The organism is Pseudomonas kielensis (assembly GCF_030505375.1).
In the GTDB taxonomy this organism is placed as follows: Bacteria; Pseudomonadota; Gammaproteobacteria; order Pseudomonadales; family Pseudomonadaceae; genus Aquipseudomonas; species Aquipseudomonas kielensis.
This window is the reverse complement of sequence record NZ_CP130043.1, coordinates 1472293-1529963: the sequence shown is the minus strand read 5'-3', so window position 1 is coordinate 1529963 and position 57671 is coordinate 1472293. Positions and strand designations below refer to the sequence as shown.

General features: G+C 62.3%; 43 protein-coding genes (2 of these 43 only partly in view). 17 read left to right on the top strand and 26 right to left on the bottom strand.

Going from position 1 to position 57671, the window contains the following annotated elements; translation table 11 throughout:
• Both urtB and urtA read right to left on the bottom strand, forming a co-directional pair.
• On the bottom strand, positions 1–1252 hold the 5' portion of the coding sequence (gene urtB / locus Q1W70_RS07315) for an urea ABC transporter permease subunit UrtB (RefSeq protein WP_166589887.1). The gene continues 251 nt to the left of window position 1, outside the view; the window shows 1252 of its 1503 coding nt (coding positions 1–1252); it begins with the start codon at positions 1250–1252; the stop codon falls past the left edge of the window.
• A 105-nt stretch (positions 1253–1357) separates the two neighbouring features.
• Positions 1358–2623, bottom strand: coding sequence for an urea ABC transporter substrate-binding protein (gene urtA, locus Q1W70_RS07310; protein ID WP_302098722.1), 1266 nt, complete (start codon positions 2621–2623; stop codon positions 1358–1360).
• Between the two features lie 273 nt (positions 2624–2896).
• On the opposite strand from urtA, the gene Q1W70_RS07305 reads away from it, so the two are divergent.
• Positions 2897–3163, top strand: coding sequence for a hypothetical protein (locus tag Q1W70_RS07305; protein WP_302098721.1), 267 nt, complete (start codon positions 2897–2899; stop codon positions 3161–3163).
• Between the two features lies 1 nt (position 3164).
• Positions 3165–6269: a hypothetical protein gene (locus Q1W70_RS07300; protein WP_302098720.1), complete on the top strand. Its 3105-nt coding sequence runs from the start codon at positions 3165–3167 to the stop codon at positions 6267–6269.
• Positions 6270–6342: 73 nt separating this feature from the next.
• On the opposite strand, the gene Q1W70_RS07295 is transcribed toward Q1W70_RS07300, so the two are convergent.
• The 10 genes from Q1W70_RS07295 to cbiE all read right to left on the bottom strand — a co-directional run bounded on the left by Q1W70_RS07295 (position 6343) and on the right by cbiE (position 15606).
• A complete protein-coding gene (locus Q1W70_RS07295) occupies positions 6343–6765 on the bottom strand; it encodes a hypothetical protein (RefSeq protein ID WP_166589890.1) in 423 nt (140 codons plus the stop codon).
• Between the two features lie 218 nt (positions 6766–6983).
• Entirely contained in the window at positions 6984–8366 is a 1383-nt protein-coding gene (locus tag Q1W70_RS07290; RefSeq protein ID WP_182343302.1) for a PepSY-associated TM helix domain-containing protein, read from the bottom strand.
• A 115-nt stretch (positions 8367–8481) separates the two neighbouring features.
• Entirely contained in the window at positions 8482–10620 is a 2139-nt protein-coding gene (locus Q1W70_RS07285) for a TonB-dependent copper receptor (RefSeq protein WP_302098719.1), read from the bottom strand.
• A gap of 90 nt (positions 10621–10710) precedes the next feature.
• The gene (locus Q1W70_RS07280) at positions 10711–11136 is read right to left on the bottom strand and encodes a DUF2946 domain-containing protein (protein WP_302098718.1); all 426 of its coding nucleotides are present in this window, start codon (positions 11134–11136) and stop codon (positions 10711–10713) included.
• 72 nt (positions 11137–11208) lie between these two features.
• The gene (locus Q1W70_RS07275; protein WP_166589913.1) at positions 11209–11688 is read right to left on the bottom strand and encodes a copper chaperone PCu(A)C; all 480 of its coding nucleotides are present in this window, start codon (positions 11686–11688) and stop codon (positions 11209–11211) included.
• A gap of 61 nt (positions 11689–11749) precedes the next feature.
• Complete coding sequence (locus Q1W70_RS07270; RefSeq protein ID WP_166589893.1) at positions 11750–12151, bottom strand: DUF2946 domain-containing protein; 402 nt, start codon at positions 12149–12151, stop codon at positions 11750–11752.
• 96 nt (positions 12152–12247) lie between these two features.
• Positions 12248–12490 carry an addiction module antidote protein gene (locus Q1W70_RS07265; protein WP_371927828.1) on the bottom strand — a complete coding sequence of 81 codons (243 nt, stop codon included), beginning with the start codon at positions 12488–12490 and terminating at the stop codon, positions 12248–12250.
• A gap of 89 nt (positions 12491–12579) precedes the next feature.
• Positions 12580–13308: a cobalt-precorrin-6A reductase gene (locus Q1W70_RS07255; RefSeq protein WP_182343304.1), complete on the bottom strand. Its 729-nt coding sequence runs from the start codon at positions 13306–13308 to the stop codon at positions 12580–12582.
• The gene (locus Q1W70_RS07250; protein WP_166589895.1) at positions 13305–14402 is read right to left on the bottom strand and encodes a cobalt-precorrin-5B (C(1))-methyltransferase; all 1098 of its coding nucleotides are present in this window, start codon (positions 14400–14402) and stop codon (positions 13305–13307) included. Before Q1W70_RS07250 ends, Q1W70_RS07255 begins: the two co-directional genes overlap by 4 nt.
• The gene (gene cbiE, locus Q1W70_RS07245; protein WP_182343306.1) at positions 14395–15606 is read right to left on the bottom strand and encodes a precorrin-6y C5,15-methyltransferase (decarboxylating) subunit CbiE; all 1212 of its coding nucleotides are present in this window, start codon (positions 15604–15606) and stop codon (positions 14395–14397) included. The genes Q1W70_RS07250 and cbiE overlap by 8 nt, the downstream gene beginning before the upstream one ends.
• 133 nt (positions 15607–15739) lie before the next feature.
• Here cbiE and cobG point away from each other — a divergent pair, with 133 nt between their 5' ends.
• The 5 genes from cobG to Q1W70_RS07220 all read left to right on the top strand — a co-directional run bounded on the left by cobG (position 15740) and on the right by Q1W70_RS07220 (position 27392).
• Entirely contained in the window at positions 15740–17047 is a 1308-nt protein-coding gene (gene cobG, locus Q1W70_RS07240; RefSeq protein ID WP_302098717.1) for a precorrin-3B synthase, read from the top strand.
• The gene (locus Q1W70_RS07235; protein WP_166589898.1) at positions 17040–17666 is read left to right on the top strand and encodes a precorrin-8X methylmutase; all 627 of its coding nucleotides are present in this window, start codon (positions 17040–17042) and stop codon (positions 17664–17666) included. Before cobG ends, Q1W70_RS07235 begins: the two co-directional genes overlap by 8 nt.
• Complete coding sequence (locus Q1W70_RS07230; RefSeq protein WP_185817866.1) at positions 17666–18397, top strand: precorrin-2 C(20)-methyltransferase; 732 nt, start codon at positions 17666–17668, stop codon at positions 18395–18397. Before Q1W70_RS07235 ends, Q1W70_RS07230 begins: the two co-directional genes overlap by 1 nt.
• Complete coding sequence (gene cobJ, locus Q1W70_RS07225) at positions 18397–20085, top strand: precorrin-3B C(17)-methyltransferase (protein ID WP_182343308.1); 1689 nt, start codon at positions 18397–18399, stop codon at positions 20083–20085. Before Q1W70_RS07230 ends, cobJ begins: the two co-directional genes overlap by 1 nt.
• Before the next feature lie 296 nt (positions 20086–20381).
• Positions 20382–27392: a TcdA/TcdB pore-forming domain-containing protein gene (locus Q1W70_RS07220; protein WP_302098716.1), complete on the top strand. Its 7011-nt coding sequence runs from the start codon at positions 20382–20384 to the stop codon at positions 27390–27392.
• Positions 27393–27454: 62 nt separating this feature from the next.
• Here Q1W70_RS07220 and Q1W70_RS07215 read toward each other — a convergent pair whose 3' ends face one another.
• Positions 27455–28051, bottom strand: a complete 597-nt coding sequence (locus tag Q1W70_RS07215) for a MarC family protein (protein ID WP_166589901.1) — start codon at positions 28049–28051, stop codon at positions 27455–27457.
• A gap of 250 nt (positions 28052–28301) precedes the next feature.
• Here Q1W70_RS07215 and Q1W70_RS07210 point away from each other — a divergent pair, with 250 nt between their 5' ends.
• The 3 genes from Q1W70_RS07210 to Q1W70_RS07200 all read left to right on the top strand — a co-directional run bounded on the left by Q1W70_RS07210 (position 28302) and on the right by Q1W70_RS07200 (position 30473).
• Positions 28302–29087, top strand: coding sequence for a hypothetical protein (locus tag Q1W70_RS07210; RefSeq protein ID WP_302098715.1), 786 nt, complete (start codon positions 28302–28304; stop codon positions 29085–29087).
• Between the two features lie 61 nt (positions 29088–29148).
• Positions 29149–29844, top strand: a complete 696-nt coding sequence (locus Q1W70_RS07205; RefSeq protein ID WP_166589903.1) for a hypothetical protein — start codon at positions 29149–29151, stop codon at positions 29842–29844.
• Positions 29841–30473, top strand: a complete 633-nt coding sequence (locus tag Q1W70_RS07200; protein ID WP_182343316.1) for a hypothetical protein — start codon at positions 29841–29843, stop codon at positions 30471–30473. Before Q1W70_RS07205 ends, Q1W70_RS07200 begins: the two co-directional genes overlap by 4 nt.
• Before the next feature lie 22 nt (positions 30474–30495).
• Here Q1W70_RS07200 and Q1W70_RS07195 read toward each other — a convergent pair whose 3' ends face one another.
• The 12 genes from Q1W70_RS07195 to Q1W70_RS07140 all read right to left on the bottom strand — a co-directional run bounded on the left by Q1W70_RS07195 (position 30496) and on the right by Q1W70_RS07140 (position 46567).
• The gene (locus tag Q1W70_RS07195) at positions 30496–33270 is read right to left on the bottom strand and encodes a hybrid sensor histidine kinase/response regulator (RefSeq protein ID WP_185817818.1); all 2775 of its coding nucleotides are present in this window, start codon (positions 33268–33270) and stop codon (positions 30496–30498) included.
• A 102-nt stretch (positions 33271–33372) separates the two neighbouring features.
• Positions 33373–34665 carry a phosphoribosylamine--glycine ligase gene (purD, locus tag Q1W70_RS07190; RefSeq protein WP_166589906.1) on the bottom strand — a complete coding sequence of 431 codons (1293 nt, stop codon included), beginning with the start codon at positions 34663–34665 and terminating at the stop codon, positions 33373–33375.
• Positions 34666–34759: 94 nt separating this feature from the next.
• Positions 34760–36367 carry a bifunctional phosphoribosylaminoimidazolecarboxamide formyltransferase/IMP cyclohydrolase gene (purH, locus tag Q1W70_RS07185; protein WP_166589907.1) on the bottom strand — a complete coding sequence of 536 codons (1608 nt, stop codon included), beginning with the start codon at positions 36365–36367 and terminating at the stop codon, positions 34760–34762.
• Between the two features lie 82 nt (positions 36368–36449).
• The gene (gene fis, locus Q1W70_RS07180; RefSeq protein WP_003186237.1) at positions 36450–36770 is read right to left on the bottom strand and encodes a DNA-binding transcriptional regulator Fis; all 321 of its coding nucleotides are present in this window, start codon (positions 36768–36770) and stop codon (positions 36450–36452) included.
• On the bottom strand, positions 36767–37777 hold the full coding sequence (dusB, locus tag Q1W70_RS07175; RefSeq protein ID WP_166589908.1) for a tRNA dihydrouridine synthase DusB: 1011 nt from the start codon (positions 37775–37777) through the stop codon (positions 36767–36769). The genes fis and dusB overlap by 4 nt, the downstream gene beginning before the upstream one ends.
• A 186-nt stretch (positions 37778–37963) precedes the next feature.
• Entirely contained in the window at positions 37964–39223 is a 1260-nt protein-coding gene (locus tag Q1W70_RS07170; RefSeq protein WP_302098714.1) for a DUF3426 domain-containing protein, read from the bottom strand.
• Between the two features lie 30 nt (positions 39224–39253).
• A complete protein-coding gene (gene prmA, locus Q1W70_RS07165) occupies positions 39254–40132 on the bottom strand; it encodes a 50S ribosomal protein L11 methyltransferase (RefSeq protein WP_182343326.1) in 879 nt (292 codons plus the stop codon).
• Between the two features lie 204 nt (positions 40133–40336).
• Entirely contained in the window at positions 40337–41695 is a 1359-nt protein-coding gene (accC, locus tag Q1W70_RS07160) for an acetyl-CoA carboxylase biotin carboxylase subunit (protein WP_166590949.1), read from the bottom strand.
• A 17-nt stretch (positions 41696–41712) separates the two neighbouring features.
• Positions 41713–42174, bottom strand: coding sequence for an acetyl-CoA carboxylase biotin carboxyl carrier protein (gene accB, locus Q1W70_RS07155; protein ID WP_166590948.1), 462 nt, complete (start codon positions 42172–42174; stop codon positions 41713–41715).
• A 48-nt stretch (positions 42175–42222) separates the two neighbouring features.
• The gene (gene aroQ / locus Q1W70_RS07150; RefSeq protein WP_159993541.1) at positions 42223–42675 is read right to left on the bottom strand and encodes a type II 3-dehydroquinate dehydratase; all 453 of its coding nucleotides are present in this window, start codon (positions 42673–42675) and stop codon (positions 42223–42225) included.
• Positions 42676–42882: 207 nt separating this feature from the next.
• Positions 42883–43485: a methyl-accepting chemotaxis protein gene (locus Q1W70_RS27250; RefSeq protein ID WP_371927860.1), complete on the bottom strand. Its 603-nt coding sequence runs from the start codon at positions 43483–43485 to the stop codon at positions 42883–42885.
• A gap of 1411 nt (positions 43486–44896) precedes the next feature.
• Positions 44897–46567 (bottom strand): response regulator, encoded by a 1671-nt coding sequence (locus tag Q1W70_RS07140; protein ID WP_166590946.1) that lies wholly within the window; start codon positions 46565–46567, stop codon positions 44897–44899.
• A 285-nt stretch (positions 46568–46852) separates the two neighbouring features.
• On the opposite strand from Q1W70_RS07140, the gene Q1W70_RS07135 reads away from it, so the two are divergent.
• From Q1W70_RS07135 to Q1W70_RS07110, 6 genes are all read left to right on the top strand, one after another.
• Positions 46853–47920 (top strand): DUF2333 family protein, encoded by a 1068-nt coding sequence (locus Q1W70_RS07135; protein WP_166590945.1) that lies wholly within the window; start codon positions 46853–46855, stop codon positions 47918–47920.
• 3 nt (positions 47921–47923) lie between these two features.
• Positions 47924–48481, top strand: coding sequence for an NUDIX hydrolase (locus Q1W70_RS07130; RefSeq protein ID WP_166590944.1), 558 nt, complete (start codon positions 47924–47926; stop codon positions 48479–48481).
• A 329-nt stretch (positions 48482–48810) separates the two neighbouring features.
• Positions 48811–49182 carry a translation initiation factor Sui1 gene (locus Q1W70_RS07125; RefSeq protein ID WP_095170180.1) on the top strand — a complete coding sequence of 124 codons (372 nt, stop codon included), beginning with the start codon at positions 48811–48813 and terminating at the stop codon, positions 49180–49182.
• A gap of 222 nt (positions 49183–49404) precedes the next feature.
• The gene (gene speA, locus Q1W70_RS07120) at positions 49405–51318 is read left to right on the top strand and encodes an arginine decarboxylase (protein WP_095170181.1); all 1914 of its coding nucleotides are present in this window, start codon (positions 49405–49407) and stop codon (positions 51316–51318) included.
• Between the two features lie 233 nt (positions 51319–51551).
• Positions 51552–53114 (top strand): type VI secretion system Vgr family protein, encoded by a 1563-nt coding sequence (locus Q1W70_RS07115; protein WP_302098713.1) that lies wholly within the window; start codon positions 51552–51554, stop codon positions 53112–53114.
• On the top strand, positions 53111–53896 hold the full coding sequence (locus tag Q1W70_RS07110) for a DUF4123 domain-containing protein (RefSeq protein ID WP_166590941.1): 786 nt from the start codon (positions 53111–53113) through the stop codon (positions 53894–53896). Before Q1W70_RS07115 ends, Q1W70_RS07110 begins: the two co-directional genes overlap by 4 nt.
• Before the next feature lie 27 nt (positions 53897–53923).
• On the opposite strand, the gene Q1W70_RS07105 is transcribed toward Q1W70_RS07110, so the two are convergent.
• Positions 53924–55273 carry an MATE family efflux transporter gene (locus tag Q1W70_RS07105; RefSeq protein ID WP_166590940.1) on the bottom strand — a complete coding sequence of 450 codons (1350 nt, stop codon included), beginning with the start codon at positions 55271–55273 and terminating at the stop codon, positions 53924–53926.
• A gap of 178 nt (positions 55274–55451) precedes the next feature.
• On the opposite strand from Q1W70_RS07105, the gene Q1W70_RS07100 reads away from it, so the two are divergent.
• Positions 55452–57671, top strand: the 5' end (the start) of a protein-coding gene (locus Q1W70_RS07100) for an alpha-2-macroglobulin family protein (protein ID WP_302098712.1). It continues 2682 nt past the right edge of the window; 2220 of the gene's 4902 nt are visible here — the first part of the coding sequence; its start codon is at positions 55452–55454; its stop codon lies off the right edge, out of view.

Here is a 57671-nt window from a genome sequence, read left to right as displayed (position 1 = left end):
GGCTCAGCGCCACGCCGCCGAGCCCGGCGATCCCGGAGCCGAGGCCGAAGGCGAGCATGTCCACTCGCCCGGTGGGCACGCCACAGCAAGCGGCCATGTTGCGATTCTGGGTGACGGCGCGCACGTTCAGGCCCAGGCGGGTCTTGTTCAGCAGCAGCCAGGTGAGCACCACCACAAACAGGGCAAAGGCGATGATCACGATACGGTTGTACGGCAGCACCAGGTTGGGCAGGACCTGGATCCCGCCCGAGAGCCAGGCCGGGTTGGCGACCTCGACGTTCTGCGCGCCGAACAGCAGGCGCACCAGTTGGATCAGCATCAGGCTGATGCCCCAGGTGGCGAGCAGGGTTTCCAGCGGGCGCCCGTAGAGGTGGCGGATCACCGTGCGTTCCAGCGCCATGCCGATACCGGCGGTGACGAAAAACGCCACCGGCAAGGCCAGGAGTGGATAGAACTCGATGGCGTTGGGGGCAAAGCGCTGGAGCAGCATTTGCACCATGTAGGTGGAGTAGGCGCCGAGCATCAGCATTTCGCCGTGGGCCATGTTGATCACCCCCAGCAGGCCGAAGGTGATGGCCAGCCCCAGGGCCGCCAGCAGCAGGATCGAACCCAGGGACATGCCGCTGAATGCCTGGCCGAGCAACTCGCCCACCAGCAGTTTGCGTTTGACCTGACCGAGGCTGGTCTGCGCTGCGGTGAGCACCGCGGCGTCGGCTTCGACCCCAGGTTCGAGCAGGTTTTCCAGGCGAGTGCGGGCCAGTGGGTCGCCGGTTTCGCCGAGCAGGCGCACCGCAGCCAGGCGCACGGCAGGGTCGCTGTCCACCAGTTGCAGGTTGGCCAGGGCCAGGCTCAGGGCCGCGTGAACCTGCTCATCCGTTTCGCCCGCCAGTTGCTGGTCGAGGAATTTCAGTTGCGCCGGCTTGGCGCTTTTCTGCAGTTGTTGCGCCGCACCGAGCCGCACCCGGGGATCGGCGGCGAGCAGTTGCTGGCTGGCCACGGCGGTGTCGATCAGACCCCGCAGGCGATTGTTCAGGCGCAGGGTCTTGGCTTGGCCGTCGACGGTCACTACGCCTTGCTGCAAGGCATTGATCAATTCGACGCGCGCCGGATCGGGCTGCGCGGCCCAGGCTTCGAGCAGCCTGGCTTGCTGCGCCGGATTGGCGGCGACGAAGTCTTCGCTGTCGCCGGCCTGGCTGGCCAGTGGCAGCAGGAGCGCGATGAGGAGGATTAAGCGGTGAAGGCCAGTGGGCATGATGTATCGCCTTGCGCAGACCAAGGTGGGAGAGCGCCGGGCGGCTCTCTCCCACAGGAATTTGTGTCCCGCCGAACCGGTGTGTTCGGCGGGGCATTCAGTGCCTCAGTTGCTCTTGACCGCGTAATCCGGCTTCTTGTCGTTGCCGGCAATGAACGGGCTCCAGGGCTCGGCGCGGATCGGCCCTTCGGTCTGCCAGACCACGTTGAACTGACCGTCGGCCTGGATCTCGCCGATCATCACCGGCTTGTGCAGGTGGTGGTTGGTCTTGTCCATGGTCAGGGTGTAGCCCGACGGTGCGGCGAAGGTCTGGCCGGCCAGGGCTTCGCGGACCTTGTCGACGTCGGTGGACTTGGCTTTCTCGGCAGCTTGCGCCCACATGTGGATGCCGACGTAGGTGGCTTCCATCGGGTCGTTGGTCACCGCCTTGTCGGCGCCCGGCAGGTTGTGTTTCTTGGCGTAGGCCTTCCAGTCCGCGACGAACTTCTGGTTCACCGGGTTATCCACCGACTCGAAGTAGTTCCACGCCGCGAGGTTGCCCACCAGTGGCTTGGTGTCGATGCCGCGCAGTTCTTCCTCGCCCACCGAGAACGCGACGACGGGCACGTCGGTGGCCTTCAGGCCCTGGTTGGCCAGTTCCTTGTAGAACGGCACGTTGGAGTCGCCGTTGACGGTGGAGATGACGGCGGTCTTGCCGCCGGCCGAGAACTTCTTGATGTTGGCGACGATGGTCTGGTAATCGCTGTGGCCGAACGGTGTGTAGACCTCTTCGATCTCCTTGTCGGCCACGCCTTTGGCGTGCAGGAACGAGCGCAGGATCTTGTTGGTGGTGCGCGGGTAGACGTAGTCGGTGCCCAGCAGGAAGTAGCGTTTGGCGCTGCCACCTTCTTCGCTCATCAGGTATTCCACGGCGGGGATCGCCTGTTGGTTCGGCGCGGCACCGGTGTAGAACACGTTCGGCGACATCTCTTCGCCTTCGTATTGCACCGGATAGAACAGCAGGCCATTGAGCTCTTCGAACACGGGCAATACCGATTTACGCGACACCGAGGTCCAGCAACCGAACACCACGGCGACCTTATCCTGGGTCAGCAATTGCCGGCCTTTTTCGGCGAACAGCGGCCAGTTCGACGCCGGGTCGACCACCACCGGCTCCAGCAGCTTGCCATTGACGCCGCCCTTGGCGTTGATTTCGTCGATGGTCATCAACGCCATGTCTTTGAGCGAGGTTTCAGAGATCGCCATGGTCCCGGACAGGGAATGCAGGATGCCAACCTTGATGGTCTCGGCGGCCTGGACCGTCCAGGTCATGCCCATCGCGGCAATGCTGGCTGAAAGAGTGAAAGCCTTGATCAAGCTGCGACGCTTCATTGTGCGATCTCCATGAACGTTTTTGGTTGGCATTGGTGGAAGGCTGAAGAGTCTTTAGCAAGGGCTGTGCCTAAGCACGAAAGCCCGGGGTTTGATGCGGCCGCCGAGGCGGATTCATCCGCGAGCGCACCAGGGGTGGGCGTGCAACGGGGTGTGGGGCATGCCGATGCGCTGTCGTGGTGCCTGTGCTCCCTATGTATGTACCGCACAGGCACGGGGACGCTGGATAACCTGATGGCTCATTACAGGCCATCAACAGGTTGGAGTTTTTTCATGGATGAGAGAGATAAGCCGAGCGCTGCCGTTGTGCGCATGAGCCGTGAGTTTTTGTCGGCGGATGACGCGGCGCGGCATGCTCATGAACAGGTCGGCAAGCGGCGTGACCGCGAGTTTGTTGCAGTGATCTTCCAGCGCAGCAACCAGCGGTTCGTCGTGACTGAACCGGTCGACGCCGGCACCGATGCGCTCGAAGCGCCCCCCCTGTTCCCGGCAGACGCCCAAGGCCGGGCAATCTACCCGGTGAACCACCAGTCTCCATAGCGTGTTTTACTCACACCGGGCGCTCTCGACGCTGGATGTCGATCGGGTGCAGCGCTTGGGGTGGACGCGCACAGACGCCAGCGTCAGCTTGCAGATGTTCAAGGTTCACGAGTTGTTCCATGTGGTCGCGCAAGGCGTTCCGGCCTATCTGTCAGGCAGCGACGACAGTCTGTTGTGGTTCGAGTCCGATTCCCGCGGCTGGCAGCAGTTGCTGATGCGCTTGGGCACCGTGAGTCACCCGGGACCACTGGCGCTGGGGCTTGCCGATGGCAGCATCGCGCCTGTCGAGTTTGTACGGGCAGTGGCGAGCGCAGGAAAGTTGCAGACCCTGGTCGACAATGGGCTTTGGGGGTACCGGGGCCAAGTGACCAAGGACTGGACACCCCACCCGGAACAGGGCGCAAGGCCGGTGCCGAAACAGGTGGCCTTCGGCGCGGTTTTTTCGTCGGCGGACGAAGCGGCGCAGGATCGCTTCTCACGAGGGGCTGGGCAGCATGATACGGAGCGGACCTGGTTCGGTTTCATCCTCAAGCAACAAGGCAAGCACGAGTACATTGCGTCGGAATTGGTTGCGGTCGAGGGGGTTCGCGACAAACTGTTTTCTCGTCGGAGCCTGTTCCCCAGTGCCGGGCCGGGTGAAGGCATCGACTATGTGTATCCGGAGTCATTCCGGCGCCATTCCTATTTCTATTCGCGCCAGCGGGTGATGCAGACACAGCGGCCTGCTCGCCTCTGGTTGGCCCAGCACTTTATTGTGCCCAGAGACCTGTATGTGGTGGTGTACGACTCCAAGAAGCCGCCGGTCGTCGAAGGGCCTGAGTCGATTCCCACGTACATCGCGACGCAGGACGGCGCATTGTTGAAGTATGTCGCGCGCAAGAGTACCAAGTTGTTCGATAACGGCACCCCGGAGATGGGGCTGGATGCTGTCCAATCCAACTTGACCAATGGAAAACTGACCCAGACCGGCTTTGTCAGGGTCGTGGCGAACAGTGGTGAATTGACGGTCCTGCACACTTCTCTGTGCTGGGATAGAAAAGGCGTGGTCAACCCACAATGGACGCCTGCCCAGAACATCGAGCGTCGCCTTTTAGGGCCGGTTTTTCCGACCCAGGATGATGCGGCGCTCTATGCTCGCGCGCAGCTCCCTCCCACCACTGACAGCATCTACGGCGGGTTGATCCTGAAGCGCTCCGATGGTTTGTTCGTTGCGACCGAGCCTGTGATCACGCCCGAAGAAGACTTCGATGTGAAATGGATCTTCCCGGATGAAAGTGTGGGCGCGGGGCTGTTTCCCGCAGGATGCACCCTCGTGGGCCGTTATCGCTCGCGCCATGCCCGGGAGGTTCCGGTGCTCTTGTCTGGGTCGCAAAAGCAGCTGTATCTCAACATGTTGTCCGTGAAATCGGTCCTGACCGCATTCGGGCGGGAGACGCGGATGATGGACGAATACCTGTTCGGGCCCGACGGCTCGGTGATTCGTTACCGCAACGGGACATGGAATAGAGTGCGAGCCGATCTTGCCAATGCCTTGAGCGACTTCGGCAGCCTGCCCCATGACCTGGACGCAGCCTGGATAAAAAAACGTATCCACGAGGGAGACCTGAAACCGTCGGTGTGGGTGGATTCGCTGGCTAAAAACGGCTTTCTGTATGTGGTGGCGGGTAGCGCTGTTTGGGGGGCGCCGCGTTTAGTGACCGAGTTCAGCCTGGAGCGCCCAATGAGTCTCGGCACGGCGCTCGGTCTGCCGCGCAGTGAGCCGAGCTACAGCCCCGTATTTGCTGACAGTGTTGCCGCGGCGCGTCATGCCCATGAGCTGGCTGCAGATCGTGCGGCGCTGAGTTTCGGTTACATTCTGCGCGATCGCAGGCACAACCGATTCATTGCCACTGTGCCGATCCCGATCCCGGGTTCGACACTGACGTATGACCAGGTTTTCCCCGATGGACAGTTGCCCCAGGGCTACGTCGTCGACAGCCTGTACCTGCGCGCCGCGCAAGCGCCGGATGTGCTGCCGGATGAGGACTATCGGCACTTTTTTTCGCCGATGGACGTGCACCGGGCACTTTTGCAGACGCAAACGACGCAGGGCCGGTTACCGCTCTACTTATCGTGCAGTGACGGAGCGCTGTTGCGCTTTGAGGGGGATTACTACGACCCGATCGAGCCACCGGACGAGGCTGCTCAGTTGGCACTCAAGCATCAGCCGTTCGCGACCCTGGCACAGGCGAGCGCCGATTGGCGCGACGTACTGGACGGCACCTTCAATCTGGCGGCTTACATTGGAAACATGAGGAAGGCCGGGCGCCTGCAAGTCATGGTGCCAAGTGCTTACTGGGGGATCGGGTTCCTGTCGCGGGATTGGCAGCCGTATAAAGCCGGCATGAGCGAGCAGGATCTGTGGTCGTGGATGCCGAAATTGGCAATGGGGCCGATATTCCAGCATCCCGACGATGCGGCTCGCTACATCCAGCGCCGGGCGGGAAGCGCCTATGAACAGGTCACCACTTACGAGAGCGCGATATTGCGTCAAAAGGACACGCATTGCTTCTGTGCACTGGAGCCGCTGGCGCGCCGCGACGACTCCAACCAGGCGCTTGATCGTATTTTCCAGACCTCAGGCGACCCCGTCACGACCCAGAAGAACAAGGCGCCGATCTTTCCTGCGGACTATGAGTTGATTGCCAGCCACCAACTGTATCTGTCGGGAACCAGCACGCTGGCGGTCGATGCTGACCAGGTCTATGCCAACTTTGCCTCGCCTTGGCTGGTGTATCTGCACACTCACAGCCTGAAGAGCAAAGGCTTCCCGATCAGTTCGTACTACTACTCAACGCCCCATGGTGCCTTGATCAAGTATGTGCCGCAGTACACCCAGGCAGAGCAAGCCTTGCTGCGGACCAAACAAGCCGAGCGTGTGGGCGGTCAGTGGATCACCCGACTGTCTACCGCGGATTTCATCTCGCAACTGGCCGACATCGGTGAGCTGCGGGTGCTGACAGCCGCCCACTACTGGAATCAGACTGGACGCCTGGGCCATAACTGGAAGACTGATCGGCAACAGGTTCCGCTGGCGCCCGTCAGTTTTCACCGTGACGAGCTGTAGCGTGCGGGTATCCGCGCACGATCAAAGGCATGAGTGGCAACGCCCTTGATCGTGACGCGAGTGCCGGTAAGGGCTATTGGCGGGTGCAGGTTTCCATGCCGTGGCCACCGCCTTCATACTCCGGGCCGTAATAGTATTTGGTAAAAGAGACCTTGCCGTCGGCACTGGTTCCAACTTGTGCAATGCCCACGCCGTAGTCTTTCAGGGCGGGGTCCGTGTGTGCGAAGTAGATGGCCAGTGATGTTTCCTGGGCGGCGGCGAAACCGTTATAGAGGGAGTTGTCGGTCAGGGTCAGGGTAAAACTATAGGCGCCGTACGGGCCGGTACTTTGTTCAGGGTTGAGCTTCATGTCGACGGTGCCTTTGAACTCCCCTATATGACTGTCCATGCCAGTGCATTGGTAATGCCCTGAATAGTCGGTGCCGGTGAACGGCGGCGGGGCTGCCAGTGCCGGCAGTGAAACGAAGGCGAGGGAGGCTAGAATTTTCTTTATCAAGTTGACCTCTTTCAATTCTTTATAGGAATTGTGCGGATTGAAAAGTAGGAAGTTGCCGCAACTAATACTGTTCAGTGAGTCGGTGCTTAAGTTGCGGCAGCAGGAGTATGGCGAGGATCAGGGAGTGGCTAAAAAACTAACCCAAGACAAGACTTTTCAAACTGTTCAACGGTATTTCAAGCACCCTTGAAATACCGTTGCTCCGTCCCTCGGGGTGTTCAGGAAGAAGGGGAGGTCGATGCCGTGTGCCGGCTTACGCGCGCGAGCAGGAACCGGTCCAGCAGCCACACCACCACCAGTGAAGCGCCCACCAACGGGAACAACACGGCCAGCGCCAACATGATCAGTACCCCGGTTTTCCAGGTTGGCAGGTCATGACGCAACGGCGGTACCCCGACCTTGCCCTGGGGCCGGCGCTTCCACCAGATCACCACGCCGCTGACGGCACTGAGCAGGATCATCAGGCAGATCAGGAGCACGATGATCTGGTTCAGCACACCAAACATCTTGCCTTCGTGCAGCATCACGCCCACCTCCGTGGCGCGGGCGACGTTGCCATAGTGTTCCCAACGCACATCGGCCAGGACCTTGCCGCTGTACTGATCGACGTGCAGGGTGGCGTCGTTGCGCGGGTCATCGGCGAACACGGCAATGGTGAACACACCGCTGGCGCTGGTTGGCAGGGTGATGCTGTAGCCCGGCTCGACCTGGCCTCGCTCGGCAATGTCCTGCACCGACTGCAGGCTGATGCCCGGCGCGGCCGGTGCGTGGCTGGCGCCATTGTGGGCCATGTGTTCGGCGTGGTCGCCGGACATTGGCATCGGCGTATTTTCCATGGCCCAGGGCACGGTCTGGCGCGCGGCGGTATTGAGGCTGCGCGCTTGCTCATCGGAAGTTGGGACGTTGTTCCACATGGCGGCCGGGAACTGGTTCCAGACCTGGGCGTAGGACTTGCCCCAGAAACCGGTCCAGGTCATACCGCTGAGCAACATGACCAGCAGCAACGCCGCGCCCCAGAAACCGGTGACGGCGTGCAGGTCGCGCCACAGCAACCGGCCGCGACTGTTCAGGCGTGGCCAGAGGATGCCTGCACCGCCCTTGCCACGTGGCCACCAGAGGTAGACACCGGACACCACCAGCACGATGCCCCAGCCAGCCGCCATCTCGATCAGGCGATCGCCGAGGGTGCCGATCATCAGTTCGCCGTGAATCGCCCGGGCGATGGCTTGCAGGTTGTACGTGGCATCCTGCTCGCCGAGGATGTCGCCGTGGTACGGATCGACAAACACGTTGAGTTCGCTGCCCTGGTTCTTCAGCACAAATTGCGCGCTGCGCTCGGCATTGATCGGCGGCAGGTACTGGGTGACCTGGCCCTGTGGATAAGCCGTTTGCACCCTGCGCAGCAGGTCGTCGGCACTGAGGCTGTGATGACCGGCCGGAACGTTCAGCAGGTTGCCGTACATCAGGGGATCGAGTTGTGGCTTGAACAGGTAGAGGGTGCCGGTCAGCGCCAGCATCACCATGAAAGGGGCAACGAACAGCCCGGCATAAAAATGCCAGCGCCAGGCCAGGTTGTAGAAGGACACTTTGGGTTGGCTCATCAATAGCACTCCGCTCGGCGATGAATCTTTTATAGGTGTTGTGTGGTTGCTGGTTCTGTAGCAGCTGCCGCAGGCTGCGACCGCTGCTACAGGCTTGGCGTCCTTGCGAGGCGTTTTAGAAGCTCATGTCCACCTTGGTCCAGAACGTGCGACCCGGTTCGTTGATTGCTTGTGGATCACTGGCCGGGTAGCCGAACCCGGCGTTGCCGGCCAGGTTCAAGTGTTCGGCGTAGTCTTTGCCGAACAGGTTGTCGATGCCGCTGCTGACCTTCCAGTGCTGGTCGATGCGGTAGGCGCCATTGAGGGAGAACACCGCAAAGCCCGGGCTCTTGTCGTAGTCCTTGCCCACCACGTTGCCTTTGTTCTGGTCGATGCGGTTTTGCGCCGCGACCACGCGCCACAAGGCACCGGCACTCCAATTGTCTTCGCTGTAGGTCAGGCCGAAGCGCGCATCCAGCGGTGGCATCTGCGGCAGGGCGGTGTCGTGGGTGGTGTCTTTGCCCCAGGCGTAGGCCAGGGTGGCGTCGGCTTTCCAGTGGGCGGTCAGGTTGTAGGCTGCGCCCAGTTCACCGCCCATGATGCGTGCGTTGATGTTCTCGGCCCGCGAGCTGGTGCCCATGGGCGTGGGGGTGTAGTCGAACAGGATGTAGTCGTGCACGGTGCCGATGTAGGCCGAGGCCCAGGCTTCGAGGTCCTGGGTCTTGTATTGCAGGCCGACGTCGAGCTGGGTGGTCTTCTCCGGCTGGATCGAGTCGAAGGCGTTGAGCGACCCCACGGGACCGGACTTGGGCGAAAACAGCTCCCAGTAATCCGGGAAGCGTTCGGCGTGGCCGAGACCTGCGTAGAGGGTGGTCGGGCTGTCCGCCAGGTCGTGCTCGTAGCGCACTAAACCGCTGGGCAAGGTGTCGGCGCGGGTGTCGTCGGCCGTCGGGTTGGGCTTGCTCATCATCCCGGAACCGATGCTCTGGCGAAAATCCTTGGCCGAGGCGCGGTCCAGGCGGGCGCCGGTGATCAGGCGATTACGGTCGGCGGCGTACCAGGTCAGCTCACCGAACAGGCCGTAGTTGTGGAAGTCAGCATCCTTGTTGCGTGGCACGTCCTTGTAGGTGTCGATGCCCATGGCGCTGCGCTGGCGGTGTTCGTTGGTCTGCGCATCGACACCGCTGACCAGTTGCAGGTCGGCCCAGCGCCAGGTCGCCTTGACCCGCGCACCGAGGGTCCGGCGGTCGACGTTGGAGGCCATGGGGCCGGCCATCATCCCGGTGCCGGAGGGCGTGCGCAGGGTGTAGTTGTCCATCACGTGGTCGGCGTAGTTGTAGTAGACCTGGGCCTCGAGTTTTTCCAGCACCTCGCTGAGGTCCGATTGCACGAAACGCAGGCCCAGGCTTTCGCGCTTGAACTGCGAGCCGTCCATGCCGCGTCCGGCATAACGCGCTTCACCGTCGCCCTTGCCGGCAGTCAACTCCAGCAAGGTGTCGGTGTTTGGGGTCCAGCCGACGGCGACGTCGCCGTTCCACTTGTCGTAGCGCGACGGCACGGTGTCATTGTTGCCGTCCTTGTAGTCATCGGAGTGGGCCGTATTGCCGATCACCCGCACGTAGCCCTGCGGGCCACCTGCTGCGGCATCCACCACTTTGTCGAAGCGGCCGTTGGAGCCGCCCAGCACGCTGGCGTTGACCCGGCTACCGAGTTCGCCGAAGTTTTCCGGCTCGCGATCGAAGAGGATCGTGCCAGCCGAGGCGCCAGGGCCCCACAGCACGGTTTGCGGGCCCTTGATCACCGTGAGCGTGTCGTAGGTTTCCGGGGAAATGTACGAGGTGGGTGCATCCATGCGGCCAGGGCAGGCGCCCAGCAGCATGCTGCCGTTGGTGAGGATGTTCAGCCGCGAACCGAACATGCCGCGCAGCACCGGGTCGCCGTTGGTGCCGCCGTTGCGCACCAGGGCGAAGCCGGGAATGGTCTTCAAGTAGTCGCCACCGTCACTGGCCGGCACCGGTTGGCGCGGGTCCTTGGGGTTGGTGACGATGGTCAGGGGCGAGCTGGGGGCAATGCCGGTGATCACGGTGGGGCTCAGCTCTTCGGCGTGCTGGCTGTGGTCGGTGGCCGTCTCAGCGGCGCCGGCCAATGGCGCGAGCAGGGCGCCGCACAGCAGTGCGGTGGCTTGCTTGAGGCGAACGCGCAGGGCGTTCGGGGCGTTCGGGGCGAAAGTTGCCTGGGCATCGCTCAGGCGTGGGGCAGCAGAAAACCTGGACATAACGGTTCCATCAATCAGTCGTAAACACACGGCCAGCAGCCTGTGGCTGTCGTGTTCAACAGTTGGCCGTGTCGGTGGGGATGTGGGTGTTTACGCGTTGATGGGTGGGGCGCGGGTGCGGGCGCCGGGGAAGACGGTCAGTCGGGCATGGCCCAGGCGAGGCAGGGGGCTGATGAAACCTTGTGCCAGCGGTGGGTTGAAGATCGCCAGTGCCTGGCTGCCTGGCAGTGCCGGGCAATTGAAGAGCAGGCTGCAGTAGCTGCACTTTTCCCAGATGGCATGGTGATCGGCCTGGGGTGCGCAGTGTTCGGCAGGCGCTTGCGCCTCATGCCCGGCATGGGCACCGGGCGCCATGTCCATGCTCATGTCCATCGACATGCTCATGGACATGCTCATGGACATGCTCATGGACATCGGGGCGCGCTGACCCATCGGCATCGACTGAGAAATCAGTGGACCGATAAAGATCATCAACATGGCAAACAGGCTGACCCAGCTGCCACGCGCGACCGTCAAGGGGGTCTGGCGTGGAGCTGTGCGCCTGCGGCCAAGTGAGCGCTGCGCGTTCACGGGCGGTGCTGCTGCCGGTTATTGGGCGTGCTGGTGCGTGTCGGTGCCGGCGGGCGGTTGTTTCTGCACCGCGACGTCCACGGTGAGGTTACCGGCCTTCTCGAAATGCAGGGTCAGCGGGAAACGCTTGCCGTCGCTCAGCAGGCTGCGGTCCTTCAGTTCCATGAGCATCACGTGGTAGGCCATCGGCGCGAACGTGACGGTGCCCCCGGCGGGGATCTCGACGCTGGGCACCTGCTGCATTTTCATCAGGTCTTTTTGCATCACGTGTTCGTGCAGCTCGGCTTTGCCCGAGATAGGCGAATCCACGCTGAGCAGGCGGTCAGCGGTTTTGCCATTGTTGTGAATGACAAAGTAGGCCGCCACGGTCGGGGCATTGGGCGGCAGCTCTTGGGACCAGGGGTGGGCGATGTCCAGCTCACCGGCCTTGTATTCATGGGCATTGGCAAAGCAGGCAGGCAACAGCAAAGCGGCGAGCAGCAACGTGTGCTTCACCAGGGATGGTTTTGACATGGTAATTCTCCGGAATGATTAAAACGCAGGTTAGTTGCGAATCGAATCAGACCAGGGGCGAGGCTCGGGGGTTGAGGCTGGGCCATTGCTGGCGCGGTGTCGGCGAGTCGAGGGTGGGCGCCGGCAAGCTGCGATTGGCTTCGAACCGGGCGAAGTACAGCTGCGGTGCATGTCCCGGCAATGCCACCAGGGGCGCTGAGCCCGAGCAGCACCAGCAGTGCTGCATGTTGGAGTGTTGCTCGCCAGGGGGGGCTTTCTGTTCAAGGTTGCCCAGGGAGATGGCGACCATGCGGGTGCCACTGGAGGAGCAGAAACTGCCCCACATCAACTGCTCGGCCGGGGACTGGCTGGACGCTTGGGCCATGGCACCGGACATTGGCATGGCGAGCATGTTGAACAGCACTGCGAAGCAGGCGATCCAGGCAATTGCTAGCCGTTGTCGGGACATGGTCAGATCCGGTGATGTGGGAGATCAGGCGGCGTATTTAGCCTGATCGGGGTGGATAAGTAAAAAGCTGCCCTGCGGTGTGGTGTCGCAGTGTACTCAGGCGGCTGTCGCGTGAAGCTTGAGGCCCAAGGCCTTCATCACCTTCATGATAGTCGCGAATTCCGGATTGCCAGTGCTGCCGAGTGCGTTGTACAGGCTTTCACGGCCCAGCCCGGTGTCGCGGGCGATCTGTGTCATGCCTGTGGCGCGCGTAATGTCATTGAGCGCACAACGGATCAACACACGGTCCCCTCCCACCCGCAACAGGTAAACCACGTGGTGTTTGCGGGTGAAGTACATTCGATAGCCAGGCCCGTAGTGGACACGCATTTCATCAACAGCCTCACCCACAGGTTCACAATCCAGCAGGCGAGCCTTGCCGGTTCTGGTCAGGAACCGTCTGACAATGACAGTGCCTTCAACACCTGGGCCACGCTGGCAAACTCCCGATCCACCGCCGGCAACACCGGGCGCTTGAGAATCAGCACGGGCACCCCGCGCTCGCGGGCCACTTCGAGCTTGGGTTCGGTGGCGCTGCTGCCGCTGTTTTTGCTGATCAGCACGTCGATCTGTCGACGTTCGAACAGCGCGCGTTCGTCTTCGAGGTGGAACGGGCCGCGGGCCCCGAGCACTTCGCAGCGTGGGTTGCCGGGATAAACCTCCAGCGCGCGCAAGGTCCAGAACTGTCCGGCGGGGATTTCGTCCAGGTGCTGCAACGGCTCGCGGCCCAGGGTGAACAGCGGGCGCTGGAATGGCTTGAGGGCTGTGCTGAGTTCGGCCCAGTCGCTGACTTCGCGCCAGTCATCGCCGGCTTGCGCCTGCCACGCGGGACGGCGCAGCGCCCAGCACGGGATAGCGCTGAGTCGCGCGGCGGTGACGGCGTTCTGGCTGATTTGTGCGGCGTAGGGGTGGGTGGCGTCGAGCAGCAGGTCGATGCCTTGATCCTCGATGAAACGGGCCAGGCCCTCGGCGCCACCATAGCCACCGACGCGCACCTGGCACGTCAGGTCGCTGGGTACCCGGCCGACCCCGGCCAGGCTGTAGAGGTGTTGCGGGCCCAGGGTGCGGGCGATCGCCAGGGCTTCGGTGATACCGCCGAGCAACAGTATCCGCTTCATGGCAATACTCCTGCGTGACCGACAATGCCGCCCTGGCGGTCGATGGCAAACACTTCGACCTGGACCTGGGCCGGTACCACGCTGCGGGCGAAGGCCAGGGCGTGCTGACACACCGCATCACCCAGGGCAATGCCGGCGGCACTGGCCATCGCCAGGGCCTGTTGACTGGTGTTGGCCTGGCGAATCTCTTGCTGCAGTGCGGCGTCGGCGCCCACTGCGGCGGCCCATTCGGCCAATTGCTCAAGGTCGATGCTCGAGTGTCGGCTGTGCAGGTCCATGTGGCCGGCGGCGAGCTTGCTGATCTTGCCGAAGCCACCGCACAGGCTGAGTTTATCCACAGGCACTTTGCGCAGGTGCTTGAGCACCGCCCCGACAAAATCGCCCATTTCGATCAGGGCGATTTCCGGCAGGTTGTAGACCCGGCGCATGGTGTCTTCACTGGCGTTGCCGGTGCAGGCGGCGATGTGCAGGTAACCGTTGGTCTTGGCGACGTCGATGCCTTGGTGGATCGAGGCGATGTAGGCCGCGCAGGAAAACGGCCGGACGATGCCGCTGGTGCCGAGAATCGACAGGCCACCAAGAATGCCCAGGCGCGGGTTCATGGTTTTCAGCGCCAGGGCTTCACCGTCCTGGACGTTGACCGTCACCGCAAACCCGCCGGCATACCCGAGCTCCAGGGCCAGGGCGCTGAGGTGGTCGCTGATCATCTTGCGCGGCACCGGATTGATCGCCGGCTCGCCGACGCCCAGCACCAGGCCTGGGCGTGTCACGGTGCCGACGCCGAGCCCGGCGCTGAAGCGAATGCCGGGCTCGGCGGTCAGGCGCACCTGGCTGTAGAGCAGGGCGCCGTGGGTCACGTCCGGGTCGTCGCCGGCATCCTTGATCGTGCCGGCCTCGGCGCCGTCGGCCAGCAGCCGGCAGAACTCCAGGCGCATCTGCACCTGCTTGCCCTTGGGCAGGACGATCTGCACCGCATCACTGCTGCCGCCGCCCAGCAGCAGGCGCGCCGCCGCGAGGCTGGTGGCGGTGGCGCAGCTGCCGGTGGTCAGGCCGCTGCGCAGGGGGGCGGGTTGTTCGGCGGTTTCGTCACGCATCGAGGGGTTTGACCAGATCCAGCAAGGTAATCGGCAGCGCCTGGCGCCAGGTGTCGAACTCGCCCAATGGCTGGGCCTGGGCGATGTGCAGCCGGGTCAGTTCGCCGCCGTGCCGTTCACGCCAGGCCATCAGGGTCATTTCGCTTTGCAGGGTGACCGCGTTGGCGACCAGGCGGCCGCCGGGCTTGAGTTGCGCCCAGCAGGTGTCGAGTACGCCGGCACGGGTCACGCCGCCGCCGATGAAAATCGCATCCGGGCGCTCGAGTCCGGCCAGCGCTTGGGGGGCGCTGCCGCGAATCAATTGCAGGCCGGGTACGCCGAGGGTGTCGCGGTTGCGCTCGATCAGTAATTGGCGGCCTGAATCCGCCTCGATGGCCAGGGCGCGGCAACTGGGGTGGGCGCGCATCCATTCGATACCGATCGAGCCGCAACCCGCGCCGACATCCCACAGCAGCTCGCCGGGTATCGGTGCCAGGTGGGCCAGGGTGACGGCCCGCACGTCGCGCTTGGTCAACTGGCCGTCGTGGGCGAAGGCCGAGTCCGGCAGGCCGGCCAGGCGCGACAGGCGCGGGGTGCTCGGTTCGGCGATGCACTCGATGGCCAGGACATTGAGGTCGGCGACCTCAGGATCGTGCCACTCGCTGGCAAGGCCGTCGACCCGCCGCTCCTGCTCGCCGCCCAGGTGTTCCAGTACGCTGATCCGGCTCGGGCCGAAACCGCGCTCACGCAGCAGTGCGGCCAGTGCGGCCGGACTGTGGCGGTCGTTGCTCAGCACCAACAGGCGCACTCCGCTGAACAAGTGGCTGTTGAGCGCGGCCAGTGGCCGGGCCACCAGCGACAGGCAGACCACCTCCTGCAGTGGCCAGCCGAGGCGGGCGGCTGCCAGGGAGCAGGACGACGGCGCAGGCAGGATCAGCATCTCCTCACTGGGTACCTGGCGCGCCAGGCTGGCGCCGACGCCATAGAACATCGGGTCCCCACTGGCCAGCACACAGACCGGTGCGCCGCGTTGCGCCAGCAGCGGCTCCAGGGAGAACGGGCTGGGCCACAGTTGGCGCTCGCCACGGATGCACACCGGCAGCAGATCGAGCTGGCGCTGGCCGCCGATAATCCGTGTGGCCCCCAGCAATGCACGCCGGGCCTGCTTGCCCAGTCCCTTGAAGCCGTCTTCTCCGATGCCTACGACTGTCAGCCAGGGGGCCATCTATATTCCTCAAACATGAAGGTTCCGACGGGCAGGCTTTTCATGCCGTCGGACAAAGCAGGCATAATACCGCGCCTTCGCCCGCGAAGTGCTTCTACCTCTTGAGTCGGTCGCCCCCTTGAACGAACGTCCGTTGCATCCTGCCTTACGCCCCTCGGCCTGTCCGGGGTTGCTGCGTATCGTCCAGGCGCTGGATGGCGGGATCTGCCGGATCAAGCTGAGCGGCGGCTCGATCAGCGCCGCCCAGGCCCTGGCGGTGGCCGCCGCTGCCGAGGAATTTGCCGGTGGGGTGATCGAGGCCACCAACCGCGCCAATCTGCAGATTCGCGGAATTACCGGCGAGCACTCGCGGCTGATTGAGCGCCTGCTGGCGGCCGGGCTCGGTCCGCGCTCGGCGGCGGGCGACGATGTGCGCAACCTGATGCTCAGTCCGGCGGCCGGCATCGACCGCGCCATGGTGCTGGACACCCGTGCGCTGGCGGCACAGATTCTCGCCACCCTGGAAAGCAACCCGAGCCTGCATGACCTGTCCGCCAAGTTCGCTGTGCAACTGGATGGTGGGGAGGCGCTGGCCATGCTGGAGCATCCCCATGACCTGTGGTTGAGTGCGTTCGAGCGGGATGGCCAGACCTGGTTGGCCTTTGGCCTGGCCGGTTGTCCGACCGACACCGCCGCCGGTGCGGTGCGGCTCGACGACGGCCACGCTCTGGTGGTGGCGGTGCTGGAGCTGTTTCTCGAACTGGCGCGGCCAGAGCAGACCCGCATGCGCCACGTGCTGGCCGAACGTTCCCTGGACTCGCTGCTGGAGCGGCTGGGTGAGCGACTGTCGCTGCGGCGACTGGATTCCTGGCAGCGTCCCCCGGCACAGGCGGGGCAGCACCTGGGAACGTATCCACAGCGTCAGTCGGGCCTGGTCCATGTGGGGGCCGTCCCGCCGTTGGGACGGCTGACCTGCGCAATGCTCCAGGGCGCGGCGCTCCTGTGTCAGCAATACGGTGATGCCAGCCTGCGCCTGACACCCTGGCAGAGCCTGTTGTTGCCCAACATCCGCGAGCAGGACGCGCCCGCGCTCAGCCAACAGTTGCAAGCGTTGGGGTTTTTGTTGAGCGCCGATCAGGCCCTGGCCCATGTGCTGGCCTGCACCGGTTCGCCCGGGTGTGCCAAGGGCCTGGCCGACACCAAGCGCGACGGCCAGCGCCTGGCCGCGCTGCGCCCATCAGCCAGCGCGCCGCTGCAGGTGCACTTATCCGGCTGCCCGCGTTCCTGCGCCGCCGCCCATACGGCGCCCGTGACCTTGCTGGCGGTCAGCCCCGGTCACTACGACCTCTATTTTCGCGATGCGGGGCAGGCCGGTTTCGGCGCCCTGCAAGCACGTAACCTCACTATTGAAGCGGCGGGCGCACTGCTTGATGCCCGCCCACGGAGCCCCCTTGATGCTTGATTACATCCGCGACGGTCAGGAGATCTATCGCAACTCCTTCGCGATCATTCGCGCCGAGGCGAACCTGGACCGTATCCCGGCCGATCTGGAAAAACTCGCGGTGCGGGTGATTCACGCCTGCGGCATGGTCGAGGCCATCGATGGCCTGCAGTTCTCCGCCGGGGCGGGCAAGGCCGGGCGTGATGCGCTGGCGGCCGGTGCGCCGATTCTGTGTGACGCGCGCATGGTCTCCGAGGGCGTGACCCGTGCCCGCTTGCCCGCCAACAATGAAGTGATCTGCACCCTGCGCGACGATAGCGTCGCCGAGTTGGCGCGCGAACTGGGCAACACCCGTTCCGCCGCCGCGCTGGAGTTGTGGCGTCCGCACCTGGAAGGCAGCGTGGTGGTGATCGGCAACGCCCCGACCGCGTTGTTCTACCTGCTGGAAATGCTCGACGCCGGCGCACCCAAGCCGGCGCTGATTCTCGGCTTCCCGGTGGGGTTTGTCGGTGCCGCCGAATCCAAGGCCATGCTCGCGGCGGACAGCCGTGGCGTGCCGTTCGTGATCATGCAAGGCCGGCTGGGCGGTAGCGCCATGGCCGCCGCAGCGGTCAATGCCCTCGCCACGGAGATTGAATGATGCAGCAACCTGGACGCTTGATCGGCCTGGGCGTGGGCCCCGGTGACCCGGAACTGATTACCGTCAAGGCCCTGCGCCTGCTGCGTGAGTCGCCCGTGGTGGCGTACTTCGTGGCCAAGGGCAAGAAAGGCAATGCCTTCGGCATCATCGAGGCCCACCTGCAAGAGGCGCAGAACCTGCTGCCGCTGGTGTACCCGGTGACTACCGAAGTGTTGCCGGCGCCGCTGTCCTACGAAGAAATCATCAGTGATTTCTACGACGGTGCTGCCCAGGCCGTGGCCGCGCACCTGGAGGCCGGCCGCGACGTGGCGGTGATCTGCGAAGGCGACCCGTTCTTCTACGGTTCCTACATGTACCTGCACGACCGTCTGGCCACACGTTATGAAGCCGAAGTGGTACCGGGTGTCTGCTCGATGCTCGGTGGTGCTTCGGTGCTCGGCGCGCCGCTGGTGTATCGCAACCAGAGCCTGTCGGTGCTGTCTGGCGTGCTGCCCCACGAAGACCTCAAGCGCCGCCTGGGCGATGCCGACGCGGCGGTGATCATGAAGCTGGGGCGTAACTTCCCGAAAGTGCGGCAAGTGCTGGAGGAACTGGGGCTGGCCGAGCGCGCGCTGTATGTCGAGCGGGCGACCATGGCCAATCAGAAGATTGTGCCGCTGGATGAGGTCGAACCGATGTCTTCACCGTACTTCTCGCTGATTATCGTCCCAGGTGTCAGGTGGCAAGGCTGATGACCCATTCCACGCCAGCCATTGTCATTCTCGGCCAGGGTAGCCTGGCCACTGCCCGTCGCCTGCAGCAGGTGTATCCCGCTGCCTTGATCCACGGCCTCGGCGGCCGGGTCGAGGGCGCAGACCGGGTGTATCAGGAGTTCGGTGCGACCCTGCGTGAACTCTATCAACAGGACACGCCGATCATTGCCCTGTGTGCGGCCGGTATCGTGATCCGCACCCTGGCACCGCTGCTGCTGGAGAAAGGTGCCGAGCCGCCGGTGCTGGCGGTGGCTGAAGACGGCAGCGCGGTGGTGCCGCTGCTGGGGGGGCTCGGCGGGGTGAATGACATGGCCCGGGAGATTGCCGCGGCGCTCGAGGTGGCCCCCGCGATCACCACCAGCGGTGAACTGCGCTTTGGCACCTGCCTGCTCAATCCGCCCAGCGGTTATACGTTGGGCGATCTGGAGACGGGTAAACGTTTTGTCTCCGATTTGCTGGCCGGGCACAGCGTGCGTATCGAAGGCGCCGCACCGTGGCTGGAACAGGCGCAGTTGCCGGAAGAACCGCAGGCGCGTCGTTCGATCCATGTCGGCAGTGTCGAGCGAGTGGCGAGCCCAGACGAGTTACTGATTTATCCGCGCTGCGTGGTGGTGCTGGTGAGTGCCGTCGAGGCGGATCTGACGAACGCCATCCGCGCGGCGATGCAGCACGCGAACGTCGCGCTGCAGGCGCTGGCTTGCCTAGTGGCGGCGCCAGATCAGATGGCTTGCCCGGCGTTGCGCGAGGCCGCGTTGGAGTTGGGCGTGCCGCTACGGTTTGTGGCGTCGGCGAGCGACTTCAGAGCGCTGCCGGGTGTGACGTTCATAGAAACAGCGCGCAACATGACCATCGCCGTCGCCCCGCAGCCGTTGGATGTGACGCGGATCGGTCGCCCGCGCGGGCGCCTGGCGGTGATTGGCCTCGGTCCTGGTGCTGCACAATTGATGGTGCCGGCAGTCAAAGCAGAACTGGCGCGTGCCACGGACGTCCTGGGTTACGAAACCTACGTGCGCATGGCCGGGCCCTTTCGTCCCGACCAGGTGCTGCACTGCACCGATAACCGCGAAGAAATGCAGCGGGCCCGACACGCCTTCGAACTGGCGGCGCAAGGCCGTTCGGTGATCGTGGTGTCCTCCGGAGACCCGGGTGTGTTCGCCATGGCGGCGGCCGTGCTTGAGGCGTTGCACGAGTCCAGCGACCCCGGCTGGCACAGTGTCGATCTGGAGATCCTGCCTGGGGTTTCTGCTTCGCTGGCGACCGCCGCCCTGGCCGGTGCGCCACTTGGGCACGACTTCTGCGTGATGTCGCTGTCGGATAACCTCAAGCCGTGGTCGATCATCGAGCAGCGCCTCGATCTGGCGGCTCAAGCGGACCTGGTCCTGGCTTTTTACAATCCCATCTCTCGATCGCGTCCGTGGCAGTTGGGGCGCGCGCTGGAGATTGTCGCGCAGCACCGCACAGCACAAACGCCCGTGGTGCTGGGACGGGATGTCGGTCGACCGGGGCAGGCGCTGCGTGTCACCACGCTCGGTGCGTTGACGTCGGACCAGGTGGACATGCGAACCATGGTGCTGATCGGCTCGTCCACTACCTGCACGTTCCCCCGTAGCGACGGTGGTGAGTGGGTCTATACGCCACGCTGGTATGGTGAAAAGCCCGGCACTTGAATAATAACGCCCCTTCTTAGGGGCGTTATTGTTTTACCTTGTTTTCGGACTCATGAAGTGTGTATGGGGACCAATAACAGTGGCCACAGTACACGACTTGTATTGAGTGCAAATTGTCTGTCCTGGGGCTATTCGTTAGATTGGCTGCTCGTCCTCCTGGGGGATGGAGCAACGCGCAAAGAGCGTTGTTGATGTGGAGTAAAGCCAAGCGCTGCACTCATTAAAGTGCGGCGTGGCCGGTACCAACCGTTCGGCATTAAATATATGTTTTCGCTACTTGTAGTGGATGTCCGTGCGTGCCCGTAAAACGAGTTGACTACAGTTTTCAGGAAGAAAAAATCATGGAAGATGCAATAGTAAATGCCGAAGAGCGGCATGATGGATTTTTGTCGTCCACAGCCTATGCGCAACTAAAAGAGGAGTTAAGCGAGTTTTCGGGGGCGCCTGATTACGAGGCGCTGGATCGTTATTATCTCGCCGCCAATCAAGCGTCTGAAGTCGCTGATAAGTTAGTGCCTGTCCAACTTCTCCAGCGCTCATTTGACGCGCTGTTTCATCAGCGGGCGACCCTCCCTTCCGCGACCGCCGAGCAAGCCTTGCTCGGGCTCGAACGGTATACATCCAGGTTGGCCGCGACTTCCACCCTGCTGTCGGCGGTGGCAGAGTCCGTGCCAAAAATCATGCACTTCGTCTGGGTCGGCGGCAGTGAGGTTGGCAACATCCAGCGTGACTATATGAATATCTGGCGGGAAGTGCTGGCTCCGCAGGGATATACGTTCAACCTCTGGTACGACCGCGACGCCTTGCTGGCATTCGAGATGAACCGGGTGATTCTCGACAGCGCCAGGGTGCATGCCATGGAGTCGGGGGGCGATAGAGAGACGAATCCCGCGGCGCTGTCGCGACTGATTGAAGACCGTGCCCGGGTGTTGAAGTGGCAAATGTCGACGTATCTGAGCCAGCCGCAATGGGCTGGCCGCGCGGACGAGGCGCGAATCGACCTGATGGTGCGGGCCTATGGCAAGGATCGCACGGTGCTCGAAGCCTTTCGCCAACAATGCCTGGATTCTCACCTGGCCATGGTCGGGCCGGATCTGCGGCTGCGTGATGCCGCTCAAGAGTTCAGTGAGCACTTTCTGCGAGATGTCTATCAGCGCGAAATCGGTATGCGCGGCAACTTTGCCGCGGCCAGTGACGTGGTACGTCTGCAGGCCCTGCATCTGGAGGGTGGCCGTTACAGCGATATGGACTACTTGCCGCCACTGGCCGAAAAGCTGGGGGCCGTCGATATCAGTAGTCTCAAGAAAGGCGCCCTGATTGGTGTGTTGCAACTGCTACTCAATCATGACGACAGCTTGATGCCGGGCCGGGACAGGCAGCGCTATGGGGATAGAACTGACACCGTCCCCGCAGAATACAAAGAAGCATTGCTTGCCTTTGCGCGTGGTCAACCCGGTGTCCGTGAAATATTTGTCCCGCCACAGGACAGTTCGGTAGCGCAGGATGGCATTCGCCTGGGCACGGCGTTCGGCTCGCAAGGCTCTGGGGAAATGAACGCTCATATTCTGGCTCACCCCGGGAGCGGCATGACCCAGGCCATCATGCAAACGATCCGATTCAATTATGACTGTCTGCAGGAAGTAGAGCGCCGACTTGCCATTGCCGGTATAGCGTGGGGGGATGAAGACCGCCTGTTCGATGTCGCTCAGAACGTCATCAACGAAAGGACGGCCGAAGGGAGGCTCACACAATCACGGCTGATGTCTTTTAAAAATCTTCTTTCTGCGATGTTTACGTACTACCAGGATGGGATTCGTACCGGCGCTCGCGGCACTATCACTTTGACTGGGCCCGGTGCCGCTGTCACAGGGCTCAGTGATTACACTGAAACGCACCTTGGATTCGAACAATTGGATGCCGTTCGTGCCCGATTGAAGTTGACCGATGGCTATAACGTTTTCACCGAGGAAGAGATGATCTCGGGCTGGACGGTGAACGGCACCCCGAGTGAATGGTTGGCCAAAGAGCAGGAAAAGTGGCTATCCGGAAAACTCAAGTCGCGTTACGCCGCCAACCTGGGGGAGCTGCTGAGAGAGCAAACCCTGACTTTCAAGCGAGGCTGGCCGGTTGTTGAAGGTAAGCCGGTGTTGTTGACGTCAGTGTTGCAATCACTGCTCAATGATTTGGGTGAGCCTTTTATCCGGGCGATGAATGACCGCTTGAGTGGTGATGTCATCTTCGACAAATGGGTTTCCATTGGCTTTGATGAGCGTCAGCAAATCCTCGCGCAAACGGCCAGTGAACTGCCGTCGTCGATCGGCGCCGAACTGCTTGGCAATCTGAATGAGGCGTTGACCCGGATTGCCGCAGGGAAGTTGCCTGTGGAGCATTTGAGTCCACTGCATCGTGTGGTGCTCGGGAGTTTGTTCGGCGCGCAGGCGCTCGACGAAGTGGGCTTTGCCAATGCCTGGGACAAGGCCCAAAGCTTTGCTGAGAGTACCCAGGATCGAGGGATTGTCGCGCGCTACGAACAAATTGAGCACATGTATCGTCAGCAGCGCTCGGCAGCCTTCGAAGCCGGGCTTGATACGCATTCCGAGGGCGTGTCACTCACGGAGCGCTCTGCGGCGCTCAAGGTCCTGGCCTTTGCCGAACCCTTGAGCGAACGGCAGTGGGGCGCACGTGTTGCACAGATCGAAGCGCGGGCCATGGATGAATATCGCTCTGCCATTCTCCAGCGTGGCAATACCATGCGCGAGGTGATGTTCCAGGCCAACGCCACGTCGGCCCGGCAGTTGCCGCAAAATCTGCTGGTGCGCGGTGGGGGGGAGCCAGGCCGACGTTGTTATCCGTTGGCACTGGTGATGGCTGCGGCGCTTGAGCAGGGCCGGGGCGCCCTGCGCACCCTGATTGGCCGGTTGGCCAGCGCCAACGTCGCCGTGGAAGATCCCACGACCCAGCGCTTGCTGCTGACCCTGGATGAGTTGCGCAGTGTGCCGATGGCCGAGTTTGGCGATAAGCGCGGGGCGGTCAGCCTGGCGAGCGCGCTGCAGACCCTGGAGGCGAAAGCCGCTTCCGTTAGCCTGATGCTCAACACCGACAATCATTCGCTGCTGGTCGCCAAGGTTGTGGAGCAGGGTAGCGCGACCTGGCACTTCTACGATCCCAACTTCGGTCTGTACGGCTTCGATAAGGTGGCGGACTTGCAGCGTGGCATCGAGCGGTTCCTGGCCGATGGCGAGCTGGCCAGGCACTACGGGATTGTCGATGTGACGAGTGACACGTTCAATCTGATTGAGCTCGACGGCCAGAAAATTGCCAACCGCGCCCTGCCTTCAGGGGGGAGGGTTGGTCAATTACTGGGGAACCAGGGAGGGGAGGACGCGAGCGTGCTCGAGCCCTCACTGCACCTCGCGGCGCTGCGGGCTCGCGCCTTGTCGGAGAACGCGCGTCTGGGGCGTGGCATCGCGGAGTTGGAGGGGCGACGTTGGGCGCAGGTCATCCAGTCGGTGACGAAAAAAATGATCGCCAATCGCACCCTGAAACCAGGATTCGTGCCGGTGTACGAGACGGTGCAGCCGGCGGGGGAAGGTCAATGGTCCCTCTCATTGATCAACAGCAAGCAACCTCAAGAAGTCGAGCACGTCACGGTTGATGAGCCGCACCTGATCAAGATCAAGGACTGGCTGCGCCAGCGCTTCGAGGTGCTGGGTAACGCGCCCAACGATGTTGAGCCCCATGAGCCCGGGGCGGTTAATACGATGAACAGCGGCTTTGCGATTCTGGCGCTCATGCAAAGCCTGCGGCAGGCCGAAGGTTCTCTGGCTGAAGGTGCCGGTACGCCGATGACGCTGGGCGTTCGTTTGCACAGCTACGTGATTTATAGCCAGGTGCTGCATGGCGTGGTGTCCGATCTCTATGCTCTGATCAAGCTGGTGCAGCTCGCCTTGCTTGATGAAAAGCTGATTGCAGCAACCTCCTCGACGCTGCTGGGGCGGACCTTCGGGCGACTGTTGGGGGTGGGGGCGGGCAACCTGCTGGCGCTGGTCAATGTCGGGTTCGACATCTATGAGTTGGTCACCGCCGACAATCCGTCGGCCAGGTCCGCCATCGCGGTTCAACTGAGTTTCGACGCCACCGGCCTGGCACTGGGACTGGTCGCCACCGGAAGCGGCACGTTGGCGGGTGTCGCCGGCCCCTTGGCCGTTGTGGTCGGCGGAATCGCTTATGGCGTGGGAGCATTGGCCCATAACTACCTGATCAATCTTTATAGGGCTCAACAGGTAGGGGAGTATTTCTATCGCATGAAATCGCTCGTCGCGCACGGCGGATGGACTGTGGAATCCGGTGTTTTCCAACCGGCCTCTGAAGTCGTTTTCAGGCGGGTGGACCTGCGAGCAGCGCGGGTGAGTCTTGGCAGTCATTTACTGTTGCGGGGACAGCGTTCCGGACCTGGGTTGCCGACCCTGGTTGGCGATGTTTCGCAGGCGATCGAGATCAACCAGCGTTGGGGCCTGTCGGGGCACTCCTTGCTGCCCGATGACATCAAGACCTTGATCCTGCCTGGCACGCCTCAATGTGCTTACGGTTACGACTATCAACTGATGCCGGGAGCCACCCATCGCCATGATCTGGGATTTGACGAGTTGCGCGAGCTGGAGCACGACAGCAACGGGAACCGCATCTTCTGGTTCGATCCCTGGACGCCATTCGAATATGTGATGTACGCACTGTATCCGAAGTACCAGGCGACCCGTGTCGAGGTCTTGCTGAACGAGCAGTGCCGTTCTTTGTATGTGCCGCAAATGCCTCGCGAATACCACGGGACCATGTCTTACTACATTGGCGGTGTGCAAGGACAGTACTCCCTCACGCTGGCTCCCGGTGTGGTGGCGGTTGAGCTTGCGGCCCTCGCTGAACCTGCAACGGTGCAGTGGGTGGTGCGTGCGGCCTGGACCAGTGAGACCTCGGTGCTGTTCGATGCGCGGGGCTTGACCCTGGATGGCATCAGGGTCGAGGTATCCGCCGAGAGCGCACTGTATCTGGAGTTGGCGCCGGACCGGCTGTTTCGCGTGAATTGGCCTGCCCAGCAGCTGGAGTTGGTGCAGGAGCAACTGCCCGACAACAGCGATGCCAGCGAACTGGCCCGCTACTTGACTCGACTGAATCATGAGCATCGTCTGGTCATCCCCTATGTGCCGCTATACCACTTCAAAGTGCCGCTCAGTGATCCGCAGTGGCCGACCTACACCAATGGGTTTTACGAAACAGCACGCGAACGCATTCTGTATGCCCGCGATCTGCCAGGCGGCGCCTGTGCTCAGATCCAGTTGGCCGCGGTCAAGGATGATCAGGTGTATTTCTATCATCGAGATTATCCAACGGTCTGGCGGGTCGATGCGATCACCGGCAAGGTCAATCGACGCTATCGTTTGTTCAACCCGCGCATGGCCTCTTCGATCCTCTCCTGTCATGACGTGGGGGAGGCTATACGTGTCGTACAGCAGGTCAGCGATATGAATGGGGTTGTCTTTCAGTTCGACTACCTGCTGTATCCCGATGAGGTTGATCTCAAGGCGATCACGAACACCTTGAGTGAGGAGATCTCCAGCGTTGCGGATGGGTTCGGATGGCAAGGCTGGAGTGCCTTCCTGCAGCAGTTTGACCCCTCCGACACGGTGTATGACGACGATTCACCTGAGACGGGCGGGGACATTAGGGGCTGGACGGCGGCGTTTCTTTCGCTGCAGGTTCACCACGGCGCGCAAACCCTTTGCGGCTGGTTACGGGTCTGGGACGAGTGGTTTGTGACCGATCGGGAGCTCGGCCTCAAGAGTCCGACTTTGCTTGCTGCGCGGCAAATGGATGGCAACAGCCTGGTTTTCTATGATGCGCAGGCCAGAACCCTGTCGCTCTGGGTGCGGCAGCCGGGGCCCGTCAACGGTGTTTTGCGCACCCTGCTCAGTGACGTGGACAGCGTGGTAACTGCCGGCGACACGTATCTGGCGCAGACCCACCACGGCCTGGTGTTCGAGGTCAGCGAGGAGCAGGTGGTCCTGCGCTCAGTCAATGAGCAATGGCTGGTCGCGCAGGAGGATTGGTTGGCGGGGTTGTCGGTGCTCGCTGGGCAATATGCTGTCAGTGGCTTCGATATCCTCGGCCTGTCCGATGTTAGGGCGCAACCGCTGGCTGCCCGCTACCTGGAGGGGCGAGTCCTTCTGGTCGGGGCTGAACAGGGGCGCAGGATGCATGCGGTGAGTCTGACCCACGATAAACAAGCGCTGTGGTTGTTTGCGCCCGACTCAGGTCGCCTCTACCGCCAGCCGATGCTGACCCTGGAGCAGATGCGGGGGCTGTTTGGCAGTGGCAAACAGCAAGTGCGCCGTGACGACTCCAATGGGTGGCAAGGTCGGTGGCGGCAGTGGCTGTTCGCTGAGGTGACCGCCCAGGGCAGCGGACTCCGGGGGGTTACCCGCGAGGGTGTGATACTCGAGCTGATCGAGGGCCAGCCGGCCCGTGTGACTGGCGTAGAACAGCTGTTCTTCGATGAGGCCAACGCGGCCCCGCTACGCAAGCAGAAACTGACAAAGTTACTGGCCAGGCTAGCGCATGCGAGCTTTCTGACTACGGGGCAGGTGGGTGATATCTGCAGTTGGTACGACACGCAGGTCAGGCGCAGGTTTTTTACCACCCTGAGTGAGGAGGTTCCCAGTGCTGCGTATCTGGGGGTGCATAAAGGGGCTAATCCACTGCTGCACGATTGGCGCCGAGGCCTGATGTTCAGTAACAGGGCGCGTGACTGGTGGGGCCGCGAACACGACTTCTGGGCCAAGGTTAATGCCGCCCTGCGAGACGACGAGGTGTTGACGATCGAGGGGCGTGGCAGGATTGTTGACCTGCTGCCGTTGATTCCGGATGGGGTGACCACCCTGGTGCTGGGGTATGCGCAAGGGCTGCTGGAGTGCCGTGTTTCACCTGAGGCCTGGATGCGCCTGGATTGCCTGATCGTCGACTTCGACTCATTGAAGCCGGGGGGGCATCTGCTCTCGATGGAGCTTTCCATCTCCGATCATTGGCTGATCACTCTGGTGGACGGGCATCTGATGCTGATCGATTCCAGCGACGGGCGTTGTTTGGTGCTGCGCGGCGCCGAAGCGCACGATGAAGCGTCCAGGCGTGAGTTGAAACTGGATCTGGGGTTTTCTGGCGAGCGCCTCTCGCTGTCTCTGGCAGACTTGATGGCGGGGATTGAGCCGGGCGTCGCTACGTCGCTGTGGGACCATGTGGAGAGCGGCAACGAGGTGTAGCGCCGGCTGAGGGGGCGGCCAAAAAGGCAGTGGGGTTTCCCGCTGCCTTTTTGGCCGGGGGTTCAAGGCACCAGGTAACCCCTGACCCCGGTAAAGATGATCTGCGCCGCCAGTGCACAGACAAACAGCCCCATCAGGCGGCTGACGATCTGCAAACCCTGGTCACCGAGAATCCGTTCTATGCGGTTGGACAGGTACAGCACCACGCCTACCGTGAAGCTGGCCAGGGCAATACTCATGATCGCAGTGAGTTTATCGTCCCAGTGCGGTTGGCCGACGCCCATCACCAGCAAGGCACCGATGGTGCCGGGGCCGACGGTCAGCGGGATGGTCAGCGGTACGATGGTCACATCCTGCTGCACGTTGTCGGTCTGCACGGCGGATTTTCCCTGGGCCATGCCCAATGCGGAAATGAACAGCACGCTGCCGGCGCCGATGCGAAAGGCGTCTACGGTGATGCCGAAGACATTGAAAATCACCCGGCCGAACAGGTAGAGCAGGACGCTGGAAATCAGGGTCGCGAGGGCGACTTTCCAGGCCAGGCGCCGACGCTCTTTGTTGGAATAGCCGCGGGTCAGGCTGATGAAGCACGACAGCACGAAGAACGGGCTATAGAGCACCAACATTTTCAGGTAAACGCTAAATAGCACGTGGAGCATGGTTTTGGCTCGCGGCGGGAGAGTGTTGGAGGGGAGTCTATCAGTCGGTTTATGGGTTGTGGGAGTTGGTCGGGAGATCAGTGGTTATTTTGTTGGCGCGTAATGAGTAGTTTTGTATAGGTTGTTCAAGGGTTGGGTGGCTGTTGTTATTGAGAAGTTACAGGTTGCTGTTTGTGGTTCTGCTTGTTCCTGATTATTGTCGTTCTTACGGCCTCATGAAGAGGCTGGATTAATAATCAAGGAGATGGTTATGAGTAGTGATGGTATATATGGTATGACCCCGGCCGGCTGTGTCGAGCGTATTAGAAGTTATGAGGTGGCAGACTCATTCACCCTGCGCGCTCGTGGTTTTACTTCGCCGGAAGTTGAGGCGCCGGAAAAAGGTGCCATTGTCGGGGAAGGTATTTTGTCTTTTACCGGTAATCTCTCCGAGCAAAATAGAGACGATGTCATGCACGCGTTTCTCTTTGCCACACTGGTGGCGAACAAAGCATTTCCCCGCGAGGACCAGGGTAAGGAATGGTACTACCAGTTTGTCCAGGTCATGACCGATGCTGGTTGGCTGCCCACCCAGAAGTTTTATAACGACATCAGTATCGGTGGTAACTCGGTCCGTATGGATCAATTGGTCCTGGAGATCCTCGGGGCTGTGGTGGCCGGAATTGCCTTGCCGGGCGCCACCTCTGAACTAATGCTGAAAGTGGCAGGCTCCGCTATCAGTGCACTGAAAAAGCGGGAAACTGCCCTGACCTTGTATGAGCGTAATGTGCTCGAAAATGGCGTAGGCGGTACTGCGGCCGGTACCTGTTCGGAAATCAATGGAGAAGTGACTCTGGCCTTGGGGACTGTGCGGTTTATTCGCAAGAACACGTCGGCCCAAGTTCTGTTTGCCGACTGGGATTCTCGTGATGTGAAACTGTATCGCGGTGAGTCGGTATTCAGGAAAGTACCATCTGTTGTCGAGCGGACCCGCGATGAAATTCTTAATAAGTTAGGTCGTAACGCAGAAAGCAAGATTGCCGATTACGAGATTTAATGGAATACATTTGAAAGGGGAGCCACTCAGTGGCTGCCCTTTTTAAGTTTGAGGGTTTGCTATGGAACAGCATTACATGGTGTATGCGGTAAGGGGCGCGGTTGTTGCCCTGCCCGGAGCCAATGGCCTGGTCACGTGTTCTGATGTCGTCAAATCGTGCCTGTTGGCCCAACTGGTGGCCAGTAAAAAAGTGCAGATGAAGCTCGCTGTCGACTGGTACGACGCTTATCTGCGGGTGGTCGATGATTTTTGGATACGCTCACTAAAGACGCAGCAGTATTTTTCCCTGGGGCCCCAGAACGGCACTTCTCCCTTGGAGTGGGTCGCCGGGATGATGGTCAATTCCAACGATCGTCCAGGGCAGGATTTTGCCGCTTTTCTGCCCCATCTCGCGCACTTGAATGACTCCGTGGGGGCCATTGGCGAATTGCCTGAAAATACCAGTCCAGCCCTGCAGGAAGTGCGCCTGCTGGCGATCCTGGCGCTGACGCCAACCTCGATCATCAGCCTGTATATCGGCTTCCAGACCCGCCAGGTGCTGAACGCCAATCCCTGGTCTCAGGTGTTCCGCGGCGAAGATGTCGTGGGCGTTGTATGCGTTCGCCAGGCGCGGGCGAATCTTTCCGAATGCCTTTATGCACAGGCTCGTGAGGCGGTTGACTTGAAGCTCGGGGATAAATTGAGCGACAACCTTTCGCGGCTGGGTGAAATCGTCAATGGTGTCTATACACCCTTTGCGATGGGGGGCAGGTCATGATCGATACCACTGAGCAGGCCGCCGTGGTGGGTGGCAGCCTGGTCGCCTTTGCCGGTGATCTACCGCAATCCCATCGGGAAGACATTTATCTCAGTACCCTGTACGCGCAACAGGCGACACGCGCGGCAGTTGCCGATGGACTGGTGGGTGACTGGTTCGAGTACTACCGCAACACGCTCAAGTTCATCGGCTGGGATGTGCCACCGCCGGCGGGCCTGCCGGCCACGTCCACTGACACGATGGGGCGCCAGGTCATCCAGCAGATTTCCAGGCGCCTGGGCGAGTCTTTTTCCATTCCCATCAGTCTTGCAATGGCAGCCCTGGAGCGCAACCAGGCGGCGCTCGATCTGTTCGAGTCCAGCAGCCTGACCCAGGAGGTGGGTGTCTTCCAGGCGATTCCCTGTGTTGCCAACGGCCCGAACAAAGTCGAACTGGGCCTCTACCACCGTGAGTTTCGCCTGTTTCGAGGTGCCCCGCGGTTTCTCTTCGCGCCAGAGCAGGTGCAGGAGAGTCGGGAACAGATGACGTTGCTGACCTTCAACACGTTGTACTACGCGCAGTTTCGCGAGAAGGTGAAAAAAGCCGTACTGGCCCAATCACTGCGCGCCATTCGCGGGCTCCAGATTTGAGCGCGACACCCCAGGCGGGTGATCAGACGGTGGATGCGCTGCGATTGTGTTGATCGCGCTGGGCCACCCAGTACTCGACCAGTTCACGCAGTTGCGACAACTCCACCGGCTTGGCCATGTGCCCGTCCATGCCGGCCTGGCGCGCGCGGTCCTTATGTTCGGCGAGGATGTGCGCGGTCAGTGCGACCACCGGGGTCCGAGTGCGCTGGTTGCCGACTTCCCAGGCGCGTAGTTGCTGCGTGGCGGAAAAACCGTCGAGGATCGGCATTTCGCAGTCCATCAACACCAGGTCATACCGCTGGGCCTTCATCGCCTTCAAGGCTTCTTCGCCGTTGCAGGCGGTGTCCGGTTGCAGGTTGAGTTTGCCCAGCATGCCACGAATCACTTTGGTCGAGATGCTGTTGTCTTCGGCCACCAGGATGCGGAAGTCGCTGGGCACATTGACCTCGGCTGGTGGGTTGCCGGGCAGGGGAACCGCGCTAACCTGGCCTTTGTTGCGTTGGGTCAACTCGTCGGCCAGGGTGGTCTTGAGTGTGTAGCCGGCGACGGGCTTGGCCAGGATGCGCTTGATCCCGGCGTTGCGCGCGATGATCTTGCTCGGGGCGTTGCTGATCCCGGTGAGCATGATCAGCAGGATGTCGTGGTTCAGGCTCGGGTCTTCCTTGATCTTGGCGGCCAGTTGCATGCCGGTCATGCCTGGCATGTTCTGGTCCAGCAGGACCACATCGAAATAATCGCGCAGGTGCGCCTTGGTGCGCAGCAGGGCCAGGGCTTCCTTGCCGGAAGGTACGGCACTGACATTCAGGCCCCAGGCCGTGCATTGCTGCACCAGGACCTTGCGGCAGGTGTCGTTGTCGTCCACCACCAGCACCCGGGCGCCCTGCAGCGGACTGTCGAGGTCGGACGTCGGGTGTTCGAGACGGTCTGGGTCCAGGGGCAAGGTCAGCCACAGCGTACTGCCCTGATTGCTGCCGCACTTGATGCCGAACTCACCGTGCATCAACAGGATCAACTGGCGGGCAATCACCAGGCCCAGGTTGCCGCCCAGGCGTGTCGCGGAGAGGAAGTTCTTGCTGTGCAGTTCGGCGTGCATCAAGGCTTCACGTTCTTCAGCATCCATTGGCTCCCCGCTGTCTTGCACGGCGATGCGCAGGCGCGGTTTGCTGCTGCGTTCATCGAGGGCGACAACGATCAGGATCTCGCCTTCCTCAGTCTTTTTCAGTGCATTTTCCAACAGGCTCAGCAGGGTCTGGCGCAGGCGTGTCGGGTCGCCGCTGATCACGCGCGGCACCTGGGGCTGGATGAAGCTGATGAGTTCGACGTTCTGCTGCTCGGCCTTGGCGCGGAAGATGCTCAGGCAGTCGTCGACCAGGGCATTGAGGTCGAACTGCACGTCATCCAGTTCGATTTGCCCGGACTCCAGCTTGGAGATGTCGAGGATCTCGTTGATCAGTGTCAGCAGTTCGTTGCCGGCACTGTGGATGGTCTGCACGTAGTCGCGCTGCTTGACCGACAGTGGCGTGCCCAGCAGTAGTTCAGTCATGCCCAGCACGCCATTCATCGGGGTGCGGATTTCATGGCTGATCTTCGCCAGGAACTCGGCCTTGGCGTTGATTTCGGCATTGCTGGCGGCCAGGTCGCGGCTGATGCTGAAGCGGTTCTCGATAATGCTGCGCTGGCGCTCGCTCAGCGAAATCCCCATCAACAGGCCGCTCAGGCAGATAAAAGCCAACAAGGCGGTGATCAGGCTTTGCGGGGCGACCACCGTCAGGCCCAGCAACGCAGGCAGGATGATCAGCGTGCCGAGGTTGAACACCACCATCGCCATGACGAAGAAGCGGGCCGGCCGGTAGCCCTGCTGCCAGTGGTAGGCGCTGACCAGGAGCATGCTCAGGCCGGCCAGCGCGACCAGTGCATAGGTCATCAGGTTCAGCGGCAAGGTCTCGACGAACAGCAACAGCAGGCTGCACAGCACGATGAACAGGATATCGCCCATCAGCAGCTTGTTCAGCGGGTGCGGGCCCAGCGGGGTGAAGAACCGATAGGTGAACATCAGCCCGCACGGCGCCGTCAGTAGCAGGGCCAGGTAGACGTCGGGGGCTTGCAGGGCATGCCAGTCGGGTAGCCATGGGCCGGCCAGGTTCAACAGCAGCAGCATGCCCAGCATCAGCAGGCCTTCGCACGCCGCGAGCCACAGGCAGGTTTGCGAGCGGGTGTAGGCGTAGCGCGTGAGGTTGTGCAGGATCAGCATGGCGATGCAGCCGAACAACAGGCCATAGATCAGCGTCTGGGTCTGATTGGCGGCGGACATGACCGCTGATTGCAGGGTGATGTAGGGCCGCAACTGGTGCTCGGACACCAGGCGTAGATACACGTCGAGGGGCTTCTGGAGCTGCGGCAGCGGCACCATGAAATCGGTGCTGGGCAGCGGTCGGGAGTTCAGTGCCTGGTCGTTGCCACTGTGGGTCTGCTCGATCAGCGTGTCGCCGTCCAGCACATAGAGGTCCAGGTGCAACAGATCGGGGGCGAAGATGCGCAGCAGTTGTTCGTGTTTGCCAGGACTGAGCCGAAAGCGCAGCCACAGCGCGCCATCGGGGTCGGCGGCGGTGATCTGGTCCAGTTCAATCGGGCTGAATTGATTGGTGTAGCGGGGCGAGCGGATGTCGGTCAGTTGCAGGCTGCCCTGTTCGTCGAGCAATACTGCCCAGCCACTGCCTTGCGCGGCGTGGGCCGGGAGCAGGCAGAGCAGGGTCAGTAGAGTGACGGTCAAGCCAATGGCAATCCTGAGCCAGCGCACGGCGGAATCCCTTCTTAAGTTGAAGCCAGATTATAACTATGCGCGGGCCTGGAACAGGACGGCAAGGACCAGCGGCCCTTGCCTGGCCGAACGGCTGGTTTATTACTGATTTTCGCCGCGTTCGCGAGCAATGGCACGGTAGCCAATGTCCTTGCGATAGAAGCAGCCTGGCCAATCGATCTTGGCGGCCAGTTGGTAGGCTTGCTGCTGGGCGGCATCGACGCTGGCACCCATCGCCGTGGCGCAGAGCACCCGGCCACCGGCAGTCACGACGTTACCGTCCTTGAGTGCAGTGCCAGCGTGGAAGACTTTGCCTTCCAGTGCGGCGGCTGCCTCCAGCCCCTGGATGACATCACCCTTGGCGTAGTCGGCCGGATAGCCACCCGCGGCCAGGACGATGCCGACGCTTGGGCGTGGATCCCACTGGGCTTCGACTTTGTCCAGCGCCTGGGCCAGCGCGGCTTCGACCAGCAGTACCAGGCTCGATTGCAGACGCAGCATCACCGGTTGGGTTTCCGGGTCGCCGAAACGGCAGTTGAACTCAATGACCTTCGGATTGCCGGCCTTGTCGATCATCAGGCCTGCATACAGGAAACCGGTATAGACGTTGCCTTCGGCTGCCATGCCCTTCACGGTTGGCCAGATCACCAGGTCCATGACCCGCTGATGCACTTCGCTGGTCACCACAGGAGCCGGGGAGTAGGCCCCCATGCCGCCGGTGTTCGGACCGGTGTCACCATCGCCTACACGCTTGTGGTCCTGGCTGGTGGCCATCGGCAGTACGTTCTTGCCGTCGACCATGACGATGAAGCTGGCTTCTTCGCCGTCGAGGAACTCTTCGATCACCACGCGCGAACCGGCGTCACCGAAGGCATTGCCGGCGAGCATGTCGCGCACCGCGTCTTCGGCTTCCTGCAGGGTCATGGCGACGATCACGCCTTTACCGGCGGCCAGGCCGTCGGCCTTGATCACGATCGGCGCACCTTTTTCACGCAGGTAAGCCAGGGCCGGCTCGATCTCGGTGAAGTTCTGGTAGTCGGCAGTCGGGATCTTGTGGCGCGCCAGGAAGTCCTTGGTGAAAGCCTTGGAGCCTTCCAGCTGGGCCGCGCCGGCGGTTGGGCCGAAGCAATCCAGGCCACGGGAGCGGAACAGGTCAACCACGCCAGCCACCAACGGGACTTCCGGGCCGACGATGGTCAGGGCGACGTTCTGCTCGGCAAAGTCTGCCAGTTGCTCAAGGGCCAGAACGTCGATCGCGACGTTTTCGCACTTGGCTTCAATGGCGGTGCCGGCGTTGCCGGGTGCCACGAAAACTTTCTGCACGCGCGGATCCTGAGCCACTTTCCAGGCCAGGGCGTGTTCACGGCCACCGCTGCCAATGATCAAAACATTCATTTCAAAAACCTCGGATGACGCTAATTCTGTGGGCAGCGTTGAAGCTGCTTTTCTGTGGGAGCGAGCAAGCTCGCTCCCACAGTTGATCGTGTACTTAGTGACGGAAGTGGCGCATGCCGGTGAAGACCATCGCGATGCCGGCTTCATCGGCTGCTGCAATCACTTCAGCATCACGCATCGAGCCGCCAGGCTGGATCACCGCAGTCACGCCGGCCTTGGCCGCATTGTCCAGGCCGTCGCGGAACGGGAAGAACGCGTCGGAAGCCATCACCGAACCGACGACCTGCAAACCGGCGTGTTCAGCCTTGATCGCCGCGATACGGGCCGAGTTCACGCGGCTCATCTGGCCAGCGCCGACCCCGATGGTCTGACGGTTCTTGGCGTAGACGATGGCGTTGGACTTGACATACTTGGCCACTTTCCAGGCGAAGATCAGGTCGTTGATCTCTTGTTCGGTCGGTGCACGCTGGGTCACGACTTTCAAGTCGTCGGCGCCGATCATGCCGATGTCGCGGCTCTGTACCAGCAGGCCGCCGTTGACGCGCTTGTAGTCCCAGGCAGCGGCACGCTCAGCCGACCACTCGCCGCAGGCCAGCAGGCGCACATTGGCCTTGGCCGCAACGATGGCGCGAGCTTCGGCGCTGACGCTCGGGGCGATGATCACTTCGACGAACTGACGCTCGACGATGGCCTTGGCCGTTTCAGCATCCAGTTCGCGGTTGAACGCGATGATGCCGCCGAAGGCCGATTCGGTGTCGGTGGCATAGGCCAGTTCGTAGGCCTGGCGGATACCGCCTTCGGCGTCCGGGCTTACCGCTACGCCGCACGGGTTGGCGTGCTTGACGATCACGCAGGCCGGCTTGACGAAGCTCTTCACGCATTCCAGCGCGGCGTCGGTGTCGGCCACGTTGTTGTACGACAGTTCCTTGCCCTGCAGTTGGGTCGCGGTGGCGATCCCGACTTCGGCAGGCGTCGCTTCCACGTAGAACGCCGCGCTCTGGTGCGGGTTCTCGCCGTAGCGCATTTCCTGGGCCTTGACGAACTGGCTGTTGAACGTGCGCGGGAACTCGCTGCGACCTTCTGTGCTGAGGGTGTCAGCCGCCTGGTTCACGGTGCCCATGTAGTTGGCGATCATGCCGTCGTAGGCGGCGGTGTGTTCAAACGCCTTGAGCATCAGGTCGAAACGCTGGGCGTAGGTCAGGCCACCGGCCTTGAGGTTTTCCAGGACGCTGGCGTAATCGCTGGCATTGACCACGATCGCGACGTCTTTGTGGTTTTTGGCTGCCGAGCGGACCATGGTCGGCCCGCCGATGTCGATGTTCTCGATGGCGGTCGGCAGGTCACAGCCCGGCTTGTTGATGGTGGCTTCGAACGGGTACAGGTTGACCGCCACCAGGTCGATCGGCTTGATGCCGTGCTCGTTCATGATCGCGTCGTCGATACCGCGACGACCGAGGATCCCGCCGTGGATTTTCGGATGCAGGGTCTTGACCCGACCGTCCATCATTTCGGCAAAACCGGTGTAATCCGCGACTTCCACAGCGGCTACGCCATTGTCCTGCAGCAGCTTGAACGTCCCGCCGGTGGAGAGGATCTCAACGCCAAGGGCTTCGAGCTCCTTGGCGAACTCGAGGATCCCGGTCTTGTCGGAAACGCTGATCAAGGCGCGGCGAATCGGCAGGCGGGTAGTCTGGTCGGTCATCTCAATTTCCATCAAAAGCAAAGGAAGTCAGCAAAAAAGGCGACCGGTTTTACGCGGGCGCCTTTCTGGTTTGATTAAATGCTTACAGCAAATCGTACTGCTTGAGTTTCTTGCGCAGGGTGCCGCGGTTCAGTCCCAGCAGCTCACTGGCCTTGGTCTGGTTGCCCTTGACGTAGTTCATCACGCTTTCGAGCAGGGGAGCCTCGACTTCGGAGAGCACCAGGTTGTACACATCCGTGACGGCCGCGCCCTCAAGGTGGGCGAAATAATTGTGCAGCGCCTTCTCGACACTCCCGCGAAGGGTCTGGCCTTCTTCGCTCGGCGTATTGAGGTGCTGTTTCAAATTCACGTTGTCGCTCACGGGTGTTGTTCCACTCACTAAAGTCTCGGTCATCATCGTCATGCGGCCACCCCTTCTCCGTCCCCTGTCAGGCTCTTATAACGTTCGGTGAAAAACTCCCGAACGTTGGCGCATTGTGCTTCCGTTCCATCCAAACGATTGAAGTGGGCGCGAAATTCCCTGGCGCCCGGCAAGGTTGCGAGATACCAGCCGACATGCTTGCGCGCAATGCGTACGCCCATGACGTCTCCATAAAAAGCATGGAGTGCGGCCAGATGCTCAAGCAGAATATGTTCCACTTCGCTCAATTGCGGAGCCGGCAGTTTTTCGCCGGTACGCAGGAAATGCTCGATCTCACGAAAAATCCATGGCCGCCCCTGGGCGGCCCGGCCTATCAGCAGGCCATCGGCGCCGGTCGCGTCAAGCACGTACCGGGCCTTCTCGGGCGAGTCGATGTCGCCATTGGCGAACACCGGAATCGACACCGCCTGCTTGATCGCGGCAATGGTGTCGTACTCCGCGTCCCCGGTGTACAGGTCGGCACGGGTGCGGCCATGCACCGCCAGCGCCGTGATCCCGGCCTGCTCGGCGATCTTCGCCACGGTCAGGCCGTTCTTGTTTGCCCGGTCCCAGCCCGTGCGGATCTTCAAGGTGACCGGCACATCAACCGCAGCCACCACGGCCTGCAGGATCTCGGTCACCAGCGCTTCATCTTTCAACAGGGCGGAGCCGGCGGCCTTGTTGCAGACCTTCTTCGCCGGACAGCCCATGTTGATATCAATAATCTGTGCGCCCAGCTCGACGTTGGCCCGGGCCGCATCCGCCAGCATCTGCGCATCACCACCGGCGATCTGTACCGAGCGAGGCTCGGGATCACCTTCGTGGACCATGCGCAGGCGTGACTTGCGGGTGTTCCACAAGCTCATGTCGCTGGTCACCATTTCCGAGACCACCAACCCTGCGCCCAGTCGCTTGCACAGCTGACGAAAGGGCTGGTCGGTGACACCCGCCATTGGGGCGAGGATCAAGCCGTTGGGCAATGTATATGGGCCGATGCGTACCGCCGACATAGGACTTCCCTGTTGTGGGGTCGGATCATGAGACTTCGAAAAAGGGTTGGCATGATACCCGCTCTCGATGACTGGATAAAGGCTGAATTGGATAAAATCTGAACAGTTACTTTGTTATTGCCAGTAGTTTGGTACGCCATGCCAGCCGTCAGAAAGCCACCGTCAATGGCGGGTCATTGAGCCCATTTACTCGGGCGAGTGAAAGCTGAGGCTGTAGTTCACGGCCTTGGAGCCGGGGTCGAGGATATCCAGGGCTATGTGGATCGGCGTTTGTGGTGGCATCTCCGCCAGGTCGGCAAGGTCGCCATTGAGGTATTCCCTTGGCTTGAAACGCCGGCTTGCGATCAGATGGCCGTTGAGGTCGGCAAACCGCAACTCCAGCAGCGGGAACGGCTGGGAGAATGGCGCACGGTTATAGATGATGGCATCCACCACCAGGGCGCCGCTGAAGTCCGGGTGGCTGCGCACCACCAGATTGCTGCTCTTGATCTTGGCGATGTCGACCTTGGACGGCACATTGCAGCCAAGCTGCGGGCACAGTTGCTGGAACCAGGGGCGGTACTGGTCCTGGCGGGCCAGCTCGTCGAAGTGATAGGCGATGTACTGGCCGGCCAGCGCACCGCCCGCCAACAGCACCATCAAGCCCCAGAACAGGCGGCGGCCCCAGGGTGAGCGGCGCTTCTGCCAGTCCAGTTGCAACGGGTCGTCGACCAGGTCCTGCAGCACTTCATCATGGCGGGCGGACTCTTTGCGCGGACGCTTCTTGCGCGGCGGTTCGATGGCCTGGGGCGGATCCTCCAGTTCGTCGTCATCGGTGGCCGACAGCCGTTCGTGACGCAGGTCCTGACGGGCCTCCTCGTCGTCCACCGGCTCCAGGCGCAGTTGCGGCGCCTCGGGTTCGTCGTCGTCAAGATCGACCAGTGACAGCGACGGCTCGGTGCGTGAAGACGTGAGGGGGTCGTCGAGATCTTCGGTCGAGACGTTGCCCGTCACCGGGCTGTCGACGTTGCTCAAGGCGCGTTCGGCAGCAGACTCGCTGAACAGGCTGTCGGACCAGGTTTCTTCGCTTTCGCCGCTGTCGCGTCGGGCACTGAGTGAGTCTTCCCGAGGCTTGCGCTCCTGGCCGAACTCTTTGGTCGGCTGGATTTCCCGCTGCTCCAGCCGAGCCAGTTCCTCGTCGAGGTCGAGGTGGTCCAGGTCAAGCTCGGCGGCGGTCCACTGCTTCTGGCTGATCGCCCGTTGCTCGGGCGCCGGTACGGTCGTTGGCGGCGGGGTGAGCGGGACGGCTTGCTGACCCTGGCGTTGCTCGAGCAACTGGCGGGCGGCGTTGAACACTTGCAGGCAGGAGCCGCAACGAACCACCCCGCGAGCCACGCTCAATTGAGCGTGGCTGACGCGAAAACTGGTCTGACAGTGCGGGCATTGAGTGACGAAGCTGTCGGTCATGCGGCCATCCGGAGTCTGCAAGCGCTCATTCTAGCGCCGACGGCCGGTAATACGCACCCAGCCGTCGCGATTGGCGATCGGGTCGAGATCGAAGTCCTGGGCATAAGCGGCAGCGACCTCATCACCTTGTTCGGCGAGGATCCCCGACAGCGCCAGGCGCCCGCCGGACTTGACCAGGCTGGACAGTTGCGGTGCCAGCGAAACCAGGGGGCCGGCAAGAATGTTGGCGACCAGCACATCGGCCTGCACCTGTGGCATATCTTCTGGCAGGTACAGCGGGAACAGTTCATCGGCAATGTTGTTGCGCCCGGCGTTGTCGCGCGATGCTTCCAGCGCTTGCACGTCGATATCGGTGCCGACAGCTTGTTTCGCCCCGAGCAGCAGGGCGGCAATGGCCAGGATCCCCGAGCCGCAGCCGAAGTCCAGCACGTTGCAGTCCTTGAGGTCTTGGCCGTCGAGCCATTCCAGGCAAAGTGCGGTGGTTGGGTGAGTACCGGTGCCGAACGCCAGGCCCGGATCCAGCAGCAGGTTGACCGCGTCGGGCTCGGGGGCGGCGTGCCAGCTCGGCACGATCCACAGGCGCTGGCCGAACTGCATCGGCTGGAAGCCATCCATCCAGCTGCGTTCCCAGTCCTGGTCTTCGATCACTTCGCTGTGATGCTCGGGCAGCGGGCCGCCGGTCAGCAGCTCAAGGTGAGCCAGCACCGGGCCAGGCTCGGTGCCGCCTTCGAACAGGGCCAGCAGGTGAGTGTGCGACCACAGCGGAGTGGTGTTCAGCTCCGGCTCGAAGATCGGTTGATCCTCGGCGTCCATGAAAGTCACCGAGACGGCGCCCACTTCAAGGAAAGCGTCTTCATAGGTTTCGGCTTGTTCTGGGCTGATGGCGAGACGGACTTGCAGCCAAGGCATGGCGGGCACCTTTGAAAAATATTGATTGCAGCCTAGCGGTCTGCGAGAAGCGCGCAAGTTTACGCCAGAGAGCGGGTTTTGTGGGAGTGGGCTTTTCGGGAGGTTTCTGTTGCGCGTGCCCGCGATGGCGGTCGTGAGGGCAGAATAAACCCGCAGAAACAACAAAGCCGCCCGAAGGCGGCTTTGTCAGGTGCAGGCAAACACTCAGTGCTTGTCGCCCGCCAGCTTGTGCTCGAGGTAGTGAATGTTCACTCCCCCTTTGCAGAAGCCTTCATCGCGGACCAGGTCGCGGTGCAGCGGGATGTTGGTCTTGATCCCGTCAACCACGATTTCTTCCAGCGCATTGCGCATGCGCGCCATGGCTTCGTCACGGGTTGCCCCGTAAGTGATCAGCTTGCCAATCAGCGAGTCGTAGTTCGGCGGAACGGCATAACCACTGTACAGGTGCGAATCGACGCGAACGCCGTTGCCGCCTGGTGCGTGGAAATGCTTGACCGTACCCGGGCTCGGCATGAAGGTTTTCGGGTCTTCGGCGTTGATCCGGCATTCCAGCGCGTGACCGCGGATGACCACGTCATCCTGGGTGAACGACAGCTTGTTGCCAGCGGCGATGCTCAGCATCTCCTTGACGATGTCGATGCCGGTGACCATTTCCGAAACCGGGTGCTCAACCTGAACGCGGGTGTTCATTTCGATGAAATAGAACGCGCCATTCTCGTACAGGAACTCGAAGGTGCCGGCGCCACGGTAGCCGATGTCGATGCACGCCTTGACGCAGCGGGCGAAGACTTCCTGGCGAGCCTTCTCGTCGATGCCCGGTGCCGGCGCTTCTTCGAGAACTTTCTGGTGGCGACGTTGCAGCGAGCAATCGCGGTCACCCAGGTGGATGGCATGGCCCTGGCCATCGGAAAGCACCTGGACTTCCACGTGACGTGGGTTGGTCAGGAATTTTTCCAGATAGACCATCGAGTTGCCAAACGCTGCGCCCGCTTCGGAGCGAGTCAGCTTGGCCGAGGAGATCAGGTCTTCTTCTTTATGCACCACGCGCATGCCGCGACCACCACCGCCGCCAGCGGCCTTGATGATCACCGGGTAGCCCACTTCGCGACCGATGCGCAGAGCGGTTTCTTCGTCTTCGGGCAGCGGGCCGTCGGAGCCTGGAACGGTCGGTACGCCGGCTGCGATCATCGCGTGCTTGGCCGAAACCTTGTCGCCCATCAGGCGGATGGTTTCAGCTTTCGGGCCGATGAAGGCAAAACCGGAGTTCTCCACCTGTTCGGCGAAGTCGGCGTTTTCCGCGAGGAACCCGTAGCCTGGGTGAATGGCGGTAGCGCCGGTCACTTCGGCTGCAGCGATGATTGCCGGGATGTGCAGGTAAGAGTGCGCGGCCGATGCCGGACCGATGCAAACGGATTCGTCTGCCAGGCCCAGGTGCATCAGCTCCTTGTCGGCCTTGGAGTAAACGGCGACGGTCTTGATACCCATCTCTTTGCAGGCGCGCAGGATCCGCAGGGCAATTTCACCGCGGTTGGCGATCAGGACTTTTTCCAACTTCGCAGTCATCAAAGGCACTCCGCGGTTCAAACGATGGTGAACAGCGGTTGGTCGTACTCAACCGGCTGGCCGTCTTCAACGAGGATGGATTCGATCACACCGCTGGTTTCAGCTTCGATGTGGTTCATCATCTTCATGGCTTCGACGATGCACAGGGTGTCGCCTTTCTTCACGCTTTGGCCTACTTCAACGAAGGACGGCGAAGTCGGCGAAGACTTGCGATAGAAGGTACCTACCATTGGCGAGCGGGCAACGGTGCCGTTGAGCACAGGTGCGGCCGGAGCGGCAGGTGCAGCGGCAGCAGCAGGCGCTGCAGCAACTGGGGCGGCAGCCGGTGCAGCCATTGGCGCCGGAGCGTAGTACTGCTGGGCCGGAGTCTTGCTGTGGCGGCTGATACGTACGGACTCTTCGCCTTCCTTGATCTCGAGCTCGTCGATGCCGGACTCTTCCAGCAGTTCGATCAGTTTCTTAACTTTACGGATATCCATGAATCATCAACTCCCAAGGGTCGGTCAGGGGCGTTTAACGCTTGTTGTTCAAGCCGTTGCCGGTCTTTCAAGCTGTTCCAGGGCGGCCTCCAGGGCCAGTCGATAACCGCTGGCGCCAAGGCCGCAGATCACTCCCACCGCTACGTCGGAGAAGTAAGAGTGATGGCGGAAAGGTTCGCGTTTGTGCACGTTAGACAAATGCACTTCGATGAATGGGATGCTCACCGCCAGCAGCGCGTCACGTAATGCGACACTTGTATGCGTAAAAGCTGCTGGATTGATCAGGATGAAGTCCACGCCCTCGACACGAGCGGCGTGAATGCGATCGATCAATTCATACTCGGCGTTGCTTTGCAGGTAGAGCAAATGATGGCCGGCGTTGCGTGCCCGCTGTTCCAGGTCCTGGTTGATCTGGGCCAGGGTGACAGCCCCGTAGACGCCCGGTTCGCGGGTGCCGAGCAGGTTCAGGTTGGGTCCGTGCAGCACCAGTAGCGTCGCCATCTGCTGTTCCTTGTGATCTATGCGCAGTTATCAGAACCCGGCGACTATGCCGCAAAGCAATTGTGACTGTCCAGTTCTCTGCAATAGCCAGCACGATGACCGATGATTGCGCGAAGTATATGACCAACTGGTTAAATCTGGTCATTCGAGTTGGCAGCACGTTCGGCGAAGTCCCGGCAACAGGCGAAGCGGCTTGCGATAGACCGCTCAAACACGAAAGGCCTGCACCGCCGTGTGCAGCTGCCCGCCCAGCACCAGCAGGTTCTCGCCCTGGCTGCGCCCTTGACCGATACGCAGCAGATTATCCCCGCCCAATTGATGAATGCGTTCGCTGTGATCGCGGATTTCGCTGACCGCGCCGCTTTGCTGGGCCGTGACATCGGCGATGCGCACCGCGGTGTCAGCGATGGTCTGGATGGCATCGACGATTTTATCCAGTGCGCCGTCAGCCGCCTGCGCCTGGCTCGCGGTGGCCTCGGCGTGCTCGACCTGGGCGCGCATGCCGTCCACCGACCGGCGGGCCGCCTGTTGCAAGCCGGCAATCAAGGTCTGAATCTCGGCGGTAGCGCCGGCGGTGCGTTGGGCCAGGGTGCGAACCTCCTCGGCAACCACTGCGAAACCACGGCCCATTTCCCCCGCGCGGGCGGCTTCGATGGCGGCGTTCAGGGCCAGCAGGTTGGTCTGGTCGGCAATCGAGCGGATCACCGTCAGCACGCCACCGATGGTCGCTGACTCCTCGGCCAGGTGCTCGATCATCTGGGCATTGCCCTGGACTTCGTCGACCAGCGCGTGCAGCCCGGTCAGGCTCATGCCGATCACCTGCTGCCCGTGGGCCACCGCCAGGCCCGCATGGCGACTGGCGTCAGCCGCCTGGCTGGCATCGCCGGCCACTTGCACGATGGTGGCTTCCAGCTCGCCCAGGGAGTCGCGGATCAGCGCGGTGTCGCCGGCCTGATGCTCGGCACCGCCGTGCAGTTCGTTGCTCAGCTCGGCCAGCACACGGCTGCTGCCGGCGACTTGTTCGGCGTTGTGCCGGATGGTCCCCACCAGGTCCACCAGATAGGCGCGCAGGCGATTGAGCGAGGCCTCGATGTCATGCAGTTCGCGATTGGTCGCTCCCAGGTGGATGTCGGCGCTGAAATCCCCTTCGGCCCAGGTCGACAAGGCCGGTGCCAGGTTGCTCAGGACCCGCGCCAGCCGTCGCTGCAGGGTATCGATCAGCAGGGCGATCAACAGGATCAGGCCGATCATCGCGCCCTGGATCAAGCGGACTTCGCCTTGAATCTGCCCATGCTGGGCACGCACCACGGGCTCCAGGCCGGCGATGGCCTGCTGCACGGCGTCAATTTTCAGGTGGGTGGCGGCACTCAATTCGCCGCGTTGGCGGATCTGTTCGCGGGTCCGGGCCAATTCCGCCGGGTAGCGGGCGAGCAGGCTGGCCAATTCGCGCTTGTAGCCGGTGCCGGCATCTTCGGCGACCGTTTGTTCACTGCCTTGCAGGCCCATCATCGAGGCGAAATCGTCGCTGTTCGAGGCCTGGTTGCTCGCCACGCCGAGCAATGGCAAGGCGTCGATCAGCTCGGCCTGGGTGCGGATATTGTTCACTTCACGTTCGACATCGATCGCCAGCTCACTGCGGCCACTGCTCACCAGTTTGTCCCGGGCCAGGGACAACTTGCTCAGGTGCTGGGCCGCCGCCAGTAACAACGGCAGGTAAGCGTTGGATTCCGGGCCGGGGCTGGCGGTGGCGTACTGGCCGAGTTGCTCAAGGCTGGCCCCCAGCTCGCGTTCCGCTTGCAGCAGCAGCGCCTGTGGATCGCCAGCCAGCTTGCCCGCCGCCAGCAGCTCGGTGTTGCTGAACGCCTCAAGGCTGGCCAGGCTTGGGCGCAGGCTCTGGGCCAGCTCAGGTCGCATTTCATCCAGGCCTTGTTGCAGCGTGGCAATCGCCTGGGTGGCGCTGCTCAGGCGCAAGGCGTCGCCACTTTGCAGGTAGTCTTCGATCTTGCGTGCCACCTGGTTCTGAAACTGCTGGGACAGTCCCAGGTAACGCTCCATCAACAGATAGGGGCGTTCCAGGGCTTTTTGCGACCACCACAAAGTGGCGCCGAGTGCCAGGCACACCGCCACTAACAGCAGGGTATTGAGATTGGTCAGCCACTTCAGGCGCATCAGGTTTCTACCGACGACAGAATGGTAAGCGCCCGAAGTTATTGCGTTTGTATTACAGCGTTATGACCGAATCGGTGGCTTCCGCGGAAAAAGTGGCACTTTGCCTTGATTGCCGCGCAGCCTGCACCCGATTGCGACCCGCCGCCTTCGCGCGATACAGGGCTTCGTCGGCCTGGCTGGCCATCATCAGGCTGTCGCTGTTCTCGCTCAGGTCGACCACGCCGGCGCTGAAGGTGCACCACAGGTCTTGCGGTTGGGCTGGGTAATGGATCTCGGCAAAACGCCGACGGATCTGGTCGAGTACGTTGTAGGCCGATTCGATATCGGTGTCGGGCATGACGATGGCGAACTCTTCGCCGCCGTAACGACCAATGAAGTCGGTCTTGCGCAGGCGCTGCTTGAGAAACAGCGCCAGGCTCTTGATCACCCGGTCGCCCATGGGGTGGCCGTGGCTGTCGTTGACCCGCTTGAAGTGGTCGATGTCGAGCATGGCAAAACTCAAGGGCTTGTTCTCGCGGCGGGCGCGGAAGCTGCAGTCTTCGAGCAGTTGCAGGATATGGGTGTGGTTGTACAGGCCGGTCAGGCTGTCGCGGACCATGCGCGCCTTGAGGTTGCGGGCCCGGGCCGCGCGATTGCGCACGGTGGTGATCAGGTGGCGTGCCTTGATCGGCTTGGTCAGGAAGTCGTCGCCACCTTCGCTCATGGCGTCCAGTTGCTTGTCCTGGTCGTCCTCGGCTGACAGGTAAATGATCGGCACACTGACATAACGGTCGTTGTGCCGGATCACTTTGGCCAGCTCGGTGCCGGTGCAGGCCGGCATGTACATGTCGAGAATGATCAGGTCGGGCTGGAAGTCCGCGAGCTCGGCCATGGCCTGGATCGGGTCGATCAAGGTGCGGGTGATGATCCCGGCACTGTTGAGCAGGCGCTCGGTGTACATGGCCTGGGCGCGGGAATCGTCGATGATCAGCACTTTGTAGGGTTCGTACTGGGCGACGCAGGTCAGCACTTCGATCTTTTCCAGCAGGCTCGAGGCCTCGAGGGTGCCGGTGAGGAACTCCTGGCCGCCAGCCCGGACCGCCGCCAGGCGCGTCGGCGTGTCGGTTTCCAACAGGCTGAAAAACAGCAGCGGCAGCTTGTGCTCCAGGCCTTCCTGGGCTTGGGCCGCCAATTGCAGGCCCAGGCCCGGGCCCTCGAAATCGACGTCCATGACAATCGCACTCGGCAGACGCTCGACCATCGCCGCGCGAAACGCCGCCACGCTGTCCAGGGACTGGGCGCTCAGGCCGAAAAATTCCAGCTGCTTGGCCAGGCGTTCGGCACGGTCGTGATCCTGCAGCAGCACATACACCGGCTTGCGCAGGGGCGGCAGGTAAGTCTGTTCGAGCTGGTCGCCCTGGCGCAGGCCGGTGCGCGACAAACGTTGCATCAAGCGGTTGAGGTCGCTGATCAGGCCGCTGCTCAAGCGTCCGCGATTGGCGTCGACGGCCTGCAGGGACTGGTTGATGCCTTGGGCCAACTGGGTATGTTCAGGCTGCTCGAAGCGCTCGGCGAAACGCAACAGGCGCAGGTTGGCTTCGCTGAGCTCCGCCAGGTCGGTTGTCGACCACTCGCCGCCTTGCAGACGCTGCCATATCTCAAGAATCTGACGTGCCTGATGAATTACCCGCTGGGCAAAGTGCTGCTTGAGGCGCTCACGGCTGGGGTCTTCTGGCTCGGTCATATCCTGACTACTAGTGAGGGTGCATGCTGAGGTCGACTGGTGGCTCTATGCTAGCACCACTTTCCGGTTGCATGAGTGTCGCCAGTCAATATTGTGCAAAGCGACCCCATTCAGTTTATGACCGACTGGTCTCGTAGGCTCGCGGCCCTGCTTCATCTATAGTGCTCGCTCGACCGCCAGACATGCGGCGCCGTGCCAGGGCAGGATTAATCCGCTGCTGGCCAGGCACGATGGAGTAGGGTTGTGGTCGAACCGATGAACTCAAGTGATTGAAAGGATATCGCCATGCTGGACTGGAAGAACCGTGCAGGCAGCGCGCCTGACCGCGCCGCCGAACCCAAGTCGGACACCCGCAGCTATCTGGGTGGCCTGCTGTTCAGCCGTGCGCTGGCTACGCTGATCGGTCTGTATCTGCTGGTGACCATTGGCCTGGGCTGGTACTGGAGCGAGGAGCCGGCGCTGTTCCCGGTCCAGCAGAACGCCCAGATCGCCGCCGAAAAAGACGGCAAGCAGATGGTCGTCGGCTACACCACGGTGGAAACCCTGAAGTCGGTGGCCGGCACCTTGCTGAACAAGCCAGGGGGCTACATTTCCAACGACCGGTTCCCGCCTGGCCTGTGGATGGACAACATGCCGAGCTGGGAATACGGGGTGCTGGTACAGGTCCGCGACCTGACCCGGGCCCTGCGCAAAGACTTTGCCCGCTCGCAGTCGCAGTCGGCTGAAGACGCTGACCTGGCCAAGGCCGAGCCGCGCTTCAACTTCGACAACAAGAGCTGGGTGCTGCCTTCCAGTGAGTCGGAGTATCAGGAAGGCATCAACTCCCTGACCCGCTATCAGGCGCGCCTGTCGGACCCGTCGCAAAAGAACGCGCTGTTCTATGCCCGTGCCGATAACCTGAACAACTGGCTGGGCGATGTCGGCACCCGCCTGGGTTCGCTGTCGCAACGGCTGTCGGCCAGCGTCGGCCGGGTCAAGCTCAACACTTCGCTGAAAACCGAAGTCGTGGCCCCGGGCCAGGTGCCACAGGTCGACGAGGAAGTGGTGGAAACCCCGTGGATGCAGATCGACAACGTGTTCTATGAGGCACGCGGCCAAGCCTGGGCGCTATCCCACTTGCTGCGGGCGATCGAAGTCGACTTTGCCGATGTCCTGGCCAAGAAGAACGCCACGGTCAGCGTGCGCCAGATCATTCGTGAGCTGGAAGCCTCGCAGGAGCCCGTCTGGAGCCCGATGATCCTCAACGGCAGCGGTTTTGGCCCATTGGCCAACCACTCGCTGGTCATGGCCAACTACATTTCGCGGGCCAACGCAGCGGTGATCGACCTGCGTCAGCTGCTCAACCAGGGCTGAGTCATGGTTGATCAAGCCCGGGAGGCCGCGCACCGTGCGGCCTCGGATGCCGAGCGGATCGCCTGGGTCGACGAGCAGGACCGCCTGCTCGGCTCACTGGTGCGCTCAGAGTTGCGCGAGCGCGGGCTGATCGGGCGCGGCACCTACATCATGCTGTTCAACTCCAGCGGTGAGCTGTGCGTGCATCAGCGCACCTTCAGCAAGGCGCTCTATCCCGGGTTCTGGGATGTGGCGGCCGGCGGCATGGTCGGTGCCGATGAAAGCTACGCCGAGTCGGCGGCCCGGGAGCTTGCGGAAGAGTTGGGGGTGAGCGGGGTGGAACTGACCGCCCACGACCATTTTTACTTCGAGGACACCGGTAGCCGCCTGTGGTGCGCGGCGTTTTCGGCGGTCTGGGATGGGCCCTTGATCCTGCAACCGGAAGAAGTCCTGCAAGCGCGTTTTATTCCCATTGCCCAGGTCATGCAGGAAATCAGCGAAAAGCCTTACTGCCCGGACTCTTTGGCGGCCTTGAAACGCTATCTGCGGGCGCGCGGCATCGACGTCGCAAAAGATGCGTAAATTGGCGCCGATTGGCTCTTAGCAAGTGAGCTTTTTGTCGTTACACTGCGCGACCTTTTGTAGGAGCGAGTGCCCGCTTGCGGCCTGCTCGCGAAAAATGCACGGACGACACGTGCTGCCTGATGCCGCGCGTTATCGTTGACGTCCATCGCGAGCAAGCCGCAAGCGGGCACTCGCAAGCGGGCACTCGCAAGCGGGCACTCGCTCCTACAGTGAAATGCTTGTTGTACCGTTCCAGTAGCGCTGCCCCTGCCTGAGTGGGGCTTCGCGGTCGATAGCCCGTGCCAACGTGGCTGCGACCAGTCTTTGTCCTCCCAAGAGGATTGCCGGTGGCCAAAAAAGCCGCATCCTTCGCCGCCCTTGGTGGCTTGGTATTTTCCACCGACGCAGGTCGACATTGCCCGGACTGTAGCCAGCCCGTGGCAGCCTGCATCTGCCAACAAACCGTTATCCCGGCCGGTGATGGCATCGCGCGCGTGCGCCGCGAAAGCAAGGGCCGTGGCGGCAAGACGGTGACCACCATCAGCGGCGTGCCGCTGGCCGAAGACGCGCTCAAGGACCTGGCCACGACGTTGAAAAAACGCTGTGGCACCGGCGGCGCGTTGAAGGACGGGGTCATCGAAATCCAGGGCGATCATGTCGAGCTACTCTTGGCAGAGCTGATCAAGCACGGTTTCAAAGCGAAGAAATCCGGCGGCTAGCAGCCTCTGTGAAGACCACTCCGACTTGACGCAGGCCTGATCCCGAATAGCGCAGGCGTCGTCTCCATGGTTTTCACAGAGCCTGTTCTGACCGGTTTCTAAACTCAGGGCTGCATTCGAGGTCTATCCCCTCGTTGCAGGCTAATCGTCATTTTCATTCTTTAAGCTGCGCCAGCCCGCAACGCGGGTGGCGCTCTTTGACTTCATTTATAGGGGACTTCGATGTCCGTACGACGCACACGCAAAGACGATGGCAGCCAATGGACAGTTGCGGACAGCCGCAGTGTTTACGGGATTCGCCATTGGGGGGCCGGGTATTTCGCGATCAATGACGCCGGTCGCGTCGAAGTTCGTCCGAACGGTCCGAACAGCTCGCCTATCGACCTGTTCGAGCAAGTCGACCAGCTGCGCAAAAGCGGCCTGTCCTTGCCATTGCTGGTCCGTTTCCCGGACATCCTGCAAGACCGCGTGCGTCAGCTGACCGGCGCCTTCGATGCGAACATCGAGCGTCTGGAATACCAGAGCAAATACACCGCCCTGTACCCGATCAAGGTCAACCAGCAAGAAGCGGTGATCGAGAACATCATCGCCACCCAGGATGTGTCGATCGGCCTTGAAGCCGGTTCCAAACCTGAGTTGCTGGCCGTGTTGGCCCTGGCACCGAAGGGCGGCACCATCGTCTGCAACGGTTACAAGGACCGTGAGTTCATCCGCCTGGCGCTGATGGGGCAGAAGCTGGGCCACAACGTGTTCATCGTGATCGAGAAAGAATCCGAAGTGGGCCTGGTGATCGAAGAAGCCGCCTCGCTCAAGGTCAAGCCACAGGTCGGTCTGCGGGTGCGCCTGTCGTCCCTGGCTTCGTCCAAGTGGGCGGACACCGGTGGTGAGAAATCCAAGTTCGGCCTGTCGGCGGCACAACTGCTGTCGGTGGTCGAGCGTTTCCGCGCGGCCGGCCTGGACCAGGGCATCCGCCTGCTGCACTTCCACATGGGTTCGCAGATCGCCAACCTGGCGGACTACCAGCACGGTTTCAAGGAAGCGATCCGTTACTACGGCGAGTTGCGCAACCTCGGCCTGCCGGTCGATCACATCGACGTCGGTGGTGGCCTGGGCGTGGACTACGACGGTACGCACTCGCGTAACGCCAGTTCGATCAACTACGACATGGACGATTACGCCGGTGTCGTGGTCGGGATGCTCAAGGAGTTCTGCGACGCGCAGAGCCTGCCGCATCCGAACATCTTCTCCGAAAGCGGCCGTTCCCTGACCGCCCACCATGCCATGCTGGTGGTGCAGGTGACCGACGTCGAGAAACACAACGACGACGTGCCGCAGATCGAAAACAAGGAAGCGCTGCCGGAAACCGTGCAATGGCTGGTGGACCTGCTGGGTCCGACCGACATCGAGATGGTCACCGAAACCTACTGGCGCGCCACCCACTACATGAGCGACGTGGCGGCCCAGTACGCCGATGGCAAGCTGACCCTGGCCGAGAAAGCCCTGGCCGAGCAATGCTACTTCGCCGTCTGCCGCCGTCTGCACAACTCCCTGAAGGCCCGTCAGCGCTCGCACCGCCAGGTGCTGGACGAGCTCAACGACAAGCTGGCCGACAAGTACATCTGCAACTTCTCGGTATTCCAGAGCCTGCCGGACACCTGGGCCATCGGCCAGGTCCTGCCGATCCTGCCGTTGCACCGTCTCGACGAAGAGCCGCTGCGCCGCGCCGTGCTGCAAGACCTGACCTGCGACTCCGACGGCAAGATCAAGCAATACGTCGACGAGCAGAGCATCGAGACCAGCCTGCCGGTGCATGCCCTCAAAGACGGTGAAGACTACTTGCTGGGGATCTTCCTGGTGGGTGCCTACCAGGAAATCCTCGGCGATATGCACAACCTGTTTGGTGACACCGACTCGGTGAACATCTACCAGAATGCCGATGGCAGTGTTTATCACGCCGGGATCGAGACCCACGACACGATCGAAGACATGCTGCGCTACGTGCACTTGTCGCCGGAAGAGCTGATGACTCACTACCGCGACAAAGTCGCCAGTGCGCGGATCACGGCTGCCGAGCGTACCCAGTTCCTCGATGCGCTGCGCCTGGGCCTGACTCGTTCTTCGTACCTGTCTTCTTGAGGTAGCGAACCGCCGAGACCAGGCTGTCTGAAAATGTTCCCCGTCTTACGGAAATTTCAGATGGCCTGGTAAGGCGATTCCCTTTTTTTTCGGCGATTTTCAATGGTGTAGCACTATCAACGATGGTGCTTCCTCATTTCATGTAGTCCATTTCCCAAGTTGTATTTCGGCACTCTACTCGGCCATGTCTCTCAGCGAGAATCCCCGGCCGCCCCTCCTGTAGAGAAAAGCCGATGTTCGATCCCCTTCACGAGCCGTCATTTCGTCTGGAGATAGCGGGTCAATCCCAGCCCCTGGCCGTGGTCGCGTTCAGCGGCAGCGAAGCCATCAGCCAGCCCTATGCATTCTTGCTGGACCTGCACCTGGACGAGCGCCAGTTGGACCTGTCCAGCCTGATGTTTCGCGCGGCCTATCTGTGTTTCGGCACGGCGACCAGCGGTATTCATGGTCAGATCCAGGACCTGGTTCCGCTTCACGATGAGGCACAACCTGGCCTCTGGCGTGTGACCCTGGGCCCGCGACTGGGCTCACTGGCCCGGCGCTTCACCCGGCGCCTATTCAGCGGATTGTCGGTGCCGCAGATCCTCGCCCAGGTGTTGAGCGAGCATGGCATTGACGGGCAGGCTTGCCGATTCGAACTGCGCAGTGAGTACCCGGCACTGGCGTTCTGCACCCAGTACTGCGAATCCGACCTGGCGTTTGTCCAGCGCCTGTGTGGCCAACAGTCGATTGACTACCACTTCCGACACCGCCGGCGTGGCCATTGCCTGGTGTTTACCGATTCCGGGCAGCACGACGGCGTCGCCGACACGCTGAGCTTCGGGGGTGACGGTGCCGCCGGCGTCAGGCGCTTTGCAGTGCATACGCAAGCGGACGGCATCCACGTGCAGGCTGAAACCGAGCAGCCCACCGTGCGCGCGGGACAGCGTTTATCGTGCGCCGGACACCCCTGCACCGAGGGCAATGGCCCGTGGCTGATCACCCGGGTCGAACATCGCGCCAGTCCGCATGACATGCCGCGCTATCACAATCGACTGCGGGCCATTGCGTGGGGCGTGCCGTACGTGCCCGCCGAGCCACCGGAGAAACCGCGCATGAGCAGCCTGCAACTTGGTTGGGTGGTGAGCGTGGACGGCCAACACCGTGATGCGCAGCAGCGGATCGCGGTGCAAATGGAGTGGTTGTACCAGGGCGAGGGCGGTCGACCCAGTCATTGCTGGTTGCCGGTGTCTGCCCACTTGTCTGCCCAGGCGATAAACGGTCTCAGGGCCGGTGTGCAGGTGTGTGTCAGCTATACCGAGGGTGATCCGGACCAGCCCTTGATCAGCGGCGTGCTCGTTACGCCACAGCAGACCGGGGTGGACCAGGCTGCTAGCGACTCGACTGCGGCACCGAGTGATGCGGCACGGTTGCAACTGCAGATCAGTGCGGCGGCATTCATGGGGCGCGAGCAACAGCTTCAAGTGTCGCCCGGGTCGGCACTGGTCGTTGGTCCCGGTGCTGAACGGCAATTCAAGGTCGGTTGCAGCGAAGTGAGCATCGTCGGAGAAACCCTGCACCTGTCCAGCCCGAACCTTCACCTCAAGGCCATGGCGCCACCCCTGGTTGAGGCCCCGATTGCAACCCCGGAGGAGGTACCCGCGGTCGCGGCCCAGGACTTGCTGGCCCTGCTGCGCAGCAGTCAGCCGTTGGTGTTGCTGTGCCTGCTGCCGGGGGGTGGCAGCTATAGCCATTGCCGTCAGTCCATCTGCGTGTGTCGCACGGCGGCAGGCGATGGCCTGAGTGGTGCGGCATGAGCCTGGCCCGCACGGCGCAATGGCTGTTGCTCGACATACCCGCCGCACCGGAGGCCGGCAGCAGGTTGCAACACGGCTTTGCCGGCGCGGTACGGCACGCGTTGTTTGCCGACACCGAGCTGCATGGCTTGCGCGAGCAGGGGCCGCAAGTGATCGAACTGGCGAGCCACGCAAGACTGGCGGACTGCGTCCACGACCAGCCTGAAGACTGGCCCGGGCTGTTGCTCCAGACCTCGGTGTCGGCCGCTGCGTTGCTCGAGCACCTGCGACGCATGCTCACGGTGACCTTCGGCCTGCATCACAAGGGCCTGTTGAGCTACTACAACCCCTGGACCGCCAGCTACTTCTTCGATGCCCGCGACGCCAGCGAGTTAAGCCGCTGGCTGGGGCCCATCGACCGGTTGTACTGGTACGGCGGCACCTGGGCCGACCGGGCCATGGGTAGCCTGGGGTGGCAGCAGATGGTCAATCCGCGTCGGGCGGTGAGTGACCTGGCGATCGAAGACAACCTCAGCCAGCACCAGCAGGACAAGTTGCAGGTGTGTTTGCTGGAGCGCCATGCCTGGTCGTGGTGCCGTGCCACCGGGCACGATTACGGGGTGATCTGGTGCTGCCTCGAGGAAGGGTTGGAGCAGGGCTTCACCGAGCACGCGGTGCTGGACGGCTGGTTGCGCCTGCGCCTGCAATACCCATCGGCCACGCTGCAGCTCGTTCTGTCAGGAGGGACCCAACAGGAGCGCCTGGACAGCCTGCGTCAGCACTGGCGCAACGATCCGACGTGAAGCCAGGGTCTGCGCCAGGGCGGTGGTTCACGGCGTGTGGCCGTTAAACCACTGGTCCTTGTTGCGCAGGTGCCAGGCGAATACGCCCAGGGTCAGGCTGCGCAGCAACATGAACAGCAGGAATGTCAGCCACAGGCCATGGTTGCCCAGGCCCTGCAGGGCCCAGGCGAACGGCAGGACGATGAGCACGGTCAACAGCATGCCGTTGCGCATTTCCCGCGCACGGGTGGCGCCGATGAACAGGCCGTCGAGCAGGTAGCTCCAGACCGCAATCAGGGGCAGGGCGGCCAGGTAGGGCAAGTAGCTGAAAGCGGTGTCGCGCACGCTCTGGATGTCAGTCTGCATTTCAATGAACAGGTGCCCGGCACACAGAAACAACAGGGCGAAACCGGTGCTGGCGATCAACGACCAACCGCAAGCCACCACCAGCGAGCGGCGCAGGGCCTGGCGATCACGGGCGCCGATGGCGTGGCCACACAGCGCCTCCACGGCATGCGCCAGGCCATCGAGGGCGTGGGCCGTCAACAGCAGGCCATTGAGCAACAGGGCATTGGCCGCCACCGTCGCATCGCCGAGCCGGGCGCCCTGCACCGTGATCATGAAAAACACCGACTGCAGCGCCAGGCTGCGAATGAAGATATCCCGGTTGACCGCCAGCAGCGGCCGCCAGCTCTGCCAGATCGCCAGGGCCGCCCAGGCCATGTGCCCGGGATACGCGCGCAGGGCGCTGCGGGTCATGGCCAGGCCGAGCAGGGCGCCGGTCCACTCGGCGATCACCGACGCCCGGGCCGAGCCGACCACCCCCCACTCCAGTCCGATGACGAACCACAGGTTGAGGGCGATGTTCACCAGGTTGGTGGTCAGCAGAATCGCCAGCGGTGCGCGGGCGTTCTGGGTACCGAGGAACCAGCCGACCAGCGCATAGCTGGCCAGGGCCGCGGGCAAGCCAAACAGCCGGGTGTGGAAAAATTCCCGGGTCAGGTGTTCGAGTTCCGCCGAAGGCTGCATGAAGTGCAGCGCCACGCCACTCAGTGGCACCCCCAGGCTGCCCAGCAGCACGGCCAGCCCCAGCGCCAGCAACAGGCCCTGCAGCAGGACCTGGCGCAAGGCTGCGCCGTCCCCGCGTCCGGCGGCCTGGGCGGCGAACCCGGTGGAGCCCATGCGCAGAAAACCCATGGCCCAGGCCAGGAAGGTGTACAGGCTGGCACCGACGGCCACGGCGCCCAGTTGGTGGGCATGGGGCAGGTGGCCGATCACGGTACTGTCGACCAGCGCCACCAGCGGCACCGAAAGGTTGGAGAGAATCATCGGCGCGGCGAGCGCCCAGACGCGGCGGTGGGTCGGGCGGTCGCGCCAGTCGTTGATCAGGGTGGACATGCAGGCTCCTTGGGAGAGCGGCATTGTAGCGGCAGATCGGCGGGGGCGGCGCTTCGGGATCCGTTGCGGTCGGCTCCCGGCCAGCGAACCAAACACCCAACCGTTGGTCAATCACTCCAGCCCGGCAAGCGCTTGGGCTATAGTTCAACCCTTCGATACTCCTGCCCACGAGTGCCCCATGCTTAACAAAGGATTGTTTCTGGCCGCTGCGCTGACCCTGCTCAGCGCCTGCGATTCATCGACCCCTGGCCAACCCCCGGCCAGTTCCGCACCGGCGGCCACGGTCAGCACCACCAAGGCGCACACCGGGCAGGACCTCGCGGCGCTGAAGCAGCGTTACGCCGGCCGAGAGTTGAGCGTGGTGGATGTCTCGGAAATCCAGCTCGACGGTGCCAGCACCCTGTCGGTGAGTTTTTCGGTGCCCCTGGACCCCCAGCAGAAATTCGCCGACAAGCTGCACCTGGTCGACAGCAAAAGCGGCAAGGTCGATGGCGCCTGGGAGCTCTCCGACAACCTGATGGAACTGCGCCTGCGTCACCTTGAGCCGCAGCGCAAGCTGGTGCTGACGGTGGATGCCGGACTGCTGGCGGTCAACGACGCCAAGCTGGCCGGCGAATACGTCAGCCGCCTGGAAACCCGCGACCTGCAAGCGACTGTCGGGTTTGCCAGCCGTGGCAGTCTGCTGCCCACGCGTCTGGCCGAAGGCCTGCCGGTGATTGCCCTGAATGTCGACAAGGTCGACGTCGAATTCTTCCGGATCAAATCCGAATCGCTGCCGGCGTTCCTTGCCCAATGGGGGCGCAACAATAGCCTGCAAAGCTATGAATCCCGTGAACTGCTGCCCATGGCCGAGCTGGTCTATGGCGGCCGCTTTGACCTGAACCCGGCGCGCAACACCCGCGAAACCCTGCTGTTGCCGATCGCCGGCCTCAAGCCCCTGCAGCAACCGGGCGTGTACCTGGCAGTAATGCGCGCCTCGGGCACGTACAACTACTCGCAACCGGCGACCCTGTTCACCCTCAGCGACATCGGGCTCTCGGTGCACCGCTACCAGAACCGCCTGGACGTGTTCACTCAAGCCCTGGAAGGCGGCAAGGCGCTGGATGATGTCAGCCTGGAACTGCTCGACAGCGACGGTCGCGTGGTCGGCCAGGGCAAGACCGGGCAGGGCGGCCATGCGCAATTGCCGCTGCCGAAAAAAGCCGAAGTGCTCCTCGCCCACCAGGGCCAGCAGACCAGCCTGCTGCGGCTCAACAGTGCGGCGCTGGACCTGGCCGAGTTCAATATCGGCGGCCCCCAGTCCCATCCGTTGCAGTTCTTCGTATTTGGCCCGCGTGACCTCTACCGCCCCGGCGAGACCGTGCTGCTCAACGCCCTGCTGCGCGACGCCGACGGCAACGCGGTCAAGCCGCAGCCGGTGAGTGTCGAAGTGCGGCGCCCGGACGAGCAGGTCAGTCGCAAGTTCGTCTGGGACGCCGACGCCTCAGGCCTGTATCAATATCAGCTGCAACTGGCCGGCGAAGCACCGACCGGCCGCTGGCAGTTGGTATTCGACCTGGGCGACGGCAAGCCACAGCTCTACGAATTTCTTGTCGAAGACTTCCTGCCCGAACGCCTCGCCCTCGAACTCAAGGGCAGCGACCAACCGATCAAACCGGGCGACACCGCGCAAATCAGCGTCAATGGTCGTTATCTCTACGGCGCGCCGGCCGCGGGCAATCGCTTGAGTGGCCAGGTTTATGTGCGGCCCCTGCGTGAGGCCGTCAAGAGCCTGCCGGGTTATCAGTTCGGCTCGGTGACCGAAGAGGAGTTGAGCCAGGACCTGGAGTTGGAGGAAGCCGCGCTGGACGAAGACGGCGAAGTGCTGATCTCCCTCGACAGCAAATGGGCTGAAGCCAAGTCACCGCTGCAACTGATCGTCCAGGCCAGCCTGCAGGAGTCCGGTGGTCGGCCGATTACCCGGCGCGTGGTGCAACCGGTGTGGCCGGCCGAGCGCATGCCGGGGCTGCGGGCCTTGTTCGATGGCGAGGAAACCGACGGCGATGGTCCGGTCGAGTTCGAACTGTTGATGGCCAACAACCAGGGCCAGAAGCTGGCAGCCGACAACCTCAAGGTGCGCCTGATTCGTGAGCGCCGTGACTACTACTGGAACTACTCCGACAACGATGGCTGGAGCTATCACTTCAACGAGAAGTTCCTCACCCTTGCCGAAGAGACCCTGAGCATCAAGGCCGGTGACACCGCCAAGGTCAGCTTCCCGGTGGAGTGGGGCCCTTACCGGGTCGAAGTCGAAGACCCGCAGACCGGGGTCACCAGCAGCCTGCGCTTCTGGGCCGGCTACCGTGCCCAGGACAACGCCGAAGGCGGAGCGGTGCGTCCGGACCAGGTGAAACTGGCG

Coding starts and splice junctions, on each gene's coding strand:
- Q1W70_RS07200 (WP_182343316.1), top strand. CDS start 29,841: ATGATCGATACCACTGAGCAGGCCGCCGTGGTGGGTGGCAGCCTGGTC.
- Q1W70_RS07205 (WP_166589903.1), top strand. CDS start 29,149: ATGGAACAGCATTACATGGTGTATGCGGTAAGGGGCGCGGTTGTTGCC.
- accB (WP_166590948.1), bottom strand. CDS start 42,174: ATGGATATCCGTAAAGTTAAGAAACTGATCGAACTGCTGGAAGAGTCC.
- accC (WP_166590949.1), bottom strand. CDS start 41,695: ATGACTGCGAAGTTGGAAAAAGTCCTGATCGCCAACCGCGGTGAAATT.
- Q1W70_RS07115 (WP_302098713.1), top strand. CDS start 51,552: ATGTTCGATCCCCTTCACGAGCCGTCATTTCGTCTGGAGATAGCGGGT.
- Q1W70_RS07110 (WP_166590941.1), top strand. CDS start 53,111: ATGAGCCTGGCCCGCACGGCGCAATGGCTGTTGCTCGACATACCCGCC.
- cbiE (WP_182343306.1), bottom strand. CDS start 15,606: ATGGCCCCCTGGCTGACAGTCGTAGGCATCGGAGAAGACGGCTTCAAG.
- cobJ (WP_182343308.1), top strand. CDS start 18,397: ATGACCCATTCCACGCCAGCCATTGTCATTCTCGGCCAGGGTAGCCTG.
- Q1W70_RS07235 (WP_166589898.1), top strand. CDS start 17,040: ATGCTTGATTACATCCGCGACGGTCAGGAGATCTATCGCAACTCCTTC.
- Q1W70_RS07105 (WP_166590940.1), bottom strand. CDS start 55,273: ATGTCCACCCTGATCAACGACTGGCGCGACCGCCCGACCCACCGCCGC.
- Q1W70_RS07140 (WP_166590946.1), bottom strand. CDS start 46,567: ATGACCGAGCCAGAAGACCCCAGCCGTGAGCGCCTCAAGCAGCACTTT.
- Q1W70_RS07270 (WP_166589893.1), bottom strand. CDS start 12,151: ATGTCCCGACAACGGCTAGCAATTGCCTGGATCGCCTGCTTCGCAGTG.
- Q1W70_RS07130 (WP_166590944.1), top strand. CDS start 47,924: ATGGTTGATCAAGCCCGGGAGGCCGCGCACCGTGCGGCCTCGGATGCC.
- purH (WP_166589907.1), bottom strand. CDS start 36,367: ATGACCGACCAGACTACCCGCCTGCCGATTCGCCGCGCCTTGATCAGC.
- dusB (WP_166589908.1), bottom strand. CDS start 37,777: ATGTCGGCGGTACGCATCGGCCCATATACATTGCCCAACGGCTTGATC.
- Q1W70_RS07215 (WP_166589901.1), bottom strand. CDS start 28,051: ATGCTCCACGTGCTATTTAGCGTTTACCTGAAAATGTTGGTGCTCTAT.
- purD (WP_166589906.1), bottom strand. CDS start 34,665: ATGAATGTTTTGATCATTGGCAGCGGTGGCCGTGAACACGCCCTGGCC.
- Q1W70_RS07210 (WP_302098715.1), top strand. CDS start 28,302: ATGAGTAGTGATGGTATATATGGTATGACCCCGGCCGGCTGTGTCGAG.
- urtA (WP_302098722.1), bottom strand. CDS start 2,623: ATGAAGCGTCGCAGCTTGATCAAGGCTTTCACTCTTTCAGCCAGCATT.
- Q1W70_RS27250 (WP_371927860.1), bottom strand. CDS start 43,485: ATGAGCCTGACCGGGCTGCACGCGCTGGTCGACGAAGTCCAGGGCAAT.
- Q1W70_RS07265 (WP_371927828.1), bottom strand. CDS start 12,490: ATGTACTTCACCCGCAAACACCACGTGGTTTACCTGTTGCGGGTGGGA.
- Q1W70_RS07290 (WP_182343302.1), bottom strand. CDS start 8,366: ATGAGCCAACCCAAAGTGTCCTTCTACAACCTGGCCTGGCGCTGGCAT.
- Q1W70_RS07250 (WP_166589895.1), bottom strand. CDS start 14,402: ATGCGTGACGAAACCGCCGAACAACCCGCCCCCCTGCGCAGCGGCCTG.
- aroQ (WP_159993541.1), bottom strand. CDS start 42,675: ATGGCGACGCTACTGGTGCTGCACGGACCCAACCTGAACCTGCTCGGC.
- Q1W70_RS07285 (WP_302098719.1), bottom strand. CDS start 10,620: ATGTCCAGGTTTTCTGCTGCCCCACGCCTGAGCGATGCCCAGGCAACT.
- Q1W70_RS07230 (WP_185817866.1), top strand. CDS start 17,666: ATGCAGCAACCTGGACGCTTGATCGGCCTGGGCGTGGGCCCCGGTGAC.
- Q1W70_RS07170 (WP_302098714.1), bottom strand. CDS start 39,223: ATGACCGACAGCTTCGTCACTCAATGCCCGCACTGTCAGACCAGTTTT.
- Q1W70_RS07135 (WP_166590945.1), top strand. CDS start 46,853: ATGCTGGACTGGAAGAACCGTGCAGGCAGCGCGCCTGACCGCGCCGCC.
- speA (WP_095170181.1), top strand. CDS start 49,405: ATGTCCGTACGACGCACACGCAAAGACGATGGCAGCCAATGGACAGTT.
- prmA (WP_182343326.1), bottom strand. CDS start 40,132: ATGCCTTGGCTGCAAGTCCGTCTCGCCATCAGCCCAGAACAAGCCGAA.
- Q1W70_RS07305 (WP_302098721.1), top strand. CDS start 2,897: ATGGATGAGAGAGATAAGCCGAGCGCTGCCGTTGTGCGCATGAGCCGT.
- Q1W70_RS07255 (WP_182343304.1), bottom strand. CDS start 13,308: ATGAAGCGGATACTGTTGCTCGGCGGTATCACCGAAGCCCTGGCGATC.
- fis (WP_003186237.1), bottom strand. CDS start 36,770: ATGACGATGATGACCGAGACTTTAGTGAGTGGAACAACACCCGTGAGC.